The sequence below is a fragment of the Allobosea sp. GW823-FHT02B03 genome, from assembly GCF_058797755.1.
This window is the reverse complement of record NZ_JBXAJY010000003.1, coordinates 227011-283206: the sequence shown is the minus strand read 5'-3', so window position 1 is coordinate 283206 and position 56196 is coordinate 227011. Positions and strand designations below refer to the sequence as shown.

Sequence of the window (56196 nt, the reverse complement as noted above, 5' to 3'; positions counted from 1 at the left end):
GACCAGGCCAAACCCGGTCCCCGCGAACGCTGGTTCGATCTTTGCTTCCGCCTTATCATCCTTGCGCTCGCCGGGCTTTGGTTGTTCATGCCGCCGAACAGCGAGACGCAGAGGCCGCCGGACGTGAAAGCAGCAGTGACGCAGAAATGACCGACAGAGCCCCGCGCCCCACCGCCCCACGCCGCATCGAGCGGCTCGCGACCCTGCCGCTGTTCCACAAGCTGGATGGGCGCAAGGTCGTGCTGGCCGGCTCGAGCGAGGGCGCGCTCTGGAAGGCTGAGCTGCTGGCCTCCACCGGCTGCGATCTGATCATCCTCGCCGGCGACTCGGCCGCGCTCTTCGCCGCGCTCGCGGCGGATCCGCCGGCTGGCAAGGTCGAGGTCCTCTCACGCAGCTGGCAGGCGGCCGATCTCGACGGCGCGGCGCTCGCCATCGCCGATATCGAGCAGGCTGACGAGGCAAGGGCTTTCGCCGCGGCGGCGCGCCAGCTCGGCGTTCCCGTCAATCTCGTCGACAAGCCGGAGTTCTGCGATTTCGCCTTCGGATCGCTGGTCAACCGTTCTCCGCTGGTCGTGGCGATCTCGACCGATGGTGCGGCGCCCGTCTTCGGCCAGACAATACGCGCCAAGATCGAAGCCTTGCTGCCGGCCGGGCTTAAGCACTGGGCCCAGGCCGCGAAGGACTGGCGCCCGGCCGTTCAGGCACGCGAACTGGCCTTTCCCGCGCGGCGCTCCTTCTGGGAGAGCTTCACCAGCCTCGCCTTCGGTGAGCCGCAGCGCCGGCCGGATGCTGGCGATCATGCCAGTCTGCGCAGCACGCTCGACCAGATCGAGGCCTCGGGCTCGGGCGGCGGCCGCGTCACCTTGGTCGGGGCCGGTCCGGGCGATCCGGAATTGCTGACGCTGAAGGCGATCCGGGCTCTGCAGAGCGCCGACATCATTCTCTACGATGACCTCGTTTCCGCCGATGTGCTGGAACTCGCGCGGCGCGAGGCCAAGCGGCTTCTGGTCGGCAAGCAAGGCTATGGCCCCTCGGTCAAGCAGGACGACATCAATGCCATGCTGGTGGCGCTCGCCGGCCAGGGCAAGCATGTCGTCCGGCTGAAGGGCGGCGATCCCGGAATCTTCGGCCGCGCCGGCGAGGAGATCGAAGCCTGCGCCCAGGCCGGCATCCCCGTCGCGATCGTGCCCGGGATCTCGGCCGCTCAGGGCGCCGCCGCCTCGCTCGGCCTGTCGCTGACCCATCGCGACCATGCAAGGCGCCTGCAATTCGTCACCGGCCATGCCCGCGACGGCCAATTGCCCAAGGATATCGACTGGGCCGCCATGGCAGACCCGGTCGCCACGACGGTCGTCTACATGGCGCGCGCTACCCTTGCTGCCTTTCGCGACGGCGCGCTCGCCGCCGGCATCGACCCTGCGACGCCGGCCATCGCGATCTTCGGGGCGACGCGCCCGGACGAGGCGCGGGTTTCCGGCATGGTCGCGGACCTGCCGGAACGGCTCGGGGAGCTGCCGAGCAAAGGGCCAGTCCTCGTGATCATCGGCCACGCGATGGGCGCGGCCGTCTCTGCTGCCGACCGCCGCCAGGCCCGCGCCTGAGATTGAACCGATCGGCCGGAGAGGCGTTTTCTCTCTGGCGATTAATGTTTGGAAGGGCTCTACTGCCGCACGCCGTTGAGTGTACGCCGCCAATTCAGTACGTTTCGTTTGTTATTCCGAACGATCCGACCCATACGGACCGTTCAACACGGAGCACTGACATGACGCGACAGAGACTTCGCCGCCTTCTGCAAGCCGGATTGACGCTCGGCGCCTTCTCGCTCTGCTTCGGGGTCGTCACCGGAGCCCGGGCCCAGACCGAGCTTCTCAACGTTTCGTACGATCCGACGCGCGAGCTCTATCGTGAGGTCAATGCGGCCTTCATCGCCGATTGGAACGCCAAGAATCCGCAGAAGACGATCCGCACGATCCGGCAATCGCACGGCGGCTCCGGCGCCCAGGCCCGCACCGTCATCGACGGCCTCAATGCCGACGTGCTGACGCTGGCCCTGGCCGGTGACATCGACGCCGTCGCCGAGCGTTCGAAGAAGCTGCCGCTGGACTGGCAGAAGCGTCTGCCGCAGAACTCTTCGCCCTACACCTCGACGATCGTCTTCCTCGTCCGCAAGGGCAATCCGAAGGCGATCAAGGATTGGGGCGATCTGGTAAAGCCCAGCGTCCAGATCATCACGCCGAACCCGAAGACCTCGGGCGGCGCCCGCTGGAACTACCTCGCCGCCTGGGCCTATGCCGAAAAGGCCTTCAACAAGGACGAGGCCAAGGTCCGCGACTACATCGCCAAGCTCCTCGCGAACGTCCCGGTGCTCGACACCGGCGCACGCGGCGCGACCACGACCTTCACCCAGCGCGGCATCGGCGACGTCTTCCTGTCCTGGGAGAACGAGGCCTTCCTGGCGCTGAAGGAGTTCGGCGAGGATAAGTTCGACATCGTCGTGCCCTCGCTCTCGATCCTGGCCGAGCCGCCGGTGACGATCGTCGACGGCAATGTCGACGCCAAGGGGACCCGGGCCGAGGCGCAGGCCTATCTCGACTTCCTCTACACGCCGAAAGGCCAGGCAATCATCGCCAAGCATTATTACCGGCCGCGCAATCCGGAAGCCGCCGACGCCAAGGATATCGCGCGCTTCCCGAAGGTCGAGCTCATCACCATCGACGCCGCCTTCGGCGGCTGGGCCAAGGCGCAGCCGGCGCATTTCGGCGACGGTGGCACCTTCGACCAGCTCTACAAGCCGACGCGCTGAGCCATGAGCGCGACAGTCTCCCGCTGGCGTGAGCCCAGTATCCTGCCCGGCTTCGGCCTGGCACTCGGCATCACGCTGACGGCGCTGTCGCTGATCGTGCTGATCCCGCTCGCCGCGCTGTTCCTGAAGGCGGCGAGCGCCGGCCCGGCCGATATCTGGGCCGTCGCCACCTCGCCCCGGACGCTGGCGGCGCTGCGGCTCTCCTTTCTCGGAGCGCTGTTTGCCGCCGCGGTCAACGCCGTGTTCGGTCTAATCCTCGCCTGGGTGCTGGTGCGCTATGAGTTCCCGGGTCGGCGCCTGATCGATGCCGCGGTCGACCTGCCCTTCGCCTTGCCGACAGCGGTCGCCGGCATCGCGCTGGCGGCGATCTACGCGCCCAATGGCTGGGTCGGCGGCCTGCTCGCCCCCTACGACATCAAGGTCGCCTATACGCCGTTGGGCGTGATGGTGGCGCTGATCTTCATCGGCCTGCCCTTCGTCGTGCGCACCGTCCAGCCCGTGCTGGAGGAGCTGCCGGCCGATATCGAGGAGGCCGCCGCGCTGCTCGGCGCCAGCCGCTGGCGCACCGTTTTCCAGGTGTTGTTGCCGCCGGTCCTGCCGGCGCTGATGACCGGCTTCGTGCTCGCCTTCGCCCGCGCCGTCGGCGAATACGGCTCGGTCATCTTCATCGCCGGCAATGTGCCGATGGTCTCGGAGATCGCGCCGCTCCTGATCGTGATCCGGCTCGAGCAGTTTGACTATGCCGGGGCGGCAGTCGTCGCGACGCTGATGCTGCTGCTCTCCTTCGCCCTGATTTTGCTGGTCAATCTCGTCCAGGCCCGCGCCCGCAGGAGGTTCGGCAATGTCTGATGCGAGCCTTCCCCTTCAGGCGGAAGACCTCGAGCCCGCCCGTGCGGCCCGACATGTCTCCGGAGAGTCCCGGCTGGTGCAATGGAGCCTGGTCGCGATCTCGCTGGCCTTCCTCTGTCTGTTCCTTTTCCTGCCGCTGATCACGGTCTTCGTCGAAGCCGGCGCGCGCGGCTGGCAGGCCTATCGCGAAGCCATCCTCGAGCCGGATGCGCTCGCCGCCATCCGCCTGACGCTGCTCGTCGCAGCGATCGCGGTGCCGTTCAACATCGTCATCGGCATCGCCGCCGCCTGGGCGATCGCCAAGTTCGAGTTCCGCGGCAAGAGCCTGCTGACCAGCTTCATCGACCTGCCATTCTCGGTCTCGCCGGTGATCTCGGGGCTGGTCTTCGTGCTGCTCTTCGGCGCCCAAGGCTATTTCGGCCCCTGGCTGAAAGCGAACGACATCCAGATCGTCTTCGCCCTCCCCGGCATCGTGCTGGCGACGATCTTCGTGACCTTCCCCTTCGTCGCCCGCGAGCTGATCCCGCACATGCAGTCGCTGGGCTCGGCCGAGGAGGAGACGGCTCTGACGCTCGGCGCCTCGCCCTGGCGCACCTTCCTGACCGTGACGCTGCCCAATGTGAAATGGAGCCTGTTCTACGGCGTCCTGCTCTGCAACGCCCGTGCGATGGGCGAATTCGGTGCCGTCGCCGTGGTTTCCGGCAAGATCCGTGGCCTGACCAACACGATGCCGCTGCATGTCGAGATTCTCTACAACGAATACATGGGCGCCGCCGCTTTTGCCGTCGCTTCGCTGCTGGCGGGCCTCGCCCTCGTCACGCTCGCCCTGAAAACCCTGCTGGAATGGCACTTCGCTGACGCGATCGCTGCCAGCCGACGTCATTGAGAGCTCGTTCCATGTCCGTCGCCGTCACCATTGAATCCGTCGAGAAGCGCTTCCAGAACTTCCCTGCGCTGCGCGGCGTCTCGCTCGACATCCAGCCTGGCGAGCTCGTCGCCCTGCTCGGCCCCTCCGGCTCGGGCAAGACCACATTGCTGCGCGTCATCGCCGGGCTGGAGCAGGCCGAGCGCGGCCGCGTGCTCTTCGGCGACATCGACACGCGCGATCTCTCCTTGCGCGACCGGCGGATCGGCTTCGTCTTCCAGCATTATGCGCTGTTCAAGACCATGACGGTCGGCGAGAACGTCGCCTTCGGACTGAAGTCGCGCCCGCGCGGCGAGCGGCCCGAGCCGGCGGAGATTCGGCGCCGCGTGGCCGAGCTGCTCGAGCTGATCCAGCTGCCCGGGCTGGAGAAGCGCTATCCGAGCCAGCTCTCCGGTGGCCAGCGCCAGCGTGTTGCACTGGCCCGTGCGCTCGCCATCGAGCCGCGCGTGCTGCTGCTCGACGAGCCCTTCGGCGCGCTCGACGCCAAGGTCCGCAAGGAATTGCGCGCCTGGCTGCGCCAATTGCACCAGCGCACCGGCCATACCACCGTCTTCGTCACCCATGACCAGGAAGAGGCGCTCGAGCTCGCCGACCGCGTCGCGATCCTGAGCGATGGCCGGCTCGAACAGGTCGGCTCGCCCGACGATGTCTACGATCATCCGGCGACGCCTTTCGTCTGCGAGTTCCTCGGCGACGCCAATCACCTCCCCGTCAAGGTCGTCGGCAGCCAGGCCTTCTTCCTCGACCGGCCAGTGCTCGGCGGTCTCACGCAGAACCAGGGCGGCCCGGCCTCGCTCTATGTCCGTCCGCAGCATCTGCGCATCGTCGACGATGCGCCGCTCGCCTTGCCCGGTGTCGTCGAGCATCTGCGCCGCAACGGGCCGCTGCGCCGCGCCGAAGTCGCCGTGGAAGGCCTGCCGAAGCGCCTCGACGTCGACCTCGCCAGCCAGGTCGCGCCGGCGATCGGCGAGCGCGTGCGGCTGCGCATCACCCATGGCAGCCTGTTCGCCGCAGCCTGACCCTCTCGCTTCGCAAGCGTCGCCGGGCTATTCCGGTAGCGGACCATGTCGAAGGAGACGGTGATGAAAGCACGGGCGAGCTGGGTCGAGGGCATGGCCTTCATGGGCGAGGCCGGCAGCGGTCATGCCGTGGTCATGGACGGCGCTCCGGAATATGGTGGCCGCAATATCGGCATCCGGCCGATGGAGATGCTGCTGATCGGCCTCGCCGGCTGCACGGGCTTCGACGTGGTGCAGATCCTCAAGAAGGGCCGCGAGAACGTCACCGGCTGCGAGGTCGAGGTCGAGGCCGAGCGCGCGACGGAGGATCCCAAGGTCTTCACCAAGATCCACATCGCCTATCGCATCACCGGGCGCGGCCTCTCTCAGGCCAAGGCCGAGCGCGCCGTCACATTGTCGAAGGAAAAATACTGCTCAGCTTCGATCATGCTGGGTGCGACCGCGGAGATGAGCACCTCGCTCGAGGTGATCGACGAACTGAAGCAGGTGGCAGCGGAATGAGCGATTTTCCCGTATCCGGACTGGTTTCGCCCGAAATCCTGCAGGCCGCTCTCGGCCGGCCGGATCTCGTCATCATCGATATCCGCGCCACCGCCGAAGGCGGACAGGCGGCGTTCGAGGCTGGCCATATCCCCGGAGCGGTACATAGCGACTATGCCGCCGCGGGCTGGCGCGCCAAGATCGGCAATGCGCCCGGTATGCTGCCGCCGCTCGATCATCTCGCCGCCCTCGCCGGCAGCCTCGGCGTTCGCCCCGAAAGCCGGGTCGTGATCGTCCCCGCCGGGCACGCCGCCACGGATTTTGCGGCGGCAGCGCGCGTCTATTGGACCCTGAAGCTCATCGGCCACGGGCAGCAGACGATTCTCGATGGCGGATTCAGGGGCTGGCAGGCCGATCCGGCGCGGCCGGTCGCAACCGGTCCCTCGCGACCGGCGGTTGCTACCCCTTACCCCGTCGTCGTGAAGCAGGAACTGCGCAGCACGGCTGACGCGACCTTCGTGGCCGCGCGCGGCAAGCTTGCCACGCTGGTCGATGCGCGCGCCGCCAGTTATTTCGATGGCCGCGAGAAAGCGGCGGAGGCGACGCGCGCCGGCCATATCCCGGGCGCCGTCTCGCGCGACTATGCGGCGGCCTTCGACCCGGCGGCCGGCAAGCTTCGACCGCAAGTCGATCTCGGCGCGCTCTATGGCGCCGTACCGAGCGGCCCGGCGATCTCCTATTGCAACACCGGCCATACCGCGGCGCTGAACTGGTTCGTGCTCTCCGAGGTGCTCGGACGCGACGAGGTCTCGCTCTATGACGGCTCGATGACCGACTGGACCCAGGATCCCGAGCGCCCGGTCGCGACTGCTGCCGGCTAGGGCGTTTTCGGCCGGAGCGGATTCCGGTTCGCATTGGCTTTCGGCATGACGACGATCATGCCGAAAGCCGTTTCGAAGTTGGCCCGCGCTCATCCGGCATTTGCAAATTCGTCCAAAAAGGATCAAAGGAAGCGCCAATGCGCCGGCCCTGCCGCGCCCTTCCCTTTTTCCTGACGTCGAGTCCTGCCGCCGATGAATGCCGTCGCGCCGAAAATCTCCTTCGTCTCGCTGGGCTGCCCCAAGGCCCTGGTCGACTCCGAGCGCATCATCACCTCGCTGCGTTCCGAGGGCTATGAGCTCAGCAAGAGCCATGCTGGCGCCGATCTCGTCATCGTCAACACCTGCGGCTTCCTCGACAGCGCCAAGCAGGAATCGCTGGAGGCGATCGGCTCGGCCATGGCCGAGAACGGCAAGGTCATCGTCACCGGCTGCATGGGCGCCGAGCCCGAGCAGATCCGGAGTGCCTTCCCCAACGTGCTCGCGATCACCGGCCCGCAGGCCTATGAGAGCGTCGTCTCGGCCGTGCATCAGGCCGCTCCGCCGAAGCATGACCCCTTCGTCGACCTGGTTCCGGACCAGGGCATCAAGCTGACGCCGCGACACTACGCTTATCTCAAGATTTCAGAGGGTTGCAACAATCGCTGCAGCTTCTGCATCATCCCGAACCTGCGTGGCGACCTGGTCTCGCGGCCGATCGGTGAGGTGCTGCGAGAGGCCGAGAAGCTGGTCAAGGCCGGCGTCAAGGAATTGCTGGTGATCTCGCAGGACACCAGCGCCTATGGGCTCGACATCAAGTACGCGCCCTCGATGTGGAAGGATCGCGAGGTCCGCACCCGCTTCTTCGAGCTGGCGCGGGAGCTCGGCCAGATGGGGATCTGGGTCCGCCTGCACTATGTCTACCCTTACCCGCATGTCGACGAGGTCATCCCGTTGATGGCCGAAGGGCATGTGCTGCCCTATCTCGACATCCCCTTCCAGCATGCCTCGCCCAGCGTGCTGAAGGCGATGCGCCGGCCGGCCCATCACGAGAAGACGCTGGAGCGCATCGGCAAATGGCGCGAGATCTGCCCGGATCTCGCCATCCGCTCGACCTTCATCGTCGGCTTTCCCGGCGAGACCGAGGACGATGTCGATTTCCTGCTCGATTGGCTCAAGGAAGCGAAGCTCGAGCGCGTCGGCTGCTTCAAATACGAGCCGGTGAAGGGCGCCAAGGCCAATGATCTCGGCCTGCCCGCCATCGCCGAGGAGGAGAAGGAAGCGCGCTGGCACCGCTTCATGAAGACACAGGCGCTGGTCAGCGCCCGCCTCGCCAAGGCCAGGGTCGGCAAGCGCATTCCGGTGATCATCGATGAGGCCGGCCCGACGGTCGCCAAGGGCCGCTCGAAATGGGATGCGCCCGAGATCGACGGCAATGTCTATGTCGCGAGCCGGCGGCCGTTGCGTCCGGGCGACATCGTCACGGTCAAGGTCGAGCGCGCCGACGCCTATGACCTTCACGGGGTTGCGGTCTGAGCCGGACCTCTCGTCCCTTCCTCTAAATCAGGCAAAGGTCGCGCCGAGGGCGCGCGGCATGCGGCGGATTTCAGCGACGCGCCCGATGCGCATCCGCGAGGGCTTCTCGAGCCGGGCCTGGCCCTCTTCGAGCTGAAGCGCGACGTGGATGGTCGGCCGGCTGGTCAGCTGGCCGTAGAGCACGGTCGCGACGATCAGGAAGGAGAGGCTGAAGCCTGCAAGGCGCAGGAAGCGGTACATGACGTAAGGTCCGGGAGGTGATTGTTTCCCGGTCATTGCCGTCGGCAGAGCCGCTTTCGACTTTCGCTTTCGCCTGCTTTCGCTTTTTTCTTTTCAGGTGGATTCGGCCATGGCCTCGGCCTGCGAGAGCTGACCTCCGCGCCGGCTCACGCTGCGGCAGGAAGGGGCGGATTCCAGCGAAGGTCAGATGCCCGCTTTCGCGCCGCCCGCTCCTGACGGCGTCGACGGCCGAGGCGCCCCAGCCACCAGCCGAAACGCTGTGCGGCCATGGCGAGCACCAGCACATAGCCGAGCAAAGCGAGCATCCAGCTTGCGGCGCTAAGGCTGAGCGCTCCGAGCGCCAGCGCCGAGCGGCCGAGCACCTTCAGCGTCGCACGCAAGGTCGTGGGTTTTGCCGCACCGAGGCGGGCTGCCTTGCCGATATCGCCCGCATCTTCGGCGACGGCGAGCACCTGGCGCAAGCCACGCTGGCCAGTGCGCGCATAGAGAACGCCGGCATCCTGGCCGAGCGCCGTGAAGCGTGCCAGGGCCGCCGGGCGGACGATGCCGCCGGCAGCGACCTTCGCCGCGGCAAGGTCGAGCCGCGCGGCTGCGCCAAGGCTGGCGGCGAGCGCCGGCCGGTCGAGCGCGCCGGCAGCGGCACGGCTGAGACTGGCGGTGAGGGCCGGCGAGAGCAGCTTCGCCTTGCCGGCGGCCTTGACGGCGCTCAGGCCACCACGGGCCGGCAGGCCGCCGCCCATGCTGACCCAGGTGGCGGCGCTGACGGCGAGCCCCACGGCGGACAGTGCGAGGATGGTTTCGTCTGCGCCCTGCCCGCTGAGCAGTTTTCGCCCTTCCAGCGCGAGGTCGCGCAGATCGCCGAAACCGGTGACATCGCTCGCCAGCGCTCCGGCGAAGGCGGCATCGCTGTCGCGCGCACCGGCAACGAAACCATGGCCGAAATCGGAAGCGGCGCGCAGCCAGGCACCGTCGCGCAGGGCCTGCAACCGCCGGAGCTGCTCGGGTGCCACAGCGATGTCGCGGTCTGCGGCGAGCGAGATGAAGCTGTCGGCGAGTTCGATGTCGCCGGCAGAGATCGCCTCCTCGATTCCCGTGGCGACGCGCGCCGCATCGAGCGCCTGGTCGAGGCGTAGTCGCGACAGCGCGACGGGATCGTCGGCGGCTGCGTGAAGCTCCCATAACCGCAAGGCGGGCGGTGCGACGAGCACCCCCGCGCCACCGAGCCCGAGCGCCAGCAGCAGCGCCAGCCCGACCCTTTTCATCCCGAGATCCGTCCGCAGCCCGCTCCAGCCGGAAAGCGCTCCCGGCAGGACGGCTTCTAGACGGCAATTCGGGCGGAATAGCGCTCCCGGTGCGGCAGCGCCTACGGAATGATCACCGTCGAGCCGGTGGTGCCGCGGCTCTCGAGCGCGCGATGGGCAGCCGCCGCCTCCGCCAACGGGAACCGGGCATTGATCGCCACCGTGACCTTGCCGGAGCTCACCGCGCCGAAGAGGTTTTTCGCCATCTCGACCATGGTCTCGCGCTTGGACGTATGCGTGTTGAGCGTCGGCCGGGTCACATACAGCGAGCCCTTCGAGGCGAGGATGCCGAGATTGACGCCGTCGACCGCGCCCGAGGCATTGCCGAAGCTCGCCAGCAGGCCGAACGGCTTCAGCGAGTCGAGCGAGGCGATGAAGGTGTCCTTGCCGACGCCGTCATAGGCCACGTCGCAGCCCTGGCCGCCGGTGATCTCCTTGACGCGCGCGGCGACGTTCTCCTCGCCGTAGAGGATGACATGGTCGGCGCCATGAGCCTTGGCGAGGTCGGCCTTCTCCTTCGAGCCGGCGGTGCCGATCACCGTGGCGCCCAGCGCCTTGCCCCACTGGCAGAGGATCGTGCCAGTGCCGCCGGCAGCGGCATGGACGAGGATCGTGTCGCCCGGCTTCACCTTGTAGGTCCGGTGCAGCAGGTACTCGGCCGTCAAGCCCTTCAGCATCATGCTGGCAGCCGCCTCGTAGGACACCGCATCGGGCAAGGCCACGGCCGCGGCCGCGGGAACGATCCGCTCCTCGGCATAGGCGCCGAGGCCCGCGACGCAGGCGATACGGTCGCCCGGCTTGAACTCGGAAACGCCCTCGCCGACGGCGAGAACATCGCCGGCCGACTCGTTGCCGGGCGTGAACGGCATTTGCGGCGCCGGGTAGAGGCCCGTGCGGAAATAGGTGTCGATGAAGTTGAGGCCGATGGCGCGGTTGCGGATCAGCAGCTGGCCGGGCCCCGGCGCCGGCAGCGTGACGTCTTCGAGCTGGAGCACCTCCGGTCCGCCGGTCTTGTGCACGCGAATGGCCTTCACCATGGCAATCTCTCCTCGAGGCAGGTGCGTGACCATAGGGACTTGCATCCGGCCGGCGCAACGGCTGGACTGCGCATGGGGATCAGCGTCTGGCGCGAGTCGCGTGCCGGAGAACGATCAGGCTGGCGGAATCGCGGAGCAGGAACAAGACATGAACGAGCCAGGGGCACACCTTGGCAGCGACACGGCTTCGCATGGAACCTTCGCTCCCAAGCTCTTCACCGTGCTGCGGGAGGGCTACGGCCCGGCCCGGTTGCGGGCCGACGCGCTGGCCGGGCTGACGGTCGCCATCGTCGCCCTGCCCCTCTCGATGGCGATCGCCATCGCCAGCGGCGCGACCCCGGCTGCCGGCCTCTTCACCGCCATCATCGGCGGCTTCTTGGTCTCGGCCCTCGGCGGCAGCCGCCACCAGATCGGCGGCCCCGCCGGTGCCTTCATCGTCCTGATCGCCGCGACCATCGACCAGCACGGCTTCGACGGGCTCGTGCTGGCGACGCTGGTCGCCGGCGCCATTCTCATCGCCATCGGGCTGCTCAGGCTCGGCACCTACATCAAGTACATTCCGCACCCGGTCCTCGTCGGCTTCACTGCCGGCATCGCCATCATCATCTTCGCCAGCCAGATCCGCGACCTCTTCGGCCTGACCCTGCCGGGCAAGGAGCCGGCGGCGCTGCTGCCGAAGCTGCAGGCGCTTTGGCAGGCGCTGCCCACGGTCAATCCGGCGGCCATGGCCCTCTCGGCGCTGACCATCGGCGTCATCCTCGGCCTGCGCCGGTGGCGGCCGGGCTGGCCGGGCCTGCTGATCGCGGTCGCCCTCGCCGCCGCGCTGGTGTTCCTGCTGAACCTGCCGGTCGAAACCATAGGCAGCCGCTTCGGCGGCATCCCGAATTCGCTGCCGGCTCCGCATCTGCCGGCCTTCAGCCTCGAGAAGCTGGTCGCGGTCCTGCCGGCTGCGGTGTCGATCGCGATCCTCGGCGGCATCGAGTCGCTGCTCTCGGCGGTGGTCGCCGACGGCATGACCGGGCGGCGGCACCGCTCCAACACCGAGCTGGTGGCGCAGGGCGCCGCCAATATCGGCGCCTCGCTGTTCGGCGGCATCTGCGTGACAGGGACGATCGCGCGCACCGCGACCAATGTCCGGGCCGGTGGCCAGACTCCGGTGGCGGGCATGCTGCACGCCTTGTTCGTGCTGCTCTTCATGCTGGTCGCGGCGCCGCTCGCCTCCTACATCCCGCTGGCCGCGCTGGCAGGGGTACTCGCCGTCGTCGCCTGGAACATGGCGGAGAAGGCGGCCTTCATCGCCATCCTCAGGCATTCCCGTGCCGATTCGGTGGTGCTGCTGGCGACCTTCCTGCTGGTGATCTTCGAGGATCTGATGGTCGGCATCGGCGTCGGCGTCGTGCTGGGATCGCTGATCTTCATGCACCGCATGGCCAATGTCGTCACCGTCGAGGCCGGAATGGACCCTGCTTTGGTCGACGACGATGACATGTCCGAGCCGGCAGAAACGGAAAAGGTCCGCAACGGCAATGGCGATACCTTCCGCTACCGCATCTCCGGCCCGCTCTTCTTCGGGGCCAGCATGAGCGTCGCGACCGTGCTCGATCGGACCGGGCCGTTCCCGGCCCGCATCGTGCTCGATCTCTCCGACGTTCCCTTCGCGGATTCGAGCGCCGCTGTCGCGCTGCGGGCGATGGTCGACAAGGCGATCCGCCATGACGCGCGGGTCGAGATCCTCGGCGCGACGGCACCTGTGCGCCGCGTGCTCGGCCATGAGGGGATCGACGAGACGCTGGTCAGGTTCCGCGATGCCTGAGCTGCGGCAAGGGCGCGCTCGCCAGCGCTGCCGACATGGGCTAGCCAAGACCACATGACGGAACAACCCATGCAGGATTGCGAGATCGCCATCGTCGGCGCCGGCGCGGTCGGGATCGCCGCGGCGCTCGCCCTCGCCGCCAGCGGCCGGCAGAGCGTGCTGTTCGGCGCTGCGACCGCCCCGCGCGACGGCCGCACCGTCGCCCTGCTCGACGGCTCCTGGCGCCTGCTCGGCGAACTCGGCCTCGGCAAGGCGCTGGAGCGCCTCGCCGCCCCGCTCGAGGTCATGCGCCTGGTCGACGATACCGGCAGCCTGTTCCGCCAGCCGCCGGTCGAGTTCAAGGCCGCGGAGCTCGGTCTTTCGGCCTTCGGCTGGAATGTCGAGAACGCGGCGCTCGTCGAGACCCTTGCCGCGCGTGCCGCGCAAGAGCCGGCGATCCGCATGGTGCCGCTGCCGGTCGAGGAGATCGAGATCGGGCCGGAAGCGGTGCGGCTTTCCGGCGCTGGCTTCGAGCCCCTGCATGCGGCCCTCGTGGTCGGTGCGGATGGCCGCAATTCGCGGGTTCGGGCCGCAGCCGGGATCGAGACGCGCGACTGGACCTACCCGCAGGTGGCGCTGACCGCCATCCTCAGCCATCGCCGCGAGCATGGCGACGCCTCGACCGAGTTCCATACCCGGGCCGGCCCGTGCACGCTGGTGCCGCTGCCGGGCCGCCGTTCCTCGCTCGTCTGGCTGCTGGCCCCGCGCGAGGCCGACGAGATCGCCGCGCTCGACGATGCCGGCTTCGCCCGCGCGGTCGAGCGGCAGACTCATTCGATCGTCGGCGCGATGACCGTCGAAGGCCGACGCGGGCGCGTGCCAATGGGCGGCTTGTCTGTCGAGCGCTTCGCCGCGGAGCGCGCCGCGCTGATCGGCGAGGCCGCGCATGTCTTCCCACCGATCGGCGCGCAGGGCCTCAATCTCGGCCTGCGCGACGTCGCGGCACTGCGCGACGCCCTGATCGAGGCCGAGGATCCCGGTGCCGAAGGGGTGCTGGCGCGCTACGACCTTTCGCGCCAGGCGGATGTGCGGCTGCGAACGGGCGCCGTCGACGCGCTGAATCGGACCTTGCTGACCGACCTGCTGCCGGCCGATCTGTTGCGTGGTGCCGGCCTGCTCGCCCTGTCGCGCTTCGGCCCGCTGCGCCGCCTCGTCATGCGCCAGGGTCTCGCCGGCGGCACCGCCGCTGGCTGAGCGCGACGTTCAGAGCGCTTCGTCGCCGACCGCCGGAACCTTGCGCAGCGCGGGTGCCGCATCGCGGAAGACCGGCGCCAGCGGCAAAGGCGTCGAGACGATCCGGCGCCCGCCCGGCTCCTCCGCCTGCCGGTCGAGCAGGCCGCGGGCGGTGAGATGGGGATCGGCCAGCGCCTCCTCCAGCGTCCGCACCACGGTGCAGCAACAGTCGAGCGGCTCGAGCAGTGCGCGCCAGTGTTCGGCAGGCTGCGCGCCGATCAGCGCCGCGACGGCGGCGCGCGTCGCCTCCTCCTGCCGGCGATCATCGCGCAGGGCCTCATCGAGGCCGATTGCCGCGCAGAACGTCGCCCAGAACTTCTCCTCCAGCGCTCCGACGGCGAGGAACCAGCCATCGGCGGTGGAGTAGAGCCCGTAGCGCGGGCTGCCGCCGGTCAGCAGCCCCTCCCCGCCCTGCGGATAGCGCCCGCTCGCCTGGCCCTGTGCCAGCCCGTACCAGGCGAAGGTCGGCATCGCATCGGTCATGGCGATGTCGAGATGACAGCCCTGTCCCGAGCGGTCGCGCTCACGCAAAGCGAGCAGGATGTTGAGCACGGCCGGCATCGCCCCGCCGGCGATGTCGGCGACCAGCGTCGGCGGCAGCGGCGCGGGCTCGCCGCGCTTCAGGGATTGGCCGAGCAGCCCGCCGATCGCCTGATAGTTGATGTCGTGCCCGGCTTCGAGCGCGCGCGGGCCTTCCTGTCCGTACCCGCTGATCGAGCAGTAGATCAGCCGCGGGTTGATGGCACGCATGGCTTCCGGGCCGAAGCCGAGCCGCGCCATCACGCCGGGTCGGAACTGCTCGATCAGGATGTCGGCCTTCTCGATCAGCGGGTGCAGGCGTTCCACCGCGTCGGGAGCCTTCAGGTCGATGGCGAGGCTGGTCTTGCCGCGATTGAGCGCCGCGAACGGCGCCGAGGTCTCCCCCAGTCGCGGCGGGAAACGACGCATGTCCTCACCCTCCGGCCGCTCGATCCTGACGATCCGCGCTCCCGCCTCGGCCAGGAACAGGCTGGCGAGTGGGCCCGGCAACAAGGTCGAGAAGTCGAGAACGAGGAGGTCGGAAAGCGGCTGCATCGTCGGGCTTGCCCTTGGCGAGGCCCGGCCGGGCGCTCAGTGGAAAAGATCGGCGGGCATCCTGCCCGTCTTCACCAGCCACAGGAAGCCCGTCAGCGTCACGGTCGAGACGATGGTGCCGACGAGGATGCAAGCCGAGGCACGCTCGACGCCGACACGGTACTGCGTCGAGATCACGAAGATGTTCAGCGCCGGCGGCAGCGCGGCCATGATCACCGCCGCATAGATCCAGGCGTCGGAGAAATTGCCCAACGCCGAGAGCAGGATCCAGACCAGCAAAGGGTGCAGCACCAGCTTGATGAAGACGAGCGCGGGCAATTCGCCGGGCATGCGCTTCATCGGCCGCAGCGCGACGGTGACGCCGAGCAGGAACAATGCGCAGGGCGCCGCGGCCTGAGACAGCCAGAGCGTCATCTTGTCGATTGCAGTCGGCAGTTCGAGCTTGGTGAAGGCGGCGAGCACGCCGGCGACGGTCGCGAGATTGAACGGGTGCGTCGCGACCTTCCAGGCGACGTCGCCGGCCGTCGCTGCGAGGCTGCGCTTCTCGACGCCGGCCACCGCCATCAGGAACGGGATCAGCGAAAACAGCAGCAGATTGTCGAAGACGAAGATCAGGACGACGGGGGCGCTCGCGACCGGCCCGAGCGCCGCCAGGATCAGCGGCGGTCCCATATAGCCGATATTGGAATAGGAGCCGGCGACGCCCTGCATCACCGCCTGGGGCATGTTGCCCCTGGTATATCTGTAGCCGAGGGCGAAGGAGAGCACGAAGGCGATGAAAGTCGCTGTCGTCGTCACTCCGACGAAGGCCCAATTGGTCAGATCGCTCAGCGGCTTGTCGGCGATCAGCCGGTAGAACAGGCATGGCAGCGCCACATAGATCAGGAAGAACTGCATCCATGCGAGCCCTTCCTCCGGCAGCTGCTTGTAGCGGCCAACGGCGAAGCCGAGCACGATCAGCCCGAAGAAGGGCGCGACAAGATTGAAGAGATTGGCGAGGTCGGCCATGCGGGCGCTGCACTCGGTGGGTTCGTCCACCTGGTGCCCTCCCGAAAAGGCGAACCACGCGGTACGGCCTTATAGGACGCTGGCCAGCAGATGAGAACCTGCGCACCCATGCGCCTCGGTCATGGCGCGCCCGAGAACCGGCAACGTCCCCGCCGTCTTTGCCGGGTCTCGCGCAGCCTATCTGATGAAGCGCTCGACGGGTTTCGCATTGATCTCGAAGGCCTTGCGGACCCGGCCATAGCATTCGCAGGCATGGCCCTGGAGCCGCTCGGCGTCGAGGACGGTCAGGTCGCCCCGCGAATAGGCGATCGCCCCGTTCTCCATCAGCTTCGAGCAGACCTGGTTGACGGTCGCCCGGCGCAGCCCGAGCGCCTGCGAGATCGCCGCCTGAGTGAGCTGGAAACTGTCGCCCACGACCCGGTCATGGGCGTGCGCCAGCCAGCGCGCGATGCGCTCCTCCGCGCTGTGAAGGCTGTTGCAGGCCACCGTTTCGAGCAACTGGATGATCAGGCTCTTGGCGTAGCGCAGCATGGCTTCGCGGACGCAGGGAAAGCTGGCGATCGCGTCGTCCAGATCCTGGATGGACAACCAGGATGCATAGCCGGGAACCGCGACCGTCGACTGGCTGATCGCCTCGCTTCCGCCCATGATCAACGGGATGCCGATGAACCCTTCATAGCCGATCGAAGCCTTCTCGACACTGCGCCCGTCGCGCATCTCGGCCTTGAGAGAGATCACGCCTTCATGCGGGAAGATCGCATGCGTGAAGGGTTCGTTCTCCTGATTCAGCGTCTGGCCGAGAGCCAGTCGCCGCGTGATCAGACGCGGCTCGATGAAGGCCCGTGCCTCGGGCCGGACCGAGAGCAATACCTGATTCCGGATGTCGAAATCGCCCTTCAACTCTTGCTTCAAGCATTCCCCCGGGCGTTGCGCTGGGCCATGGCGGACAATCTTCTGTTAACCTTGCGTAACGTACGCTACGGTACTCAATAAGAACGGAATCGTTCACATCCTCTCGGTCCCCGTTCCGCGAGGCGATCACGGCGCAGGGAGCTGTTATTCCATGAGTCTGCCTGGACCTGAAAGGGTGACGGATGCGCTCGCCGAAGGCTCGGAACGCGCCAGTTCGTCCCTGATTGGTCGCCCACTCTCCGGCAACGGTCCGGGCCATGGGCCGTGCTGCGACGACATCTCGGAAAGGCTCCGTTTCGCCGGGATCGATGACGAGGCCCGCGCCCTGCTCCGCGAGATCCGTCCGATCGTGGCTGTCGAGCTCCCGGGCGTGCTCGACGTGTTCTACCGTCACATCCGGCATTTCCCCGATGTGTCCCGGCTTTTCCCGAACGAGACCGTGCTTGCACGGGCTCGCCAGATGCAGATCGCGCATTGGGACCTGATCACGGAGGCGGCGTACGACAGCCAGTACGCCAACTCGGTCAGGCGTATCGGCGAGGTGCATTGCCGGCTCGGGCTGGAGCCGCGCTGGTATATCGGCGGCTACAATTTCATCCTGGCGCGATTGATCGCCCGCATCGGCCGGCCAAAGGCGGCATGGCGCCTCGGCAGGGAGCACCGGATGCAGCGTGCGGCGATCGCGCTCAACCGCGCTGCCCTGCTCGACATGGATCTGGCGATCGGTGTCTATCTCGAAGCGGAGCGCCGCAAGCGGCAGGAAACGCTGGAAGGGCTGGCCGGCAATTTCGAGCAGGTGGTCGCCACCGTCGTCCGCTCCGTCACTGCTGCAGCGAACGATCTGCAGGCTTCGGCGGGGCAACTCGCAGTGTCGTCGAGCGAGACCTTGGAGCAGGCCGACGCCGCGACGGAATCCTCGCTCGAGGCGACGACGAACATCGAAGCGGTGGCCGGTGCGACCGACGCCCTGGCGCTTTCCCTCAGTGAAGTCGGTCGGCAGATCGCGGCCTCCGGCCTGGTTTCCACGCGCGCGGTGACCGAAGCCCAGCAGATCAGCGGCCAGGTCGGTGAATTGACTGGCTCCGTCGACCGGATCGACGGGATCGTCGACGTGATCCGGGAGATCGCCGGCAAAACCAGACTGCTGGCGATGAACGCCAGCATCGAAGCGGCACGCGCAGGCGAGACCGGCCGCGGTTTCTCGGTCGTCGCCGCGGAGGTGAAGCTGCTGGCCACCCAGACGGCTCATGCGACCTCCGAGATCGACGCCCAGATCGGAACCATCCGCGACTTCACCCAGTACGTCGCGGCCGCGGTTGGCACGATCAGGCGCACCATCGACGAAATGAACGGGATCGGAGCTGACATCGCACGCGCCATCGCGGACCAGGAACAGGCGACCCAGCAAACCGCCGGCAATCTCCAGCAGGCCTGGCAAAGTTCGGCCGAGGTCGCGAACAGCATCGTCAGCGTGACAAGGCGTGCCTCGGAGTCGAGCGCAGCATCCGCGCATGCCTTGTCGGCCACGACCGACCTCGCACGGCAGGCCGGAAGCCTGATGTCCGAATCCGAGATCTTCCTGTCGACGGTGAGAGCCGCCTGACCGAGCGCCCGCGCAGGACTCATCGCAACGAATGGACTTGCCTCACCTGCCCTAGACCCAAGCCGTCAACTCATTCCATCGGGATAGTCATATGTCGTCGTCGAGCGCCCTATCCGAACGCCTTCAGTTCATGAAGCTGGACAAATCCGCTCTGGAGAGCATCCAGAGTGTAAAGCCGATCGTGATGGACGCGCTGCCGCAAGCGCTCGATGACTTCTACGACCAGGTTCGCGCGTTTCCCGAGACACGGGCGTTCTTTTCGGGAGAGCCTCAGATCTCTGGCGCCAAGAGCAAGCAGATCGCCCACTGGGACATGATCTCGGGAGGGCGCTTCGATGAGGACTACGTCCGGGCGGTTTCAATCGTTGGCCAGGTCCACGCCCGGATCGGCCTCGCACCGCGATGGTATATCGGCGGCTATGGCCTCGTTCTGGAAGCCCTGATCGGCAAGATCATCGCGGCGCGCTGGCCACAGGCCAACGAGGAAGGGACAGCTGGCGTCTTCGGAAAAGCGTTCCGGGCTCGCCAGAGCAAAAGCGACAGCGCGGTGAGTGCCGGATCGGTGAGTGCGGAGGTGAGCGCCGTCGCCAAGGCGACGCTGCTCGACATGGACTTTGCGATTTCGGTCTACCTGGAGGCGGCCGAGGCCGCTCGCCTCAGGAGCGAGCGGGAGGTGCTGGAGAAAGAGCGCGCAGCGGTCGTCAGCTCCGTGGGGCAGGCCATGGCGGCCATGGCCCGTGGCGACCTCACTTATCGCATGCCCGATGACCTGCCGGCCGAGTACGGCCAGCTCCGCGATGATTTCAACGCTGCGGTCGCCACGATGCAAGACACGATGCGGACCGTCCTGTCGACGACGCGGGAGATTCGCTCGAGCGTCGGCGAAGTTTCGCAGGCCTCGCAGAATCTGGCTCAGCGGGCCGAGGAACAGGCCGCTTCACTGGAAGAGAGCGCCGCGACGACCGAGGAGCTGGCGGCTTCGGTCAAGAGCAACGCGCAATCCTCGCGGCATGCCGAGCAGGCCGCCCGCGAGGGGATGCTGGTCGCCGAAGAAGGCGGCGCGATCGTCCGGCAGGCGGTCGAAGCGATGACGGGGATCGACGAGGCCTCAAAGAAGATCGCGGAGATCACCTCGCTGATCGACGGCATCGCCTTCCAGACCAATCTGCTGGCGCTCAATGCCGCCGTGGAAGCCGCCCGCGCGGGCGATGCCGGTCGCGGCTTCGCGGTGGTAGCCTCGGAGGTCCGAACCCTCGCCCAGCGCTCCGGCGAAGCCTCCAAGGGCATCAATACGCTGATCAGCGCTTCCAACACCGAAGTCGCGCGCGGCGTCACCCTGGTGCGCTCGGCGGGCTCCGTACTGGAGCGGATCGTCGCCGCATCCCAGCAGGTCGCGTCGGCGGTCTCGGGAATCTCCTCCGGTTCGTCGGAACAGGCGAACGGGATCGACGAAATGAGCCAGACGCTCGCGATGATGGATGCCTCGACGCAGCAGAACGCTGCCCTCGCCGAGGAAAGCGCTGCGTCCGCGGCCGCGTTGTCGAGCCAGGTTCAGAGGCTGGACGGGCTGATCGCCGCCTTCAAGGTCGACGGCTCCTCGGCGCAGGACGCGCGGTCGGTCGCGCACTCCGCCACCAGCGAGCCTGACCGGCTGAGGCGACTTGCTCTGGAGGCGCTTGCCGAAAACGCTGCCGGTCCGCGCGCATTCGCCGGCAAGGGAGCGGCGTGAAGCACACCCGTCTCTCCCCTTCGCAAGCCGTGCGAGATTCCCGCCGGGATCGAGCCTTCAGGCGGCGAGCAGGCCGAACAGGTTACGCGGATCCTCAGGCTCGGTCAGCAGGTCGATCTCGTCGTAATAGTCGGTGCCCTCGATCAGGTCGTCGAGATAGCGCAGCGCCGAGAAATCCTCGGTGGCGAAGCCGACGGAATCGAAGACCGTGATCTGGTCGCGGGCGCGGCGGCCTTCCGCCTCGCCGGTGATCACGCGCCAGAGCTCGGTCACCGGGAAGTCGGGCGGCATCTGCTGAATCTCGCCCTCGATCCTGGTCTGCTCCGGCAGCTCAACGAAAACATCGGCGCGAAGCAGGATCTCGCGCTGCAGCTCGGTCTTGCCCGGGCAGTCGCCGCCGACCGCATTGATGTGCACCCCGGCGCCGACCATGTTGTCGGAGAGGATCGTCGCCTTCAGCTTGTCGGCGGTAACGGTGGTGATGATGTCGGCGCCGAGCACCGCCTCCTGGGCGCTCGCCGCCACCTCGATCTCGAAGCCCCGGCCGGCGAGATTGGCGAGGAATTTCTCGGTCGCGGTCGAATCAATGTCGAAGACGCGCAGGCGCCTGATCCCGTTCAGCGCCTTGAAGGCGAGCGCCTGGAACTCTGACTGCGAGCCGAGCCCGATGATCGCCATCACCTCGGCATCCTTGCGCGCAAGATAGCCGGCGGCGACAGCCGAGGTCGCCGCGGTGCGCAGCGCGGTAGTGATCGTCATCTCGGAAAGCAGGCGCGGATAGCCGGTGTCGACATCCGCCAGAACCCCGAAGGCGGTCACCGTCTGCAGGCCGGCGCGCGTGTTCTTCGGGTGGCCGTTGACGTATTTGAAGCCGTAGAGCGCGCCATCGCTGGTCGGCATCAGCTCGATCACGCCGTCGCGGGAATGGCTGGCGACGCGCGGCGTCTTCTCGAACTCGGCCCAGCGTCGGAAGTCCTCTTCGATATAGCCCGCGAGCCCGGTCAGATAGGCCTCGACCCCGACGGCCCTGACCAGCCGGACCATGTTGTCGACGCCCACATACCGCATCATCGCGCGCCCTCCTCCGCTGTTTCGTTCCCTTCCCATTCTACGACAAGGCAATTTGCACTAAGAACTGCGAACAAGTTCATCCAGAGGCAGGAAACCAAGCAATCTGCCAATCAAAATTGAGCATTTTGCCATGCATGTCTTCGACGAGCTCGATCATCGCTTGATCTCCGCCCTGCGCGAGGACGGCCGCGCGCCGATCTCGAAGCTCGCGACGATTCTCGGCATCTCGCGGGCGACCGTGCAGAGCCGGCTCGACAGGCTGATCGAATCCGGGGCCGTGCTCGGCTTCACCGTCCGCTTCCGCCAGGACACCGACGACAAGGCGATCCGGGCGATCATGATGATCGAGGTCACCGGGCGCTCGACCACGGCGGTGATCCGCCAATTGCGCGGCCTGCCGGAGCTTCATTCCCTGCACACCACCAATGGCGGATGGGACCTCGTCGCCGAGGTCCGGGCCGACAGCCTGAGCGATTTCGACCGTGTCCTGCGCGAGGTCCGCACCATCGACGGCGTCCTCAACAGCGAAACCAGTATCCTGCTGAGCTCGGTCTGAGCGCGCTCGCACGGGCGCTCGGACAGAAGAGGCGTCGCGGCGGGAGTGAACGGCACAGCCAAGCCGGTTGATGGGCGCGTAGAACTGGATGGATCAGCGAGATGCCACAGCAGTGGCGCGACCTACGGGAGTCGAACCCGTCTCCCCAGCGTGAAAGGCTGGTGTCCTAACCGATAGACGAAGGTCGCGAGCTTCTGCCGCGAGGCGGCGTTGCTGCGAAGCGGGGCGAGCTATAGTCACCCTGCCGCGGTTGGGCAAGCCCGGTTTTCGGATTTCTGTCGACCGTTCACAGCGGCTTCGCCAGATCGAGCACGCGCAGCTCCGCCTTCTCCGAGCCGCCCCAGCGATTCAGGGTCAGCGTCGCGGCGAGATGGACCTGCTCGCCGCGCGCCGCCAGCAGCGCCTGGCCGAGCGGCTCCTGCGCCGCCCGGAAGGCGACGCCGCCGATGCTGGCGCCGTCCCCGGCGCGCAACCTGACGCGCAGATGGCCGCCGCTGCCGATCTCGACGACATCGGCCAGCCGATGCGCCGGCAGCACGAAGACCGGCTCCGGGCAGCCCGAGCCGAACGGGCCGGCGCGGTCGATCTCGGCGAGCAGCCGCGGATTGGCGCCGCCCGCGCTGATTGCGGCATCGACCAGCAGCGCCTCGGCCTCGCGCGAGGCCGCGACATTGGCCGCGAGCTCTGCGCTCATGAAGGCGATGAAGGGCGCCTCCTGCCCCGGCGCCAGCGTGATTCCCGCCGCCATGGCATGGCCGCCGCCCTTGATCGCGAGCCCGGCCTCGACGGCGCGGCGCACGGCGGCGCCGAGATCGACGCCGGGAACGGAACGGCCCGAGCCGGTCGCGCCGCCATCGGGATGGCGTGCCAGGGCGAAGGCCGGCCGGCGAAAGCGCTCCTTGAGCCGGGCGGCGATGAGCCCGACCACGCCCGGATGCCAATCGGCGGAGCCGACCAACAGGACAGGATGCTCGGCCGCGTCACCGAGACGGTGCTCGACCTCGGCCACGGCCTCCTCGACGGCGGCGCGCTCGATCTCCTGGCGCTCCTGGTTCAGCCGGTTGAGCTCGGCGGCGATGCTGCGTGACTCGACCTCGTCATCGGTCATCAGCAGGCGGGCGCCGAGGCCGGCATCGCCGATTCGCCCGCCGGCATTGATCCGCGGGCCGAGCAGGAAACCGAGATGCCAGGGCTGAGCCGGGCCATCGAGCCCGGCGGCATCGAGCAGCGCCGCGAGACCGGGCCGCTGGCGCAGCCTGAGAATCGCGATGCCCTGGCGGACGAAGGCGCGGTTGAGGCCGATCAGCGGCACGACGTCGGCGACGGTCGCGAGCCCGACAAGATCGAGCATCGCCAGCAGATCGGGCTCCCCGCCCCGACTCGCCCAATGCCCGCGCCGGCGCAGCTCGCGCGCGGTGGCGACCAGCGTCAGGAAGACGACGCCGGCGGCACAGAGATGGCCGAGGCCGGAGAGATCGTCCTGCCGGTTAGGATTGACGATGGCGGCCGCCGCCGGCAGCTGTTCCGGCGCCTGGTGATGGTCGAGCACGACGACGTCGAGCCCGAGTCTGGCGGCCTCGCGCAGCGGCTCGTGGCTGGTTGTGCCGCAATCGACCGTAACCAGGAGCGTCGCGCCCTCCCCGGCCAGCATGGCGATCGCCTCGCTGTTGGGGCCGTAGCCTTCGATCAGCCGGTCGGGAATATGCACGCGCGGGCGGGCGCCGGCCTGCTTGAGGAAGATCGCGAGCAGCGCCGCCGAGCAGGCACCGTCGACATCGTAGTCACCGAAGATCGCGACCTTCTCACCGCGTGTCGCCGACTCGGCCAGACGCTGGGCGGCAGCCGCCATGTCGAGCAGCACGGAAGGATCGGGCAACAGGTCCCGCAGCTTCGGTTCGAGATAGCTCAGGGCCTCGCTGGCGGCGACACCGCGCCCGGCGAGGATGCGCGCCACCGCGTCGGGGACGCCTTCGACCTGCGCCAGGGCCTCGGCCCGGGCCAGCCCCGCAATGTCGAGCCGGTCGCGCCAGGGGCGCCCGAGCGCCGAACGTTCGACGCCGAGAAAGGCGCGCTGGGAAACGGAATTCATCCGCCACCGGTCGCCCGGCGGGGCGCGTTCGTCAACCGCTCGGGGGGCATGCCGGCCATCATTCGAGCGGCTTCTGGTCCTCGATCGCCTGTGCCGTCGCCTTGCGGGCGCTGATCGGCGCGTGGCCGGAGACCTCGGCGCCGGCATCGGGCTTCAGGCGTACCATCCACAGCGCCGACGAGGCCGCGATCAGGCCGACGAGCGCAAAGGCCGGCCAGAAATCGGCCGCGCCGAGTGCCGCACCGCCATTGAAGGCGTTCGCCGTCTCCAGCGCGAAGGCGCCGATGGTGACGCCGAGGCTCAGCGACAATTGCTGCGCGACGCTCGACAGGCTGGTGGCGCTCGACATGTCGCGGTTCGAGACATCGGCATAGCTCAACGCGTTGATTCCGGTGAACTGCAGGGAGCGGAAGCAGCCGCCGATCAGCAGAACCGAGAGCATCAGCCAATGCGGCGTCGACGGCGTGAACAGACCGGAGGCGGCGAGGAAGGCGGCCCCCACCAGGGCGTTGAAGGTCAGCACGCGGCGGAAGCCGAAACGCTGCAGGATCGTCTTCGCCAGGGTCTTCATGATCAGCGCGCCGGCGGCCGAGGCGAAGGTGATCAGCCCCGATTGCAGCGCATTGAGCCCGAAGCCGAGCTGCAGCATCAGCGGCAGCAGGAAGGGGATCGCGCCGATGCCGATGCGGAAGATCGAACCGCCGATGACGCCGATATTGTAGGTCGGGATCCGCAGCAGGGTGAGATTCAGCACCGGATGAGGGATGCGCCGGGCGTGGAACCAGTAAGCCACCAATGCCAAGGCGCCGAACGCGACGCAGGCATAAGAGACGCTCTCTGGCACGAGATGGCGCCCGCCGGTCACCAGGCCGAGCATCAGGGCGGCGAAACCGGTCGAGGAGAGCAGAAAGCCCTTGATGTCGAGCGGCGCCACGTCCTCCTCGCGGATATCCTCGAAGAACTTCGTCGCCAGCACGATCCCGAGCAGGCCGATCGGCAGGTTGATGAAGAAGATCCAGCGCCAGTCGAAATAGGTGGTGATGAAGCCGCCCAGCACCGGGCCGACCACGGGGCCGACCAGCGCCGGCACGGTGAGATAGGCGAGCGCGCTGACCAGCTGCGATTTCTCGACGCTGCGCAGGATGACGAGGCGGCCGACCGGCACCATCATCGCGCCGCCCATGCCCTGCACGAAGCGGGCGCCGACGAAGGCGCCGAGCGAATTCGAAAGCGCGCAGAGCACCGAGCCGAGCATGAACACGCCCAGTGCCGTGCGGAAGATCGTACGGGCTCCGAACCGGTCGGCCATCCAGCCCGAGATCGGGATGAAGACGGCGAGGCTGACCAGATAGGAGGTCACGGCCAGCTTCAGCGCGATCGGGTCCTCACCGAGCGATTGCGCGATGACCGGCAACGAGGTGGCGATCACCGTCGAGTCGGTGTTCTCCATGAACAACGCACAGGCGACGATCAGGGGCAGGAGCTTGGCGCGCTGCAAGGGCGGACTTTCTGGCGGGCTGCGCGTCAGCCTTAATCCGCGTTCCGCCTGCTGACGAGAGTACAGGGGCACGAATCGCGGGCTTGCGCGAGTTGCGCCTGCTGCATGACGAATCAATCCACCTCCCTCACGGCGACTGCGAGGCAGGCGCAAGCCTTGGCACGGATACGTGATGGCAAATTGGCCATGCGTTCGACGCGGGTCAAAGACGAAAGAGCGTGCCTATGTGAGGTCCGGGGCGAAGATCTTCACATTCGAGATCGGAAGGGCCGGCGCGCCGGCGAAGGTGTCCCATGTCCACTCAAGAGCAGCATTCTCTCCGCATGGCGCCGGTTGGAGCGCCTGTCCGCGCCGCCGCCTTCGCGCTCCTCGCCGGCTTCGCCTTCCTCGGCCTCGGCTCCACGGCGGCGACCGCCCAGTCGAACAGCTGGGAACGCGGCTGTGCCGAGCGCATGGTCTCGCCGGGCTCCGGTGATGCGCTGCGCGTCTACAATTGCGCCCGCCAGAAGGAATGCCAGGCGATGGCCAATGCCAAGGGCGCGATGATGATGGAACTCGGCTGCTTCTTCGTCAGCCCCTCGGCTGTCCCGGCAGCGCAGGCAGGACGTTCGCGCCCGGGCGAGCAGCAATAGCCAACTTGTGGCTGGGCGTGCTTCACGGTGCGCCCGACACAACTTTCCACCGTGGCCCCCTAGCGGCCTCGTCGCCCGCATGATAACGGGCCTCGTCAACTCGGCCATGGGCGCCCTGCCCGGCCACGAACTAGCGCCGGCCCGGCCGGCCCCGGAGTTGACGATGGCAACGATCACCGACGGCCTTATCCGCGACGGCCTGACCTTCGACGACGTCCTGCTCGAGCCGGGCCCTTCGGAAGTCATGCCGGCCGATGTCGACGTCTCGACCAAGCTGACCAAGACGATCTCGCTCAACCTGCCGATCATCGCCTCCGCCATGGACACGGTGACCGAGGCCGGGATGGCGATCGCCATGGCGCAGGCCGGCGGCCTTGGCGTGGTGCACCGCAATCTCGAGGCCGATCAGCAGGCTGCGCAGGTCAAGCTGGTGAAGAAGTTCGAGTCGGGCATGATCGCCAACCCGATCACGATCTTCCCGGACGAGACGCTGGGCGATGCCCTCGCGATCATGAAGCACAACTCGATCTCGGGCATCCCGGTGGTCGAGCGTGGGCCGCAAGGCCATAAGGGCCGCCTCGTCGGCATCCTCACCAATCGCGACGTCCGCTTCGCTGCCAATCCCGAGCAGCCCGTCTCCGAGCTGATGACCAAGGACCGGTTGATCACGGTGCGCGAGGGGGTCGGCCAGGACGAGGCCCGCCGGCTGCTCCACCAGTTTCGGATCGAGAAGCTGCTCGTCGTCGACGACCATTTCCGCTGCATCGGCCTGATCACCGTCAAGGACATGGAGAAGCAGGTCGCGCATCCGAATTCGGCAAAGGATGCGCATGGCCGCCTGCTGGTTGCTGCTGCGACCACCACCGGCGATCTTGGCTTCGAGCGTTCGGAGATGCTGATCGATGCCGGCGTCGACATCATCGTCGTCGACACCGCCCATGGGCATTCGGCCAAGGTGCTGGAAGCCGTGACGCGGGTGAAGAAGCTCTCCAACGCCGTCCAGATCATCGCCGGCAACGTCGCCACCGCCGGCGGCGCCCAGGCCCTGATCGATGCCGGCGCCGATGCGATCAAGGTCGGCATCGGCCCGGGCTCGATCTGCACCACCCGCATCGTCGCCGGCGTCGGCGTGCCGCAGCTCACCGCGATCATGGATGCGGCCTCGGCCGCCCAGAAGGCCGGTATCCCGGTGATCGCCGATGGCGGCATCAAGTATTCGGGCGATCTCGCCAAGGCGCTCGCCGCCGGCGCCGCCTGCGCCATGGTCGGCTCGCTGCTCGCCGGCACGGACGAGACGCCGGGCGAGACCTTCCTCTACCAGGGCCGCTCCTACAAATCCTATCGCGGCATGGGCTCGGTCGGCGCGATGGCGCGCGGCTCGGCCGATCGCTATTTCCAGCAGGACATCAAGGACTCGCTGAAGCTCGTTCCGGAGGGAATCGAAGGCCAGGTCGCCTATAAGGGCCCGGTCTCGAACGTGCTGCACCAGCTCGCCGGCGGCCTGCGGGCGGCGATGGGCTATGTCGGCGGACGCAACCTCGAGGACTACCGCGCCAAGGCCCGCTTCATCCGCATCACCAGCGCGGGCCTGCGCGAGAGCCATGTCCACGACGTGACCATCGTGCGCGAGAGCCCGAATTATCCGACCCGCTCGTGAGAAACCTGCTTTGATGCACAACTGCAGGTCCTTCACGAGGTAGGCCATGACGCTCAAGCTGATCTATCGAGCGCTCGCCCAGGTCTTCTGGACCTTCGTCGTGCTGGTGATCGTGTTCCTGCGTCGCAAGAAGGCCTTCGACAATCGCGAGGTCGGGATGGCGGATGTCGCCGTCTCGACCGAGCGCTATCCGGAACCGGCCCGGCTCGCCGCCGCGAATTTCAGCAACCAGTTCGAGACGCCGGTGCTGTTCTTCGCGCTGGTGCTGATCGCGATCCATGTCGGCGCCACCGGCTATGTGATGGCGGCCCTGGCCTGGGCCTTCGTGGCAACCCGCATCGTGCATTCGCTGATCCACACCGGCAGCAACGATCTGCGCCAGCGCGCCCTCGTCTACGCAATCGGCGTCGCCTGCCTGTTCTTGATGTGGATAGGAATCGTCATCGCGATACTGTGATCGGGCGCGCTTCGCGCCTGCTGGCGCTGAAAGCGAATGCCGGTGAAAGGTATTCGCCGGCCGTGTCACATTGCCGCTACATGCCGCAACAATGCGTGATGCCGGCTTGCGCCGGCAAACCACCCTCTGCATGCTCGATTTCGGCGGCGGCGATGGTTGGAGGGGCGGCGGTTCCGTAAGGTTCGGCCGGGCCGCCCGCATGGCGCAAGGCTTTTCATGGCAAGGCTGAGTTTCGGGCGTCTAGCTCTGTTTTCGGCTGCGGGCATCCTCGCAGTCGGCGCCGCACTCCATTACACCGGCCGGCCGATCCCCTGGCCGCTCGATCAGGTCCCCTTCGGCAAGCTGGTCCCGACACAGGCAAAGCCGCCCGCACCGGTCGCCGCGACACCAGGCGGGCGCGGCGGTGCCGGCAACCGCCCGCCTGTCACGGTCGTCACCGCCAAGGCCGAGCGCCGGGCGATGCCGGTTCGTCTCGATGCGATCGGCACCGTCCAGGCGATCTCGTCGGTCAATGTCCGCTCGCGCGTCGACACGCAGATCACCGAAGTCGCTTTCAAGGACGGCGGCTACGTCAAGAAGGGAGATGTGCTCTTCCGGCTCGATTCACGGCTGGCCGAGGCGCTGATCAAGCAATCCGAGGCCAGCGTCGCTAAGGACCGCGCCTCGCTCGCCTCGGCCGAGACGGATCTCAGGCGCGCCGAGGAACTGGCGAAGCGCGATTTCGCCACGGATCAGAGGCTCGATACGGCGCGCACCCAGGTCGCGACTCTGAAAGCTGCCATTCGCGGCGGCGAGGCGGCCGTCGAAGCGCTCAAGGTCCAGCTCAGCTACTACACGATCCTCGCGCCGGTTTCCGGCCGGATCGGCGTGGCCGGGCTGAAGGAAGGAAACATCGCCAAGACCGGCGACAACTCGACAGTGCTGGTGACGATCAACCAGACCGACCCGATCTATGTCGCCTTCGCCGTCGCCCAGCGTCATCTCCCCGACATCCGCGCCGCGATGGCGGCCGGGACTGCCGTCGTGCAGGCGACGCAGCAAGGCGGGTCGAAGAGCGCCGAGGGCACGATCGCGGTCGTCGACAACCTGGTCGACGCGACCACCGGCACCATCCAGATCCGTGCTTCCTTCGAGAATGCCGACGAGACGCTCTGGCCCGGGGCACTCTGCCAGGTCCGCGTCACGCTGCGCGTCGATCCGGCGGCTGTCACAGTGCCGCGCGAGGCGATCCAGACCGGCCAGAACGGCTCCTTCGTCTTCATCATCGAGGACGGGCTGGCGCGGGCCCGCACGGTCGTCGTCGACCGCACCGTCGATGACCGCGTGGTGATCGCTTCCGGCCTCAGCGGCGGCGAGACGGTCGTGGTCGACGGCCAGCTCCTGCTGACGGAGGGGGCGCGGGCCATCGAGCGCAACCGCGATCGCGGCGGCCAGAGTCCGCCGCCGAACCAGACCTCGCAGCGAGGGAGCGCCGGCTGATGAACCTGCCCGAGCTCTGCATCCGCCGCCCGGTCATGACCACGCTGGTGATGGCGACGTTCCTGATCTTCGGGCTCTTCGCCTTCAAGCAACTGCCGGTCGCGGCCCTGCCCCGCGTCGACTTCCCGACGATCAACGTCAGCGCCCGTCTGCCCGGCGCCAGCCCGGAGACTATGGCCTCCTCGATCGCCGCTCCGCTGGAGCGCGAATTCGCCTCGATCTCGGGCATCACCTCGATGTCCTCGGTCTCGCAGCTCGGGTCGACCTCGATCACCCTGCAATTCGACCTCAACCGCAACATCGACGGCGCCGCTCTGGACGTGCAGGCGGCGCTCAGCGCCACGACGCGGCGCCTGCCGCCCGAGCTTCCTGCCCCGCCGAGCTTCAGGAAGGTCAACCCGGCCGACCAGCCGGTGCTGTTCATGGTGCTGACCTCGGCAACCAAGCCGCTCTACGAGGTGCATGAGTTCGGCGAGAACGTACTGCAGCAGCAGATCGCGCAATTGCCGGGCGTCGCCCAGGTCAACATCTTCGGCGCGCAGAAATACGCGGTGCGCATCCTGGTCAATCCGGATGCGGTCTCGGCGCGCGGGCTCTCGCTCGCCGATGTCCGAAACGCCGTCTCGGCCGCCAACTCGAACTCCCCGGTCGGCACGCTGAACGGCATCAACCAGCGCCTGACGCTCGGCGCGACCGGCCAGCTCGAGCGCGCGGCCGAATACGGCAACCTGATCATCTCGCAGAAGAACGGCATTCCGATCCGGCTCAGCGACGTCGCCCAGACCTTCGACTCCGTCGAGAACAACCAGACGGCGAGCTGGTACAATGGCGAGCGCTCGATCATCCTCGCCGTCTACCGCCAGTCCGACGCCAACACCGTCGAGGTCGTCGACAGCATCAAGGACCGGCTCGCCGCCTACCGCGCCCAGCTGCCAGCGGCGATGAATCTGGCGGTACTGAACGACCGCTCGATCCCGATCCGCGAAGCGGTCGAGGATGTCGAGGTCTCGCTGATGATCGCCATCGTGCTGGTGATCATGGTGATCTTCCTGTTCCTGAAGAACCTGACTGCCACCTTGATCCCGACGCTCGCCTTGCCGATCTCGCTGATCGGCACCTTCGCGATCATGTATGCGCTCGGCTATTCGCTCGACAACATCTCGCTGCTGGCGCTGACGCTCGCCGTCGGCTTCGTCGTCGACGACGCCATCGTCATGCTGGAGAACATCATCCGGCATATCGAGATGGGCAAGAAGCCGTTCCAGGCGGCGCTCGACGGCTCGCGCGAGATCGGCTTCACCATCCTCTCGATCACCATCTCGCTGGTCGCCGTCTTCATCCCGGTCTTCTTCATGGGCGGGGTGGTCGGCAAGGTCTTCGCCGAATTCGCCGGCACGATCGCCGCAGCGATCATCGTCTCCGGCTTCGTCTCATTGACCCTGACCCCGATGCTCTGCGCCCGCTTCCTCAAGGCACATGACCATCACAAGAAACCGAGCCTGCTCGACCGGACCTTCGAGGCCGGTTTCCAGGGCATGCTCGGCGCCTATCGCTGGTCGCTGGACCATGTGCTGAGGGCGCGGTTCCTGATGCTGCTGTTCACGCTCGGAACCGTCTACGTCTCGGTTCAGCTCTATATCGACATCCCGAAGGGCTTCTTCCCGCTGGAGGATACCGGCCTGCTGCGCGGCGCGACCGAAGGTCCGCCCGACACGTCCTTCGAGGCGATGGCGGAGCGCCAGACCCGCGTCGCCGAGATCGTCCGGGCCGATCCGGCGGTCGACTACCTGACCTCGAACATCGGTGGCTTCAACGCCACCAATAACGGCTTCATGTTCATCGCATTGAAGCCCAAATCGGAGCGTGACAAGGCCGATGTTGTGATCGCGCGGCTGCGCCGGGCCACCTCGGAAGTGCCGGGCATGACGGCCGTGTTCCAGCAGGTCCAGAACATCAATCTCAACGCCGGCCGCTCCTCGCGCGCCCAGTATCTCTATTCGCTGCAGGGCCCGGATCTCGCGGCGCTGTTCAACTACGCGCCGCTGATGCAGCAGCGGCTTGCCCAGATTCCCCAGTTGCGCGACGCCAATATCGATCTTCAGCTACGCAATCCGCAGCTCTCGATCGATATCGACCGCGAACGCGCCGCCAGCCTCGGCATCTCAAGCGACCAGATCCGCCAGGCGCTGGGCAACGCCTTCGGCTCACGCCAGATCGCCACGATCTTCACGCCCGCCACCGATTACCAGGTGATCATGGAGGCGAACCGCGCCTATCAGCAGGATCCGGGCGTGCTGTCGCGGCTGCTGCTCAAGGCCGCCAACGGCCAGAATGTCCCGCTCGAGACGGTGGCCACGATCAAGCCGAGCGTCGGCCCGCTGGCGGTCAACCGCATCTCGCAGCAGCCTGCGGTGACGATCTCGTTCAACACTGCGCCCGGCGTCTCGCTCGGCGACGCCGTCAACGCGATCCGCGCGGCCGAGCGCGACGTGAACCTTCCGGCCTCGATCGTCACCAGCTTCGCCGGCTCGGCCCAGCTCTTCCAGGATGCGCTGAAGGGCCAGGGACTGCTGATCTTCGCGGCGATCCTGGTGATCTACATCATCCTCGGCATCCTCTATGAGAGCTTCATCCACCCGATCACCATCCTCTCCGGCCTGCCTTCGGCCGGCCTCGGCGCCCTGCTCGCGCTGCAGTATTTTCACATGGATCTGTCGGTGATCGCGATCATCGGCATTCTGATGCTGGTCGGCATCGTCAAGAAGAACGCGATCATGATGGTCGACTTCGCGATCGAGCGCCGCCGCCACGGCGACGATGCCCTCTCCGCGATCCGCGAGGCCGCGCTCGTCCGCTTCCGTCCGATCATGATGACGAGCTTTGCAGCGATCTTCGGCGTCCTCCCGATCGCGCTCGGCGCCGGCGCCGGGGCCGAATTGCGCCAGCCGCTCGGCATCGCCGTGGTCGGTGGCCTCCTGGTCTCGCAGTTGCTGACGCTCTACATCACGCCGGTGATCTATTTCTATCTCGACAAGGTCGACAGCTGGCTCTCCGGTCGCGGCCGCGGCGAGCCGGCGGAAGTGCCTGGCGCCGCCGTGCCTGTCCCCGTCCCGCAGGCGCTGCACCGGGCCGAGAGCTGATCGCGATCCGTTAAGTATCCCCGGCTCTTGCGGGCAGATCGTTCAAATTTGCGAGGTTTTTTTCGAGCGTTCTGAACAGCCTTCTACGTATCGCTTTCCCCGAGACGAGCTTGGTGGGGGAGCGGAGCAACATGTCAGGCGTTCGGGCAGGAATGGCAGAGCGGCCGCGCCGCATCCGCCCGCTCGGCCGCCTTGCTGCCGCTCTTTGCGCCGGCGCCATGCTCGCAGCGTCCTCGCTTGTGCTCGCCGAGGACGATGCCGGCATCCGTGCCTTCCATCGTGACGAGGCCACCAGATGGGCTGGCCGCCCGACGGCAGGTCTTGCCTACGCTCCGGTGCCCGTCCGGTTCGCCCGCCCGGCCCTCGCGACGCGAGCTGATATTCGTCTCGGCCAGCCGGTCCGTGCGAGGGTGCGGCTGGCTACGCCTCGCAATCAGGAGAGCATTGCCTGGACCGGCGGAGCGGGACGCACCATCTGCGTGCGGCTTTGCGACGGCTTCCATGCTCCGCTCGGCCATGCCCGCTCACGAGCGGATTTCAGCGCGCAGGAGGCCCTGTGCGAGGCCCAGAACCCCGGCGTTCCCGCCAGGCTGTTCCGGCTGTCGGCGGGCGCCACGTCGGTCGACCGCGCCGTCGCCGGCAACGGTACGAGCTACACCGCGCTGCCGAACGCCTACGCCTATGAGAAGAAGGCCGATCCGCTCTGCCGACCGGCCATTGTCACCGCCGGCGAACGGCGCGTCTCCCTGATGCGCGACATCACCTTGCGTCCCGGCGATTCCATCGTCCTCGACGGCAAGGTCGAGACCTTCACGGGCTCCTCGGCCTTCCCCTACGATGCCGGCGATTTCGCGGACTTTCGCCGGGCCGGCAAGCTAGGCCTTGCGACACGGCGGATGATCGACGAGACCGTGGGCATCACTCTGGCCGAGACGCGCCAGAAGCTGCTGCGCCAGAGCCTGCAGGTGCGCGAGGAGCCGCGCGAACTGGCCGAGATCGCCGAGCTTCGCGGCACGCTCGATGCCGACGCCCTCGTCGCTGCGCCACTGCGCGAGACGATTCTGCGCTGAGCCGCAAGCAAGGCATCCAACGAAATCTGCCGCAGCGCGACGTTAAGCATCGCGCCTGTTTGCCGTTGCGGCGGCCGGCGATTGAATATTAACAAAAAGTAAATTATGGCTCGTTTGCGGCGGACAGCTGAACCAGCGAGCGATGGAGTGATCGCGGTGTTTCGTGTCCGTAATATCGAATCGATTGCTTCCAAGGCGGCGCCTGCCGCTATTTCCGTTTCAGATTCCGCTTCTCTGCGACGCCGCGGGCGCAAACCCTTGCGTCTGGCAGCGATGGCGGGGCTTGGTTTGGCGCTCGGCGCGAGCGGCGCAGTGCTCACGGTCTCCCTCGTCCAGGCCGAGGACGATGCAGGCATCCGCGCCTTCCATCGGCAGGAGGCCGCCGCCCGCCAGGCGCAACGCGAAGCGGCCCCGCGCGCGGTCTATGCTTCCGCGAGGGCCTATGCCCCCGAGCGCAATCTCTGGACCATGCCCCTCTGGCAGGCCCGCCCCGACGGCGTGATCCGGCACCCGCCCATTGCGCTGAATCCGTTCAAGCGGCGCGAAGCCGCGCCCAAGCGCGTCGCCAAACGACAGCCGGCGATCCGCTACGACACCGTCTCGGGCGCCGCCGATGTGACGCGCACCATCTGCGTGCGCATGTGCGACGGCTTCCATGCGCCGATCGGCCATCTCAGGAGCCAGGGCGACCTGAAGGCCCATGAGGCCATTTGCCAGGCCAGCAATCCTGGCATCCCGGTCAAGGTCTTCAAGGTCGCTGCAGGCGCCACGACGATCGACGCCGCCGTCTCGGCGGACGGCAAGATCTATGGCGCGTTGCCGGTCGCCTATGGCTACGAGCAATCCTCGGATCCCGCATGCCGTCCGGCCATCGCCAAGCCCGGCGAGCATCGCATTTCCGTGCTGCGTGACATCACCTTGCGGCCGGGCGACAGCGTCGTCCTTGACGGGCGGGTGCGCACCTTCGCCGGATCGACCAAATGGCCCTATACCGCCTCGGATTTTCGGGATTTCCGGGCCTCGGCCGACCTGAACGCGAGCCAGCGGCGCGAGATCGATGCCAGGGTCGGCATCTCGCACCGGGAGGCCGAGATGCGCAGCTTCCAGCGCAAGCTGCGGGTGCGCGAGGCCAGCCTGCACGACCCCGATTTCGCCAGCGATGCGCTCAATCTGCGCGGCGGGATCGAGCCGCGCGACAGCATCGGCACGCCGGCGCGCATCGTGCTCGAAAATCCCTTCAGCCGGAATTGAGATCGCCTGGAACGGCGGCAGGCGCCGCGACGCCCGCGATCGGAATGTTTTCCTGATATTTTGCTGCGGCTTATTTTCCTAGGAAAGCTACCCTTCCTTCTTGCGCCCAAAGGCGAGTGGACGCCGGCGCCGCTCTCGGCCACATTCGCTGCACCGCAGCATGGAGCCGAGCATGACCACGAAGACGCCGCGCCAGTTCTTCCGTCCGCTGGCGATCGGCGCACCGGAGCCCTATCGCGAATTGCCGCTGCGGCTCGAGCGGATGATCCATTTCGTCCCGCCCCATCTGGAAAAGGTGCGAGCCAAGGTCCCCGAGCTCGCTGGCCAGGTCGACATCGTGCTCGGCAATCTCGAGGACGCGATTCCGGTCGAGGCCAAGCAGGCCGCTCGCGACGGCTTCATCGAACTGGCCAAGGCCACCGATTTCGGCGCGACCGGACTGTGGACGCGGGTCAATGCGCTGAACTCGCCCTGGCTTCTGGACGACATTGCCGCGATCATGGGCGAGATCGGCGGCAAGCTCGATGTCGTCATGGTGCCGAAGGTCGAGGGTCCCTGGGACATCCACTATGTCGACCAGTTGCTCGCGCAGTACGAGGCGCGGCACGCTTTGCCCAAGCCGGTGCTGATCCACGCCATTCTGGAGACGGCGGAGGGCGTCAAGAATGTCGACGCGATCGCCACCGCTTCCCCCCGCATGCACGGCATGAGTCTCGGCCCGGCGGACCTTGCCGCCTCGCGCGCGATGAAAACGACACGCGTCGGCGGCGGCCACCCCGAATACAAGGTCATCGCCGACCCCACGGCCGATGGCGCTCCCCGCGCCGTTGCCCAGCAGGACCTCTGGCACTACACGCTGGCGAAGATGGTCGATGCCTGCGCCTCGGCGGGGCTGAAGCCGTTCTACGGGCCTTTCGGCGATTTTTCGGACGGCGCCGCCTGCGAGGCGCAGTTCCGCAACGCCTTCCTGCTCGGTTGCGCCGGCGCCTGGACGCTGCACCCCTCGCAGATCGAGATCGCCAAGCGCGTCTTCAGCCCGGACCCGGACGAGGTCGCCTTCGCCAGGCGCATTTTGGATGCGATGCCCGACGGCTCCGGCGCAGTGATGATCGACGGCAAGATGCAGGACGACGCGACCTGGAAGCAGGCCAAGGTGATCGTCGACCTGGCGAAGCAGGTTTCCGGCCGCGACCCGGCCCTGGCGGCACGCTACGGCTTCTGACGCGAAGTCGTGACCGCCGCGGAGATTGACCTATTGCCGGCGCAATCCTAGGTCAGGCCTTGGATGGCGACGCATGCTGGCAGGGTAAATTCCTGCCAGGTCAGAAACAGATCGAAGGAACATGGAAGCAAGAACCGCGAAATTCCGCATCGGGCAAGTGGTACGCCATCGCGTCTACCCGTTCCGCGGCGTGATCTTCGATGTCGATCCGGTCTTTTCCAATTCCGAGGAATGGTGGCTCGCGATCCCCGAACATCTGCGCCCGTCCAAGGATCAGCCCTTCTATCATCTGTTCGCCGAGAACGAGGAGACTGAATACGTCGCCTATGTCTCGGAACAGAATCTGGTCAGTGACGAGACCGGTCAGCCGATCCGCCACCCGCAGGCGCGCGAGTTCTTCCGGCGCGACCGCAAGGGACGTTACCGGCTCGACAAGGTCGAGCTGAATTAGGACCAGGCTAGAAGGACGCCCCGAAAAGCGGAGGCCGCTTTTCGGGCGAAGCCGGCCTCCGATCGAAACCTCATCCCGGAAATGCAGCAGAGCGACGCAGCGCCGGAATGTGCCGGAGCCTTGTGATGGCTTCCGGGTTCCGCTTCTGCTGGGTCGGAACGACGGGGTGAGTCGATCGGGGTGCCCGCTAGCGCTGGCGCTCGGCCTGCGGGAAACGTGCCGTGAAGGCCCCTTCCCGCTCTGGCGGCAGGCGCACCAGCAGGCTGAGCGCGCCGTCCTCGGCATCGCTGCGCTCCAGGATTTCGCCATTGGCATGCAACCAGGCCAACGACTTGCCGTCGCCGGGCTCCAGCGCCAGCCGGTAGACCGGGCGGCTCCTGGCGATCCGGGCTTCGATGGCGTCGGTCAGCCGGCCCATGCCTTCGCCGGTCAGCGCCGAGACCAGAACCGGGCGCGTCGCTTCCGGCTTGAGCTCGGCAAGAGTGGCCTGGCGCTCGCGCTCCGCGCTTTCGAGCAGGTCGGCCTTGTTCCAGACCTCGATCACGCGCTGGCCGTCATCCGGATCGATGCCGAGGTCACGAAGAATACCGCGCACGTCGGTAGCCTGGGCCTGCGTGTCCTCATGCGAGACGTCTCGCACATGCAGCAGCACATCCGCCTCGATCGCGTCTTCCAGCGTCGCCCGGAAGGCGGCGACGAGCTGCGTCGGCAGGTCCGAGATGAAGCCGACCGTGTCGGAGAGCATGATCTTCGCGCCATGCGGCAGCTTGAGAGCCCGCGCCGTCGGATCAAGCGTCGCGAACAGCATGTCCTGCGCCAGCACCTCGGCCGAGGTCAGCCGGTTGAACAGCGTCGACTTACCGGCATTGGTGTAGCCGACCAATGCCACGATCGGATAGGGCACACGCTTGCGGCTCGCCCGGTGCAGCGACCGCGTGCGCTTCACCGTCTCGAGGTCGCGCTCGATCTTGGTCATCCGCTCCTGGATGACCCGCCTGTCGGCCTCGATCTGGGTTTCGCCCGGTCCGCCGAGGAAGCCGAAGCCGCCGCGCTGGCGCTCGAGGTGGGTCCAGGACCGCACGAGCCGGCTCTTCTGGTAATTCAGATGCGCGAGCTCGACCTGCAGCGTGCCCTCTCGGGTGCGTGCGCGGCGCCCGAAAATCTCGAGGATCAACCCGGTCCGGTCGATGACCTTGCAGCCGAAGGCTTTTTCGAGATTGCGCTGCTGCACCGGCGAGAGCGCGCAGTCCATCACGACGAGCCCGATCTCCTCGAGCTTCACCCGCTCCGACAGCTCTTCGACCTTGCCCTTGCCGATATAGGTCGCCGGGCGAAGCGTGCTCAGCAGGACGGGAATAGCCTCGACCACCTGCAGGTCAATCGCGCCAGCAAGGCCGATCGCCTCGTCCAGGCGCGCTGCATGGCTGCGCGGATTGTCGTCGGCCTCGGCCACCCTGCCCGACGCCTTACGCGCCGGATAGGGGCCGATCACGAATGCGCGAGTATCGGCTGCGACCGCATGTTCGGCCGCATCGATGCGCTTCTCCGCCGGGATGTCGTCGTCAGTTCCGGCTCTGCCGGCCACGACTCAGGCCTTTTCCTGTTCCTCAGACTCGAACAACTGCACGGGATGACCCGGCATGATGGTCGAGATCGCGTGCTTGTAGACGAGCTGCGAATGGCCATCGCGGCGCAACAGCACGCAGAAATTGTCGAACCAGGTGACGACGCCCTGCAGTTTGACGCCGTTCACAAGGAAAATGGTGAGGGGAATCTTCTGCTTGCGGACGTGGTTGAGAAACGTGTCCTGGAGATTCTGAGCCCGCTCTGCGGCCATGTTTTGCCTCTGTTGTTGGGACCGCAATCGGCTTGCGCATGCGATCCAGATCGTTCCGTTGGGCTACGACGACAGCCGTCGCGCTTCGGAACACCGACGCTTCATTAGATCGTGAGGGCGCATTGTCGCGCAAGGGTTGCGGTGCACCATTTTTAAGCGACCGCCTTGCGCAGAACGCATTGCGGACGCCCCGAACTACCCCACCCCCAGCGATTTCAACTTGCGATGAAGCGCCGAGCGCTCCATGCCGATGAACTCCGCAGTGCGCGAGATGTTGCCCGAGAAGCGCGCGATCTGCGCCATCAGGTATTCGCGCTCGAAGATCTCGCGGGCATCGCGCAGCGGCAGGCTCATCAGCTTCTCGCCGCCGGAGCCGGACGGCGTCGTCGGGACCATCGCACCGACCTCGGCCGGCAACATCTCGACCGTGATCTCCGCACCGGGATCGCCCTTGGTCAGGATCATCAGCCTTTCGACGTTGTTGCGCAGTTCGCGCACGTTTCCCGGCCATTCATGCGATTGCAGGATCGCCATCGCATCGCTGCCGATGCGGCGCTTGGGCAAGCCGCTGGCGACCGAGATCTGCTCCATGAAGAACTCGATCAGCTCCGGCACGTCCTCGCGCCGTTCCGACAGTGCCGGCACGCGGATCGGCACCACGCCGAGGCGGTGATAGAGATCCTCGCGCAACTGGCCCTCGGCGATCAGTTTGACGAGGTCGCGGCTGCTCGAGGAGATGATCCGGACGTCGACATGGACGCGGGTCGCGCCGCCGACGCGCTGGAAGTTCTGGTCGACCAGCACGCGCAGGATGCGGTTCTGGGTCTCGCGCGGCATGTCGCCGATCTCGTCGATGTAGAGCGAGCCGCCATGCGCCTCCTCGAGCGCACCGACGCGGCGCGAGCGTCCCTCGCCGCCTTCGATGCCGAAGAGCTCCTCCTCCATCGTCTCGGGGGTAATCGTCGCGGCGTTGATGACGACGAAGGGCCCGCCGGAGCGGCTGGAAGCCTCGTGCAACGTCCGGGCGGTCAGTTCCTTGCCGCAGCCGGGCTCGCCGGTGATCAGCACGCGCGCATTGGTCGGTGCGACGCGTTCCAATGTCTGCCTGAGCTGGTTGACCGCTGTCGAACGGCCGACAATCCGGCTCGCCTGGACCGAGCGCGCCTTGAGATCGCGCACTTCGCGGCGCAATCGCGACGCCTCCAGCGCGCGCTCGGCGACGAGCACGAGCCTGTCCGCCTTGAACGGCTTCTCGATGAAGTCGTAGGCGCCGTGCTTGATCGCAGAGACGGCCGTCTCGATGTTGCCGTGGCCGGAGATCATGACCACGGCAAGCTCGGGATGGCTCTCCTTGATCAGCTCCAGAACCTGCAGTCCGTCGAGCCGGCTGCCTTGCAGCCAGATGTCGAGGAAGACGAGGTTCGGTCGCCGCGCGGCGATCGCCGCCAGCGCCTCGTCGGCCGACCCCGCCTTGCGGGTCCGGTAGCCCTCGTCCTCGAGCAGTCCGGCGACGAGTTCTCGAATGTCGGCTTCGTCGTCGACGACGAGAATGTCAGCGCTCATGCCTGGGTCCCGTTCATCTGTCCTCCGGCTCTTTCCGCCGATGCATTGCGTGCTTCTGATGTCTCTTCGCCGCTGTCCGGCGGCCCGGTCTCGACGAACCAGAGCCTGACCTGCGCGCCCCGCGCATTGTCGGGCCGGTCGAGCAGCTCGATGCCGCCGCCATGGTCCTCGAGAATCTTGCCGACGATCGCGAGGCCGAGGCCGGTGCCGCCGTCGCGGGTCGTCATATAGGGCTCCAGCAGCTTGTGACGCTGGTCGGCAGGCAGGCCTTTGCCGTTGTCGAGGATGTCGATGACGATGCGCCCGTCGTCATGGCGCTCCATCGAAATGTCGATGCGGCCCTTGCCGCGCTCCTCGGCCGGAACGGCCTCTATCGCCTCGGTCGCATTCTTGATGACGTTGGTCAGCGCCTGCGAGATCAAGCGGCGGTCGAATTGCGCCAGCAATGGCTCGGCCGGCAGGCTGTCCGCGATGGTGAGCTCGGGATTGCCGACCCGCATCAGGAAGACGATCTGGCGGACCGTCTCGACGATGTCCTCGCGCGCCAGCGAAGGCTTGGGCATTCGCGCGAAGGACGAAAACTCGTCGACCATGCGACGGATGTCGTCGACCTGCCGTACGATCGTCGCCGTGCACTGGTCGAAGATCTCCTTATCCTCGACGATGACCCGGCCGAACTTCCTGCGGATGCGCTCGGCCGACAGCTGAATCGGCGTCAGCGGATTCTTGATCTCATGCGCGATGCGGCGCGCCACATCGGCCCAGGCCGCCGTACGCTGGGCGGTGACGAGATCGGTGATGTCGTCGAGCGTCACGACCAGCCCGGCACCGGCCCCCTCGCCTTCACGGACGGCGCGGATGTTGACCATCCGGTCGCGCCCGGCCCGCGTGATCGCGACCTGGCCGGAGCTCAAGCGCTGGCGATTGGCCATGGCTTCCGCCACGAACCCGGCAATCTCCGGAGCGATCTCGGCGATGGGTTGGCCCAGCAGCCGTCCGCCGGTGCCGAGCAGCGCCTCGGCCGAGCGGTTGGCGATGGTCACGTGCCCGCCCTCGTCGAGGCTGAGCACGCCCGACGAGACGCCGGAAAGCACGGTCTCGGTAAAGCGGCGCCGGCGATCGATCACCTCGCTCGCCGTCACCAGCCCGTCGCGCTGTCGTCGCAGCTCCGCGGTCATCTTGTTGAAGGTCTCGCCGAGATGGGCGAGATCGCCCTCCGCGCGCCGAATCGGTACCTGCACGTAGAAATTGCCGCTGGAAACCTGATCGGTGGCGTGAATCATCCGGCGAATCGGCGCCACCAGGCCGTTGGCGAAATTCAGCCCGAGCCAGCTCGCCGAGAGCAGGAGGATCACCGCGATCAGCCCGTACATCGAGGCGAAGGCGATCTGGACGCCCTTCCGGCGTGCATCAATGCCGAGATATTCGACTGCTGCCGCACGAGCCACCGCTGGAAATTCGACCGCCAGCGGATCGACCTCGCGCGCGACATAGAGGAAGGCGCCGTCATAGGAGGGGAGCTTCAGCAGCGCCCCGAAGACACGCCCGGTCGACGGAATGACGCAGATCGGCTCGGGCGACGTCTCGGCGTCTTCGAAGGCGGCAGCATCCGGTTTGCTCGCGCCACGCAAGACATCGATATTGGCCCGCACAACCACGGTGTCCGGCGGCTTCATGATCCAGACGACGGGCAGGCCGAGCGCCGTGGCGCGCGCCGTCAGGAAGTTCTCGAACCAGGGGCGGTCAACGTCGAAAGCCGGCTTGGCCCGACCGAGATCATCGGCAAGCAGACGGATTTCGCGCCCGAGCGAACGGCATTGGCTGGCGGTATAGGCGTCGGCGACCTCGACCGACTTGAAGATCACGTCGCGCATCCGGTCCGAGAACCAGGGCTCGAGGCCGCGCTCCAGCGTCACGGTCGCGACCACCGCGACCAGCGCCGCCGGCAGGGCCGCGACGATGCTGAAAAGGCTGACGATCCGCACGTGCAGCCCGGCCGCTGCGACGCCCGCGCGCCTGGCCTTGATAAGCACCGCCGCCTCGACGGCGACGATGACCAAGAGCAGCAGGATCAGGAAGCCGTTCAGAACGAACAGGCCGAGCACGACCTGATGGACCGGCGCGACCGGCGTCGCTCCGGCAAGAACCAGGAAGGTCGCGAGCCCGGAAACCAGCGCGAAGCAGACGACCGTCGCCCCGAGCCAGGCAGAAACCCGCCTTGGCGTCTCTTCATTGCGCGGCGTCATGCGAAGGTCGCCGATCGAGGCAGTCAAAGCGGTGTCTAAGCTCCGTTGGACGCATCTCCGCCGAAGGGCGGTCCGAGCGATCCGGCGCTGTGATGCGCTGCCGCAACGGTGTTGTCAAAATATGACACGGGCAAGGCAAGAGCGCCCGCCATCACGTGTCCCTTGGAAGTCAATCTGTTGAAGCCGGCTTCGGGGCTCTATGCCCCCTCAAAGACAGCCTCTAGCCTGTGCATAAGCCGGATCGCAGAGGCCCTCATGCTCATCGCTTTCCATCAACTGCCGCTCGCCGCGATGTTTCTCGTCGTCTGGGCGATCAGCACCGCGATCTGCTGGCTGCTGATCGGACTCGTGCGGTTCGCCGTGCCGCGCATGGGCTACCGCTTGAGCGAGCCGCTGCCGATTCGCGATTCTCTCATCAATGCCTGCGGCGCGCTCTTTGCGCTGATCGTCGCCTTCTCGGCCGCCGGCATCTGGAATGACGCGGTTTCCGCGCGTACCGCCGTCCAGCGCGAGGCCGATGCCGTGGAGAACGCCCTGGTCGTTTCTGCGGGCCTGCCGGATGAGGTGCAGAGCCAGCTGAACGGCGGGCTCGAGGCCTATCTGAAGGACGTCATCGCGGTCGACTGGCCGGCGATGGCCAAGAGCACATCGCTCGAGGATACGGTCTTCGATCAGTCGGAAAAGCACCTGCTGGGAGCGATCGACCTGATCGCCCGGCAGAATCGTTTGCTCGCCAACGGTACGAGCTATTCACCGCTGCTCGGTCAGCTCCTGGAGATCCGGCACGCGCGGCTCGCGCGCCTCGCGGCTTCCAGGGCCGGCACGACCTGGGCGCAATGGAGCGCGATGTGGCTGATCTCGACGGCGACCCTGCTGCTGATTCTGATCTGCCACAGTCACACCTTCCGCATGCAGATCCTGGCATCGCACATCTATGTGCTGGTCGCCGCCGCGGCCTATTTCGTGGTCCTGGCGCATGACCGGCCATTTGTCGGCAAGATATCGATCCAGCCGACCGCGATGCAGGGGCTGGTGACACAGCTCGCTTCGAAGTGACCGGCCGAGGCGCGCGCCCTGAAGGCGCGACGCCTCGCTCGATCACATTCCCTCGCCGCTTCAGCGCGGCGAGCGCACCACCTGCATGTCGAGCTCGCGGATCTTCTTGCGCAGGGTGTTGCGGTTGAGGCCGAGCAGCTCGGCGGCACGGATCTGGTTGCCGCGGGTCGCTGCCAGCGCCGCCGCGATCAGGGGCGGCTCGATCTCGCGCAGGATGCGGTGATAGAGCCCCGGAGGCGGGACATGGTCGCCGAAGCCGGAGAAGTACTGGTTGAGATGGCGCTCCATCGAGCCTGAAAGCGTCTCGGCCCGTTCCTGGCCGCCGCCCGAGCCGGCATAGCTCGGCGTCGCCGCGGCAGGCTGAAGCTCCGCCTCGACGATCGGGGCGGTGATCGTCTCCTGCGGATAGAGCGCCGCGAGCCGCCGGACGAGGTTTTCCAGCTCCCGGACATTGCCCGGCCAGCGATAGCGACGCATCACGTCCATCGCCTCGGAATCGATCTGCTTGCGCGGCAGGCCTTCCTTCTCGACCAGCCCGAAGAAATGGCGGACGAGGTCCGGCACGTCCTCGACCCGCTCGCGCAGCGGTGGCAGGCGGATCGGCACGACGTTCAGGCGGAAGAACAGGTCCTCACGGAACAGGCCATGCGCGATCGAGATGCGCAGATCCTTGTTGGTCGCGGCGACGATGCGGACATTGGTCTTGATCGGCGTGCGTCCACCGACCGTGGTGTATTCGCCCTGCTGCAGCACCCGCAGCAGGCGCGTCTGGGCCTCCATCGGCATGTCGCCGATCTCGTCGAGGAAAAGCGTGCCGCCCTCGGCCTGCTCGAAGCGGCCGGATGAGCGGGTCAGCGCCCCGGTGAAGGCGCCCTTCTCATGGCCGAACAGTTCCGATTCGATCAGGTCCTTCGGAATCGCCGCCATGTTGATCGCGACGAACGGGCCGTTGCGGCGCTTGCCGTAGTCGTGCAGCGCCCGCGCCACCAGTTCCTTGCCGGTGCCGGACTCGCCGTTGATCATCACGGTGAGATCGATCGGCATCAGCCGTGCCAGGGCGCGATAGACGTCCTGCATGGCCGGCGAGCGGCCGATCAGCGGGATATCGTCCGGCTCCGCCGCATGCCCGCGCCCGACCTCGCCGCGCGGGCGCGACAGGGCCCGGCCGACGATCGCGACCAGTTCCTTCAGGTCGAAAGGCTTGGGCAGGTATTCGTAGGCGCCGCGCTCCGAAGCCTTGATCGCGGTCATGAAGGTGTTCTGCGCGCTCATCACGATGATCGGCAGTTCGGGCCGGACCCGCTTGATGCGCGGCAGCAGGTCGAATGCGTTGCCGTCGGGCATGACGACGTCGGTGATGATCAGGTCGCCGAGTCCCTGGGCCGCCCAGGTCCACAGCGTTGCCGCCTGTCCGGTGGTCCTGACCTCGTATCCAGCGCGGGCGAGCGCCTGGTTGAGGACCGTGCGGATGGCGGCGTCGTCATCGGCGATGAGAATGTTACCCGTCGGCATGCAGTCCTGCTTCCTGGTGCTGTTTACCCTGACTGGCGCTCACGCGCTTCGTGCAGTGGCAACCGGATTCGAAATGTCGTGCGCCGCGGCACGGACTCGCACTCGACGATTCCGCCGTGATCGCCGATCACCTTGGCGACGAGTGCAAGTCCAAGGCCACTGCCCTGAGCCTTGGTGGTGACGAAGGGATCGAACAGGTGGGCGTGCAGATCGGTGGGCACGCCCGGGCCATTGTCGCGCACGCCGATCTCCAGCGGCAGGGCCAGCCGCGCATGCGATCCCGGGGCCTGCATGCGGATTCCCGGACGATAGGCGGTGGTCAGCGTGATCTCGCCGTCTATCGCATCGGAGCCGATCGCTTCCGCGGCATTCTTGACCAGGTTGAGCAGCACCTGGACGAGCTGGTCGCGATTGCCGGAGACTGGCGGCAGCGACGGGTCATAGGCTTCGCTGAAACGGATGTGCCGGGCAAAGCCCGACTGGGCCAGCCTTTTCACATGGTCAAGCACGTCATGGACATTGACGGGGCCGCGCTCGCTCGGCCGCTCGTCGCCGAACAATTCGACGCGCTCGACCAGCTTCACGATCCGGTCGGCCTCGTCGCAGATCAGCTGGGTCAGCAGGCGATCGTCGTCCGGAACGGAGGTTTCCAGCAATTGGGCCGCGCCGCGAATGCCCGAAAGCGGGTTCTTGATCTCATGCGCCAGCATCGCGCCGAGCGCAGTAATTGAGCGGGCTGCTCCACGATGCGTCAGCTGCCTGTCCATTTTTTCGGCAATTGTCCGTTCTTGCAGCAGAAGCACGACCGCATCCGGCTGGCCGGGCAATGGCGAGGCAAAAACGTCGACGATCCGGTCGAGCCCGAGCCGGGGCGAGCCGAGCTCCAGCCGGTACTCGCTGACGCTGGCGCCGCGGCGCTGGACCTCGTCGACGAGTGACAGCACCGGCGAGCCGAAGGCGATCAGATCCTGCAGGCGCTGGCGCTTCAGCACGACGGCGCTGGCTTGGAAGAAATCCTCGGCCGCCGTGTTGGCATAGAGCACCGCCTGCCCGTCCCCGACCACGACGACCGGCATCGGCAGCACATTCAGCGCCTGGATCTCGAGGCTGTCGAACAGCCCTCCGTCCGGCGTCTCTCCGCTTTCGCCGAATATCGCCATGGTCATACGCGGTCTTCCCTGTCGTTCAGGCGGCAGCGCCGAGGCGCTCGGTCGAAAACAGACGTTCCAGCGCCGCAAGCGCGCGGGCCGGCTCGACCGTGGTCAGGAGCTCGCGCCGGGCCTGTTCGTCGGGCGCGAGCCCGCAGGCCAGCGCCTCGTCGGCATAGGCGGCCAGATGCTTGCGGGCGTGACGGACGCCGACCTCCCGCCCCATTAGCGAGAGCAGGCCCTCATAGTGTTCGCGCGCCACCTCGGCCTTGGTCTCAACATCGATCGCCTCGGGCTCGCGCCCGGCGAGGACCGCGCCGATCTGGCCGGGCAGCCAGGGACGTCCCAGCGCGGCGCGGCCGACCATCACATAATCGGCGCCGGACTGTTCCAGGCAGTCGCGCGCCTGCGCGGCGGTCGCGATGTCGCCGTTGGCCACCAGCGGAAAGGCGCCGGCTTCCCGCACCGGCGCTATCGCCGCCCAATCGGCGACACCCTTGTAGAATTGCTGCCGCGTGCGGCCATGCACGGTGATTGCGGCGGCCCCGGCGGCGACGGCGCGCCGCGCAAGTTCCGGCGCATTGCGCGAGGCGTCGTCCCAGCCGAGGCGCATCTTGACGGTGACGGGCACTTTCACGGCCGCGACGACCGCCTCGACGAGGCCGATCGCATGATCAAGATCGCGCATCAGGGCCGAGCCGGCCCAGCCGCCAACGACCTTCTTGGCCGGACAACCCATATTGATATCGACGATCTCGGCGCCGGAGGCTTCGGCGACCTGAGCCGCCTCGGCGAGCCAGCGCGCCTCGCAGCCGGCGAGCTGCACCACGTGAGGCGTCACGCCTGAGCCCTCGGCCCGCAGGCGCGCTTCCTCGCTGCCGCGCACCAACTCGTCGGAGGCGACCATCTCCGAAACCACCAGGCCGGCGCCGAAACGTGCCGCGATCCGGCGCATGACCACATCGGTGACGCCCGACATCGGCGCCAGGAAGGCGCGGGCAGCCGGGCTCAGTCCGCCAATGGCAGGAACTGTGTCGCCTGATTTTGAGGCAGATTCCATTATGGTGATTTATTGGACATCTATTGCACCGCGCAAGGGATTTCTAAGCAATGCTGCATTGCACCATCGTCGCAAGTCGCCGAGGTTGACTGCCTTTCCGATGTGCATCGTGCCGATTCAGCCCATGCGGCTGCCCCGCCGCTTGGCTATCGGCGCCGCGCAGCCTATCACCCGCAGCATCAGATTCCGGAGCCCTCGACGCTTTCATGACCATGGCCGTTGCCGCCCTGATCGTCGCCGCCGGACGCGGCCTGCGTGCCGGCGCCGAGGCGCCCAAGCAATACCGTCGCCTCGGCGGCCAGCCCGTGCTCTGCCGCGCGCTCGCGCCTTTCCTGGCCGAAGCGCGCATCGGCCCCGTTCTGGTGGTGATCGGCGCCAGGGACGACGCACGCTATCGCAATGCCATCGCAGAACTCGGCGAAGGTGAGCGCGGCCGCCTGCTCCCGCCGACCCATGGCGGCGAAACCCGTCAGGCCTCGGTCCGGGCCGGCCTGAAGGCGCTGGCCGAGGCGGGCTTCACCGGCGCGGTACTGGTGCACGACGCCGCCCGCGCCCTGGTTTCGCCGGAACTCGTTCACCGCGCGCTCGTCGCCGCGCGCAAGACACAGGCGGCGATCCCTGCCCTCGCCGTGACCGATACGGTGAAGCGGCTCGATGCCGACGGCAGGATCGTCGAGACGCCGCCGCGCGACCGCCTCGTCTCGGTGCAGACGCCGCAGGCCTTCGCCTTCGCGCCCTTGCTGGCCGCGCATGAGGCGGCCTTCGCGGCGGGAGCCGACGGTTTCACCGACGATTCAGCGATCATGGAATGGGCCGGCCACGAGGTCGCGACCTTTGCGGGAGACCCGATGAACCTGAAGCTGACCCATCCCGAAGACTTCATCGCCGCCGAGCAGCGGCTGGGACGCAGCCTCGTGACGCGGGTGGGGACGGGCTATGACGTCCATGCCTTCGCCGACGGCGATCATGTCTGGATCGGCGGCGTCAGCATTCCCCATACACGCGGCGTCACCGCGCATTCCGACGGCGATGTCGGCCTGCATGCCCTGACCGACGCGCTGCTCGGCGCTCTCGCCGATGGCGATATCGGCAGCCATTTCCCGCCCAGCGATCCGCAATGGCGCGGCGCATCGTCCGATCGCTTCCTCGCCTTCGCGGCGGAGCGGGTCGCGGCCCGCGGCGGCAAGATCGACCATCTCGACCTGACGATCATCTGCGAGGCGCCGAAGGTCGGCCCGCATCGCGACGCCATCCGCGCCCGCATCGCCGCGATCGCCGGCCTGCGGCTCGACCAGGTCGGGGTCAAGGCCACGACCTCGGAGCGCCTGGGCTTCACCGGGCGCGGCGAAGGGCTGGCGGCGCAGGCCTCGGCCAGCATCCGCCTGCCGGAACCGGAGTGACAGCATGTTCGACCTCGAGACTCGTTCGCTGGCCGCCGAGCTCCTGAACATCTCGCGCGAGCGCGGCATCACTGTCGCCACGGTCGAATCCTGCACTGGAGGGCTGGTCTGCGGCGCCCTGACGGCGATTGCAGGCTCGTCGAGCATGGTGCTCGGAGGCCTCGTCACCTACTCCAACGAAGCCAAGACGACGCTCGCCAATGTCCCGCCCGAACTGATACTTCGGCACGGGGCAGTCAGCGAGCCGGTGGCGCGGGCAATGGCCGAAGGCGGACGGGAACGGCTTTCCGCGCGTCTCGCCGTCTCCATCACGGGGGTTGCGGGCCCCGATGGTGGCAGCGAGGCAAAGCCCGTCGGCCTCGTCCATTTCGCCTGCGCAGGAGCGGACCGGACACTCCATCGCGAGAAGCGCTTCGGCGCGCTCGGCCGCGACGAGATCCGCCGCCTCAGCGTGCTGGAAGCACTCGATCTGCTGCGCGAAGCCTCGCTCAGCCTGAAGTGAGGGGCACCCCGGCGCCATAGACTGCGTCGGCCCGGCGCTCGAACGCCTCGGCGAACTTGCGGAAAGCCTTGTCGAACATCGCGCCCATCAGCAGGCCGAGCATGCGGCTGGCGAACTCGTAGGAGATGAAGAACACCACCTCCGAGCCCTTCTCGGCCGGCCGGAAGCTCCAGCGGTTCTCAAGATAGCGGAACGGTCCGTCGACATATTCGACCAGGATCTTGAGATTGGCCGGATCGAGCGTGACGCGGCTGGTGAAGGTCTCGCGGATCGCCTTGTAGCCGACGGTCATGTCGGCGAGCAGCACTTCGCCTCCCCCTTCACGCGGCGTCCGCCTGCGCACCACGAGCCCTTCGCAGAGCGGCAGGAACTGCGGGTACTTCTCGACATCCGCCACGAGAGCGAACATCTCCGCGGACGAGTGCTTCACCCGCCTGGTGCTGTTGAACATCGGCATCGGAGAGCCGCTCTCAGGCGCCCGTCTTCGCGGCGCGCGCCGCCCGCAGCTTGGCGAAGTCCTCGCCGGCATGGTGCGAGGAGCGGGTCAGCGGCGTCGCGGAGACCATCAGGAAGCCCTTCACATAGGCGATGGTCTCGAAGCTCTTGAACTCGTCGGGCGTGACGAAGCGGATCACCGCATGGTGCTTGCGCGACGGCGCCAGGTACTGGCCGATGGTGATGAAATCGACCTCGGCGGAGCGCAGATCGTCCATCAGCTGGAGCACCTCATTCCGCTCCTCGCCGAGGCCGACCATGATGCCGGACTTGGTGAAAATGGTCGGGTCGAGCTCCTTCACCCGCTGCAGCAGCCGAAGCGAATGGAAGTAGCGCGCGCCCGGGCGCACCGTCAGGTACTTGCCGGGGACGGTTTCGAGGTTGTGGTTGAAGACGTCGGGCTTGGCCGCGACCACGACTTCAAGCGCGCCGGGCTTGCGCAGGAAGTCCGGCGTCAGGATCTCGATGGTCGTCGTCGGGGAGGCCTCGCGGATGGCGCGGATGACGCGGGCGAAATGCTCGGCGCCACCATCCTTCAGGTCGTCGCGGTCGACCGAGGTGATCACGACATGCTCGAGCCCGAGCTTGGCGACGGCCTCGGCGACCTTGCGCGGCTCCTCATGGTCGAGCGCTTCCGGCACGCCGGTCTTGACGTTGCAGAAGGCACAGGCCCGCGTGCAGGTGTCGCCCATGATCATGAAGGTGGCGTGCTTCTTTTCCCAGCACTCGCCGATATTGGGGCAGCCCGCCTCCTCGCAGACGGTGACGAGCTTCTCGGCCTTCACGATCTTCTGGGTCTCGGCCCATTTCGGCGAGCCCGGCGCCTTGACGCGGATCCAGTCCGGCTTGCGCAGGATCGGATTCTCGGCGCGCTTCTGCTTCTCGGGATGGCGCAGTTCGCCGCCCGGCTTCGCCTCGGCCTTCGGATTGCCGATATTGGGACGCGGGTCGCGGTTCAGAAGGTCGAGCACGACGGCCATGGATGGGTCCGTTTCCTGCGGCCGCGAGAGAAAGGCGACCTCGCCGTCTAGCTAATCCCGAAGCGTCGCGCGGGCAACCCGCGGCCGTGCGTGACTCAGTTGCGCAGGGCGCGCCAGAGCACGATCAGCAGGCAGGCGCCGGCGATGGCGGCGGTCAGCGTGCGCCAGAAGCCATAGACCGGAATCTCCAGCAGATCGGCCAGCCGGCTGCCGACGAAAGAGCCGGCGACGCCGACGATCATGTTGGTGAAGAGCCCGTGGTCGGAGGAGGTCACCCGCTCGGCGATCCAGCCGGCGAGGATGCCGATCAGCAGCGTCATGAAGAAGCCGTAGCCCGGCGTGCCGAGCGCGGCGACGATCTCGTTGTTCATGGTAGTCCCCCTGCCCTCGCTGACCGCGACGCCCGCGGCCTTGCGATCAACGCCGGCCTTGCCGGCCGGTTCCCGGCCTTCAGGCGATGAAACGCGCCAATAGCACCACCAGGATCGCGCCGATCACCGCCATCGCCATGTCGTCGGCAAACCGCGAGCCGGTCGAGACCCGCCAGCCGGTGACGCGCACGATGCCCTGGCCGACCAGCATGCCGAGCAGGCCGACAACGGCATGACGCAGGAAGCCGCCGCCACCGACGACGAGGCTGGCGATGAAGCCCGCCGCAGTCCCGAACGCCACAGGCGGCAGCAGTCGGCGCCAGTCGACCGCAAAGCCCCGCTGCGGTGGCAGGATCTCGACCTTGTCGTCCTCGATGACCCGGCCGGGACCGCGGGCCTTGCGCGTGCGTGTCGTCATCGCCGCGATATGCGCATCGCATCCCGCTCTTTCCAGAGGCGGACGCTCAGGCGATCAGCCGGGCCAGCAGCACGACGACGATCGCGCCGATGGTCGCGGTGAGGATCTGCGAGACCAGCGGGTTGCCGATGCCGAGATTGATGCCGAGCGCCGAGAGCAGGAAGCTGCCGACGAAGGCGCCGATCAGGCCGGTGATGATGTAGCGGACGAGTCCGCCGCCACCGACCACGATGCTGGCGAGCCATCCGGCGACGAGGCCGATCACGATGGCGACGAGGATTGCACGCATGTCCATCGGAGACCTCCGGAAGCGACCGACCTTGCACCCTTTCGGCGCAGATCCTCTGGAAGCGCGCCTCGGCAGCAGAGAATAGACGGGAGCGGCCAGGAGACAATTGTCCTCGTGGCCGAATGCGCGAGCCGCCCCGCCCTCCCGGGGCTACGGTTGACGGAACGGCGTTTTGGCGTTTCCCTACCGCCTTGGACTGGAGGCTCTGGCTCTACGGCAGCGTGGAGGAGGATGCCGGCCATGCCCTGCTGTGACGGCGTTGTCGCCCCCGAAGGCAGAACCCGGCCACGCCATTCGGGCGTGCTGATGACGGGAGGGCTGCTTGCGGCTGCGTTCGGTGGCGGTCCGGTCGCCGAGGCTTTCGATCGTTCCGGAGAGCGGCGCTGGCACGCGACAGGCTATGTCAGCCGCTGGGTCAACACCGATCTGCTCGACGTGCCCAGCCGGGCGATCACCGGCAATCTGAGCTTCTCGGACACGAATTTCGCCGGCGCCGGGCTGTCGCGGGTGATCGTGCCTTCCTTCTCGATCCCGCTGCCGTTCACCGACTTTGCCTTCCGCGGCAACCGCATCGAGCTCGAAGGCCAGGTTCTCAAGCATTTCGGCGGCCAGAGCCATTGGGAGGGCACGCTGGCGCTGATGTTCAGGACCGGGCAGATCCCGCTTGGCGGCGGGCTCGAGGCCAATCTCGCCGTCGGAGAGGGATTGTCGGTCGCGTCGGAGCGGCCGCGCTTCGAGGGCGCCATCGACGTCCGCCCCTCGCGGACGCTGAACTATCTCGCCTTCGAGGCGGAGTTCTCGCATGCCTCTGCGCCGGGCGTCTCGTTCGTCACCCGGCTGCATCATCGGTCGGGCGTTTTCGGCCTGATCGCGCCGAAGAAGTCCGGTTCGAACTTCATCGGCGTCGGCATCAGGATCGATCTGCGCTAGCGCCCTCCAAACGCAGGCGCGCAGTCGCAGGTCTCAGGCGTTGAGCACCTTGCCATAGGCGTCGAGCACGGCCTCCTTCATCGTCTCCGACAGGGTCGGATGCGGGAAGATGGTGTGCATCAGCTCTTCCTCAGTGGTCTCCAAGTTCATCGCGACGACGAAGCCCTGGATCAGCTCGGTGACCTCGGGCCCGACCATATGGGCGCCGAGCAGCTTGCCGGTCTTGGCGTCGAAGATCGTCTTGACCATGCCCGAGTCCTCGCCGAGCGCCACGGCCTTGCCGTTGGCGACGAAGTTGAAGCGGCCGACCTTGAGCTGGTGGCCGGCTTCCTTGGCCTTGGCCTCGGTCAGGCCGACGCTGGCGATCTGCGGGTGGCAATAGGTGCAGCCCGGGATCATCGCCTTGTCCATCGGGTGCGGGTGCAGGCCCTTGATCGCCTCGACGCAGATCACCGCCTCGTGCTCGGCCTTGTGCGCCAGCATCGGCGGGCCGGCGACGTCGCCGATCGCGTAGACGCCCTTCACATTGGTCCGGCAGAGCCCGTCGATCGCGATCACGCCGCGATCGAGCTTCACACCGAGCGCCTCAAGCCCGAGATTCTCGACATTGGCGACGACGCCGACCGCCGAGATCATCCGCTCGGCGGTGATCGTCTGCTTGTTGCCCTTGTCGTCCTCGATATGGGCAGTGACGGAGTTCGCCCCCTTCTCGACCTTGGTGACCTTGGTCGAGGTCAGGATCTTCATGCCCTGCTTCTCGAAGGCTTTTCGCGCGAAGGCGCCGATCTCGGCATCCTCGACCGGGACGACCTGCGGCATCACCTCGACGACCGTCACCTCGGCGCCAAGCGTGCGGTAGAACGAGGCGAACTCGATGCCGATCGCGCCCGAACCCATCACCACCAGCGATTTCGGCATGGTCGGCGGCACCAGCGCCTCGAAATAGGTCCAGATCAGCTTGCCGTCCGGCTCCAGCCCGGGCAGGACGCGCGGGCGGGCGCCGGTCGCGACGATGATGTGGTCGGCGGTATAGGTGCCCTCGCCCTTGGCGCCTTTCGGCACCGGCCCCTGCGGCTGCATAGCCGGCTTCTTGGTCGGCGCGACAGCGATCGTGTTGGCCTTGGTGAGCTTGGCCTCGCCCCAGATCACGTCGACCTTGTTCTTCTTCATCAGGAACTGGACGCCGTTGTTCATCCGCACCGCGATGCCGCGCGAGCGCTTCACCACGGCTTCGAGATCGGCCTTGAACGTGCCTTCCAGCGTCAGCCCGTAATCCTTGGCGTGCTGGCCGTAATGCAGGATCTCGGCCGAGCGCAGCAGCGCCTTGGTCGGGATGCAGCCCCAGTTCGAGCAGATGCCGGCGAGATGCTCGCGCTCGACGATCGCCGTCTTGAAGCCGAGCTGCGCCGCGCGGATCGCTGCGATGTAGCCGCCAGGGCCGGAACCGATGATGATGATGTCGTAATCAGCCATGAAAGGCACCTCGGCTCTTCCCTCCCATCTTTGGGAGGCGTTGACGTTGCGGGGCACTACCCCGGTAATTTCTCTTACGGACCGGTGATCCGCAGCGCCGGACCGCGGGCAGGCAGCGGCAGGCCGAGCAGCCCGTCGACGACCGGCGCGAGCGCCTGTCCGATGGCGCGGGTGTTCTCGGCGTCGAGATGAATGCCGTCCGCGCCGGTGACGCTCGCGACCGCCGCCGCATCGAAGAAATGGGCACCGATCTCGTCGGCGATCCGGCGATAGTATTTCGCCAGCAAGGCCATCTTCTCCGGGGCGCCTTCCATGAAGAAGTTCGCCTCATGCTCGGGATCGTCGGGCATGCGCACCAGCGGCGGCGAGACGATCAGCACTTCCGGCACCGGCATGCCGGGCTCGACCGGCGGACGCTGCGCCACCTGCGCCAGCATCCGCATCGAACGGGCAACGTCATAGGGCGCCAGCGAGTGCTGGCGCTGGCAGTCATTGGTGCCGAGCATCAGGATGACGAGGTCGAGCGGCGCATGGCACTCGATGAACAGCGGCAGCAGCGCGATACCGGAGCGGTAAGGCCGCAGCGGGTCTTCCAATGCGATCCGCCGCCCGTTCAGCCCTTCCTCGATCACCGTCGCATAGCCGCCGAGCGCCTTTTCCAGCACGCGCGGCCAGCGCACATCGTCGCCATGTCGCTCCGGCCGGTTGGCGATGCGCCCCCAGGTCAGGGAGTCGCCGAAGGCGAGAATGCGGGCCTGGCGAGTCATGGCTACCTCACACCAGCATCGCCATCGGCTTTTCGATATAGCCCTTGAAGGCCTGGAGCAGCTCCGCCCCGAGCGCGCCGTCGACGGCGCGGTGGTCGGTCGAGAGCGTCACCGACATCACGGTCGCGACCGCGAGCTGCCCGCCCTTGACCACGGCGCGCTGCTCGCCGGCCCCGACCGCCAGGATCGTCGCATGCGGCGGGTTGATCACCGCGGCGAAGTCCTTGACCCCGAACATGCCGAGATTGCTGACCGCCGACGTGCCGCCCTGGTATTCCTCGGGCTTCAACTTGCGGTTCTTGGCGCGGGCCGCGAGGTCCTTCATCTCGTTGGAGATCTGGGAGAGCGTCTTGTGGCAGGCATCCCGGACGATCGGCGTGATCAGCCCGCCCGGGATCGAAACCGCGACGCCGACATCGGCGTGCTTGTGCTTCAGCATCGCGCCGTCGGTCCAGGAGACGTTGGCGTCCGGCACAGCCCGCAGCGCAAGGGCGAGCGCCTTGATCACCATGTCGTTGACCGAGAGCTTGTAAGCCGGCTTGCCGTCCTTCTCCGGAGCAGCGGTATTGAGCTCGGCCCGCAGCTTCAAGAGCGCGTCGAGCTCGCAATCGACCGTCACGTAGAAATGCGGGATGGTCTGCTTGGCCTCGGTCAGGCGGCGCGCGATCGTCTTGCGCATGCCGTCATGCGGGATCTCCTCATAGGAGCCCGGCGCGAACAGCTTCTTGACCTGATCGTCCGACGGGCCGGAGGCGAGCGGCGCCGCGGCGGCTTTCGGCGCAGCAGCTGCCGGAGCGGCGGCCGCAGCCGGAGTGGCCTTCGCAGCACCGCCCTGCCTGGCGGCTTCGATGTCCTTCTCGACGATGCGGCCATGCGGACCCGAGCCCTGGACCTTGCCGAGATCGATACCGGCTTCCTTGGCGAGGCGGCGCGCCAGCGGCGAGGCGAAGGGACGCTCGCCGGAGGCCGCTGCCGGGGCCTGGGCGGCGGGCGCCGCGGCCGGAGCTGGTGCGGCCGCAGGCGCGGCCGGAGCGGACACTGCCGGAGCGGGCGCCGCCGCCTTGGCTTCTGCCTTCGGTGCAGGCTCGGCCTTGCCCGGCGCGGCACTCGGGGCCGAG

The 56196-nt window shown here is 67.3% G+C and carries 51 protein-coding genes and 1 tRNA gene (2 of these 52 cut by a window edge); 27 read left to right on the top strand and 25 right to left on the bottom strand.

From position 1 onward, the window contains the following. From AC1REK_RS10970 to rimO, 9 genes are all read left to right on the top strand, one after another. A protein-coding gene (locus AC1REK_RS10970) for a hypothetical protein (protein ID WP_316019293.1) crosses the window boundary here: on the top strand, positions 1 to 150 show its 3' portion. Its footprint begins 90 nt before the window's first position; the window shows 150 of its 240 coding nt (coding positions 91-240); its start codon lies off the left edge, out of view; it ends in the stop codon at positions 148 to 150. After that, positions 147 to 1601, top strand: coding sequence for a siroheme synthase CysG (gene cysG, locus AC1REK_RS10965; protein ID WP_492268016.1), 1455 nt, complete (start codon positions 147 to 149; stop codon positions 1599 to 1601). Before AC1REK_RS10970 ends, cysG begins: the two co-directional genes overlap by 4 nt. A gap of 161 nt (positions 1602 to 1762) precedes the next feature. Next, entirely contained in the window at positions 1763 to 2803 is a 1041-nt protein-coding gene (locus AC1REK_RS10960; RefSeq protein ID WP_492268017.1) for a sulfate ABC transporter substrate-binding protein, read from the top strand. Positions 2804 to 2806: 3 nt separating this feature from the next. After that, positions 2807 to 3652, top strand: coding sequence for a sulfate ABC transporter permease subunit CysT (gene cysT, locus AC1REK_RS10955; RefSeq protein WP_327521391.1), 846 nt, complete (start codon positions 2807 to 2809; stop codon positions 3650 to 3652). Beyond that, positions 3645 to 4538 carry a sulfate ABC transporter permease subunit CysW gene (gene cysW, locus AC1REK_RS10950; RefSeq protein WP_492268018.1) on the top strand — a complete coding sequence of 298 codons (894 nt, stop codon included), beginning with the start codon at positions 3645 to 3647 and terminating at the stop codon, positions 4536 to 4538. Before cysT ends, cysW begins: the two co-directional genes overlap by 8 nt. Before the next feature lie 11 nt (positions 4539 to 4549). Continuing rightward, the gene (locus tag AC1REK_RS10945; protein WP_316019288.1) at positions 4550 to 5596 is read left to right on the top strand and encodes a sulfate/molybdate ABC transporter ATP-binding protein; all 1047 of its coding nucleotides are present in this window, start codon (positions 4550 to 4552) and stop codon (positions 5594 to 5596) included. 63 nt (positions 5597 to 5659) lie between these two features. Continuing rightward, a complete protein-coding gene (locus AC1REK_RS10940) occupies positions 5660 to 6097 on the top strand; it encodes an OsmC family protein (RefSeq protein ID WP_492268019.1) in 438 nt (145 codons plus the stop codon). Then, positions 6094 to 6957 (top strand): sulfurtransferase, encoded by an 864-nt coding sequence (locus AC1REK_RS10935; protein WP_492268020.1) that lies wholly within the window; start codon positions 6094 to 6096, stop codon positions 6955 to 6957. Before AC1REK_RS10940 ends, AC1REK_RS10935 begins: the two co-directional genes overlap by 4 nt. 192 nt (positions 6958 to 7149) lie before the next feature. Further along, positions 7150 to 8469, top strand: coding sequence for a 30S ribosomal protein S12 methylthiotransferase RimO (gene rimO / locus AC1REK_RS10930; RefSeq protein ID WP_492268021.1), 1320 nt, complete (start codon positions 7150 to 7152; stop codon positions 8467 to 8469). 27 nt (positions 8470 to 8496) lie between these two features. On the opposite strand, the gene AC1REK_RS10925 is transcribed toward rimO, so the two are convergent. The 3 genes from AC1REK_RS10925 to AC1REK_RS10915 form a co-directional block, all read right to left on the bottom strand. Further along, the gene (locus tag AC1REK_RS10925; protein ID WP_327521692.1) at positions 8497 to 8709 is read right to left on the bottom strand and encodes a hypothetical protein; all 213 of its coding nucleotides are present in this window, start codon (positions 8707 to 8709) and stop codon (positions 8497 to 8499) included. A gap of 146 nt (positions 8710 to 8855) precedes the next feature. Beyond that, a complete protein-coding gene (locus AC1REK_RS10920; protein ID WP_492268022.1) occupies positions 8856 to 9971 on the bottom strand; it encodes a hypothetical protein in 1116 nt (371 codons plus the stop codon). Positions 9972 to 10072: 101 nt separating this feature from the next. Further along, positions 10073 to 11047: a quinone oxidoreductase family protein gene (locus AC1REK_RS10915; protein WP_492268023.1), complete on the bottom strand. Its 975-nt coding sequence runs from the start codon at positions 11045 to 11047 to the stop codon at positions 10073 to 10075. 148 nt (positions 11048 to 11195) lie between these two features. On the opposite strand from AC1REK_RS10915, the gene AC1REK_RS10910 reads away from it, so the two are divergent. Then, the gene (locus AC1REK_RS10910; protein ID WP_492268024.1) at positions 11196 to 12860 is read left to right on the top strand and encodes a SulP family inorganic anion transporter; all 1665 of its coding nucleotides are present in this window, start codon (positions 11196 to 11198) and stop codon (positions 12858 to 12860) included. 54 nt (positions 12861 to 12914) lie between these two features. Next, positions 12915 to 14093: a UbiH/UbiF family hydroxylase gene (locus AC1REK_RS10905; protein WP_492268025.1), complete on the top strand. Its 1179-nt coding sequence runs from the start codon at positions 12915 to 12917 to the stop codon at positions 14091 to 14093. Between the two features lie 9 nt (positions 14094 to 14102). On the opposite strand, the gene AC1REK_RS10900 is transcribed toward AC1REK_RS10905, so the two are convergent. The 3 genes from AC1REK_RS10900 to AC1REK_RS10890 all read right to left on the bottom strand — a co-directional run bounded on the left by AC1REK_RS10900 (position 14103) and on the right by AC1REK_RS10890 (position 17126). Beyond that, positions 14103 to 15206: a CaiB/BaiF CoA transferase family protein gene (locus AC1REK_RS10900; RefSeq protein WP_492268026.1), complete on the bottom strand. Its 1104-nt coding sequence runs from the start codon at positions 15204 to 15206 to the stop codon at positions 14103 to 14105. Between the two features lie 36 nt (positions 15207 to 15242). Next, complete coding sequence (locus AC1REK_RS10895) at positions 15243 to 16244, bottom strand: AEC family transporter (protein ID WP_492268027.1); 1002 nt, start codon at positions 16242 to 16244, stop codon at positions 15243 to 15245. Positions 16245 to 16391: 147 nt separating this feature from the next. Further along, the gene (locus tag AC1REK_RS10890) at positions 16392 to 17126 is read right to left on the bottom strand and encodes a Crp/Fnr family transcriptional regulator (protein ID WP_492268028.1); all 735 of its coding nucleotides are present in this window, start codon (positions 17124 to 17126) and stop codon (positions 16392 to 16394) included. A 151-nt stretch (positions 17127 to 17277) separates the two neighbouring features. Here AC1REK_RS10890 and AC1REK_RS10885 point away from each other — a divergent pair, with 151 nt between their 5' ends. Together AC1REK_RS10885 and AC1REK_RS10880 are read left to right on the top strand one after the other, a co-directional pair. Continuing rightward, positions 17278 to 18729, top strand: a complete 1452-nt coding sequence (locus tag AC1REK_RS10885; RefSeq protein ID WP_492268029.1) for a protoglobin domain-containing protein — start codon at positions 17278 to 17280, stop codon at positions 18727 to 18729. Between the two features lie 91 nt (positions 18730 to 18820). Then, entirely contained in the window at positions 18821 to 20458 is a 1638-nt protein-coding gene (locus AC1REK_RS10880) for a methyl-accepting chemotaxis protein (protein WP_492268030.1), read from the top strand. 57 nt (positions 20459 to 20515) lie between these two features. Here AC1REK_RS10880 and ocd read toward each other — a convergent pair whose 3' ends face one another. Next, positions 20516 to 21529, bottom strand: a complete 1014-nt coding sequence (gene ocd, locus AC1REK_RS10875; RefSeq protein ID WP_492268031.1) for an ornithine cyclodeaminase — start codon at positions 21527 to 21529, stop codon at positions 20516 to 20518. Between the two features lie 130 nt (positions 21530 to 21659). On the opposite strand from ocd, the gene AC1REK_RS10870 reads away from it, so the two are divergent. Next, positions 21660 to 22085, top strand: a complete 426-nt coding sequence (locus AC1REK_RS10870) for an Lrp/AsnC family transcriptional regulator (RefSeq protein ID WP_492268032.1) — start codon at positions 21660 to 21662, stop codon at positions 22083 to 22085. 113 nt (positions 22086 to 22198) lie between these two features. Here the strand turns inward: AC1REK_RS10870 and AC1REK_RS10865 are convergent. The 3 genes from AC1REK_RS10865 to AC1REK_RS10855 form a co-directional block, all read right to left on the bottom strand. Further along, positions 22199 to 22273: transfer RNA gene (locus AC1REK_RS10865), tRNA-Glu, on the bottom strand. 98 nt (positions 22274 to 22371) lie between these two features. Further along, complete coding sequence (gene recJ / locus AC1REK_RS10860; RefSeq protein ID WP_492268033.1) at positions 22372 to 24174, bottom strand: single-stranded-DNA-specific exonuclease RecJ; 1803 nt, start codon at positions 24172 to 24174, stop codon at positions 22372 to 22374. Between the two features lie 58 nt (positions 24175 to 24232). Beyond that, entirely contained in the window at positions 24233 to 25672 is a 1440-nt protein-coding gene (locus tag AC1REK_RS10855) for a DHA2 family efflux MFS transporter permease subunit (protein WP_492268034.1), read from the bottom strand. Positions 25673 to 25965: 293 nt separating this feature from the next. On the opposite strand from AC1REK_RS10855, the gene AC1REK_RS10850 reads away from it, so the two are divergent. From AC1REK_RS10850 to hspQ, 9 genes are all read left to right on the top strand, one after another. Further along, positions 25966 to 26304: a hypothetical protein gene (locus tag AC1REK_RS10850; protein ID WP_492268035.1), complete on the top strand. Its 339-nt coding sequence runs from the start codon at positions 25966 to 25968 to the stop codon at positions 26302 to 26304. Between the two features lie 163 nt (positions 26305 to 26467). Then, complete coding sequence (gene guaB / locus AC1REK_RS10845) at positions 26468 to 27961, top strand: IMP dehydrogenase (protein WP_316019269.1); 1494 nt, start codon at positions 26468 to 26470, stop codon at positions 27959 to 27961. A 46-nt stretch (positions 27962 to 28007) separates the two neighbouring features. Beyond that, complete coding sequence (locus tag AC1REK_RS10840; protein WP_492268036.1) at positions 28008 to 28418, top strand: MAPEG family protein; 411 nt, start codon at positions 28008 to 28010, stop codon at positions 28416 to 28418. 216 nt (positions 28419 to 28634) lie between these two features. After that, the gene (locus tag AC1REK_RS10835) at positions 28635 to 29897 is read left to right on the top strand and encodes an efflux RND transporter periplasmic adaptor subunit (RefSeq protein ID WP_492268037.1); all 1263 of its coding nucleotides are present in this window, start codon (positions 28635 to 28637) and stop codon (positions 29895 to 29897) included. Beyond that, positions 29897 to 33037, top strand: a complete 3141-nt coding sequence (locus AC1REK_RS10830; RefSeq protein WP_492268038.1) for an efflux RND transporter permease subunit — start codon at positions 29897 to 29899, stop codon at positions 33035 to 33037. The genes AC1REK_RS10835 and AC1REK_RS10830 overlap by 1 nt, the downstream gene beginning before the upstream one ends. Before the next feature lie 152 nt (positions 33038 to 33189). Next, the gene (locus AC1REK_RS10825; protein ID WP_492268039.1) at positions 33190 to 34107 is read left to right on the top strand and encodes a DUF2865 domain-containing protein; all 918 of its coding nucleotides are present in this window, start codon (positions 33190 to 33192) and stop codon (positions 34105 to 34107) included. A gap of 258 nt (positions 34108 to 34365) precedes the next feature. Next, positions 34366 to 35358, top strand: coding sequence for a DUF2865 domain-containing protein (locus AC1REK_RS10820; RefSeq protein ID WP_492268040.1), 993 nt, complete (start codon positions 34366 to 34368; stop codon positions 35356 to 35358). 172 nt (positions 35359 to 35530) lie between these two features. Next, a complete protein-coding gene (locus AC1REK_RS10815; RefSeq protein ID WP_492268041.1) occupies positions 35531 to 36580 on the top strand; it encodes an HpcH/HpaI aldolase/citrate lyase family protein in 1050 nt (349 codons plus the stop codon). Positions 36581 to 36701: 121 nt separating this feature from the next. Then, positions 36702 to 37031, top strand: a complete 330-nt coding sequence (hspQ, locus tag AC1REK_RS10810; RefSeq protein ID WP_066469120.1) for a heat shock protein HspQ — start codon at positions 36702 to 36704, stop codon at positions 37029 to 37031. A gap of 187 nt (positions 37032 to 37218) precedes the next feature. Here hspQ and hflX read toward each other — a convergent pair whose 3' ends face one another. From hflX to AC1REK_RS10790, 4 genes are all read right to left on the bottom strand, one after another. Then, positions 37219 to 38616, bottom strand: a complete 1398-nt coding sequence (gene hflX / locus AC1REK_RS10805; protein ID WP_492268042.1) for a GTPase HflX — start codon at positions 38614 to 38616, stop codon at positions 37219 to 37221. Between the two features lie 3 nt (positions 38617 to 38619). Continuing rightward, positions 38620 to 38868 (bottom strand): RNA chaperone Hfq, encoded by a 249-nt coding sequence (hfq, locus tag AC1REK_RS10800; RefSeq protein ID WP_066469118.1) that lies wholly within the window; start codon positions 38866 to 38868, stop codon positions 38620 to 38622. A 195-nt stretch (positions 38869 to 39063) separates the two neighbouring features. Beyond that, positions 39064 to 40431 carry a nitrogen assimilation response regulator NtrX gene (gene ntrX, locus AC1REK_RS10795; protein WP_316019262.1) on the bottom strand — a complete coding sequence of 456 codons (1368 nt, stop codon included), beginning with the start codon at positions 40429 to 40431 and terminating at the stop codon, positions 39064 to 39066. Beyond that, positions 40428 to 42677: a sensor histidine kinase NtrY-like gene (locus AC1REK_RS10790; RefSeq protein WP_492268043.1), complete on the bottom strand. Its 2250-nt coding sequence runs from the start codon at positions 42675 to 42677 to the stop codon at positions 40428 to 40430. Before AC1REK_RS10790 ends, ntrX begins: the two co-directional genes overlap by 4 nt. A gap of 255 nt (positions 42678 to 42932) precedes the next feature. On the opposite strand from AC1REK_RS10790, the gene AC1REK_RS10785 reads away from it, so the two are divergent. Continuing rightward, positions 42933 to 43733: a bestrophin-like domain gene (locus AC1REK_RS10785; RefSeq protein WP_492268044.1), complete on the top strand. Its 801-nt coding sequence runs from the start codon at positions 42933 to 42935 to the stop codon at positions 43731 to 43733. A 60-nt stretch (positions 43734 to 43793) separates the two neighbouring features. On the opposite strand, the gene ntrC is transcribed toward AC1REK_RS10785, so the two are convergent. The 3 genes from ntrC to dusB form a co-directional block, all read right to left on the bottom strand. Beyond that, complete coding sequence (gene ntrC, locus AC1REK_RS10780) at positions 43794 to 45245, bottom strand: nitrogen regulation protein NR(I) (RefSeq protein ID WP_316019259.1); 1452 nt, start codon at positions 45243 to 45245, stop codon at positions 43794 to 43796. Positions 45246 to 45268: 23 nt separating this feature from the next. Continuing rightward, positions 45269 to 46321, bottom strand: coding sequence for a two-component system sensor histidine kinase NtrB (locus AC1REK_RS10775; protein ID WP_316019323.1), 1053 nt, complete (start codon positions 46319 to 46321; stop codon positions 45269 to 45271). A gap of 109 nt (positions 46322 to 46430) precedes the next feature. Then, complete coding sequence (gene dusB / locus AC1REK_RS10770; protein ID WP_492268045.1) at positions 46431 to 47453, bottom strand: tRNA dihydrouridine synthase DusB; 1023 nt, start codon at positions 47451 to 47453, stop codon at positions 46431 to 46433. 212 nt (positions 47454 to 47665) lie between these two features. Between dusB and AC1REK_RS10765 the strand changes: the two genes are divergently transcribed. Together AC1REK_RS10765 and AC1REK_RS10760 are read left to right on the top strand one after the other, a co-directional pair. Next, positions 47666 to 48853, top strand: coding sequence for a bifunctional 2-C-methyl-D-erythritol 4-phosphate cytidylyltransferase/2-C-methyl-D-erythritol 2,4-cyclodiphosphate synthase (locus AC1REK_RS10765; RefSeq protein ID WP_492268212.1), 1188 nt, complete (start codon positions 47666 to 47668; stop codon positions 48851 to 48853). 4 nt (positions 48854 to 48857) lie between these two features. After that, complete coding sequence (locus AC1REK_RS10760) at positions 48858 to 49355, top strand: CinA family protein (protein WP_492268046.1); 498 nt, start codon at positions 48858 to 48860, stop codon at positions 49353 to 49355. Here the strand turns inward: AC1REK_RS10760 and AC1REK_RS10755 are convergent. The 5 genes from AC1REK_RS10755 to AC1REK_RS10735 form a co-directional block, all read right to left on the bottom strand. Then, positions 49342 to 49812 carry a type II toxin-antitoxin system RatA family toxin gene (locus AC1REK_RS10755; protein WP_316019256.1) on the bottom strand — a complete coding sequence of 157 codons (471 nt, stop codon included), beginning with the start codon at positions 49810 to 49812 and terminating at the stop codon, positions 49342 to 49344. The genes AC1REK_RS10760 and AC1REK_RS10755 overlap by 14 nt on opposite strands. A gap of 13 nt (positions 49813 to 49825) precedes the next feature. Continuing rightward, positions 49826 to 50830 (bottom strand): lipoyl synthase, encoded by a 1005-nt coding sequence (lipA, locus tag AC1REK_RS10750; RefSeq protein ID WP_327521718.1) that lies wholly within the window; start codon positions 50828 to 50830, stop codon positions 49826 to 49828. A 95-nt stretch (positions 50831 to 50925) separates the two neighbouring features. After that, a complete protein-coding gene (locus tag AC1REK_RS10745; RefSeq protein WP_492268047.1) occupies positions 50926 to 51201 on the bottom strand; it encodes a GlsB/YeaQ/YmgE family stress response membrane protein in 276 nt (91 codons plus the stop codon). 79 nt (positions 51202 to 51280) lie between these two features. Further along, positions 51281 to 51619: a GlsB/YeaQ/YmgE family stress response membrane protein gene (locus tag AC1REK_RS10740; protein WP_492268048.1), complete on the bottom strand. Its 339-nt coding sequence runs from the start codon at positions 51617 to 51619 to the stop codon at positions 51281 to 51283. 46 nt (positions 51620 to 51665) lie between these two features. Further along, on the bottom strand, positions 51666 to 51914 hold the full coding sequence (locus AC1REK_RS10735) for a GlsB/YeaQ/YmgE family stress response membrane protein (protein ID WP_492268049.1): 249 nt from the start codon (positions 51912 to 51914) through the stop codon (positions 51666 to 51668). Positions 51915 to 52148: 234 nt separating this feature from the next. Here AC1REK_RS10735 and AC1REK_RS10730 point away from each other — a divergent pair, with 234 nt between their 5' ends. Continuing rightward, positions 52149 to 52838: a hypothetical protein gene (locus AC1REK_RS10730; protein WP_492268050.1), complete on the top strand. Its 690-nt coding sequence runs from the start codon at positions 52149 to 52151 to the stop codon at positions 52836 to 52838. 33 nt (positions 52839 to 52871) lie between these two features. On the opposite strand, the gene lpdA is transcribed toward AC1REK_RS10730, so the two are convergent. The 3 genes from lpdA to AC1REK_RS10715 form a co-directional block, all read right to left on the bottom strand. Continuing rightward, entirely contained in the window at positions 52872 to 54311 is a 1440-nt protein-coding gene (gene lpdA, locus AC1REK_RS10725; RefSeq protein ID WP_492268051.1) for a dihydrolipoyl dehydrogenase, read from the bottom strand. A 74-nt stretch (positions 54312 to 54385) separates the two neighbouring features. Continuing rightward, positions 54386 to 55078, bottom strand: coding sequence for an SGNH/GDSL hydrolase family protein (locus AC1REK_RS10720; RefSeq protein ID WP_492268052.1), 693 nt, complete (start codon positions 55076 to 55078; stop codon positions 54386 to 54388). Between the two features lie 7 nt (positions 55079 to 55085). Continuing rightward, positions 55086 to 56196, bottom strand: the 3' portion of a protein-coding gene (locus tag AC1REK_RS10715) for a pyruvate dehydrogenase complex dihydrolipoamide acetyltransferase (RefSeq protein WP_492268053.1). Its footprint extends 260 nt past the window's final position; 1111 of the gene's 1371 nt are visible here — the last part of the coding sequence; its start codon lies beyond the right edge, outside the window; its stop codon occupies positions 55086 to 55088.

Bases quoted from the DNA above. Each gene is read 5' to 3' on its own strand.
- cysG (WP_492268016.1), top strand. From the start codon at position 147: ATGACCGACAGAGCCCCGCGCCCCACCGCCCCACGCCGCATCGAGCGG.
- AC1REK_RS10960 (WP_492268017.1), top strand. From the start codon at position 1,763: ATGACGCGACAGAGACTTCGCCGCCTTCTGCAAGCCGGATTGACGCTC.
- cysT (WP_327521391.1), top strand. From the start codon at position 2,807: ATGAGCGCGACAGTCTCCCGCTGGCGTGAGCCCAGTATCCTGCCCGGC.
- cysW (WP_492268018.1), top strand. From the start codon at position 3,645: ATGTCTGATGCGAGCCTTCCCCTTCAGGCGGAAGACCTCGAGCCCGCC.
- AC1REK_RS10945 (WP_316019288.1), top strand. From the start codon at position 4,550: ATGTCCGTCGCCGTCACCATTGAATCCGTCGAGAAGCGCTTCCAGAAC.
- AC1REK_RS10940 (WP_492268019.1), top strand. From the start codon at position 5,660: ATGAAAGCACGGGCGAGCTGGGTCGAGGGCATGGCCTTCATGGGCGAG.
- AC1REK_RS10935 (WP_492268020.1), top strand. From the start codon at position 6,094: ATGAGCGATTTTCCCGTATCCGGACTGGTTTCGCCCGAAATCCTGCAG.
- rimO (WP_492268021.1), top strand. From the start codon at position 7,150: ATGAATGCCGTCGCGCCGAAAATCTCCTTCGTCTCGCTGGGCTGCCCC.
- AC1REK_RS10925 (WP_327521692.1), bottom strand. From the start codon at position 8,709: ATGTACCGCTTCCTGCGCCTTGCAGGCTTCAGCCTCTCCTTCCTGATC.
- AC1REK_RS10920 (WP_492268022.1), bottom strand. From the start codon at position 9,971: ATGAAAAGGGTCGGGCTGGCGCTGCTGCTGGCGCTCGGGCTCGGTGGC.
- AC1REK_RS10915 (WP_492268023.1), bottom strand. From the start codon at position 11,047: ATGGTGAAGGCCATTCGCGTGCACAAGACCGGCGGACCGGAGGTGCTC.
- AC1REK_RS10910 (WP_492268024.1), top strand. From the start codon at position 11,196: ATGAACGAGCCAGGGGCACACCTTGGCAGCGACACGGCTTCGCATGGA.
- AC1REK_RS10905 (WP_492268025.1), top strand. From the start codon at position 12,915: ATGACGGAACAACCCATGCAGGATTGCGAGATCGCCATCGTCGGCGCC.
- AC1REK_RS10900 (WP_492268026.1), bottom strand. From the start codon at position 15,206: ATGCAGCCGCTTTCCGACCTCCTCGTTCTCGACTTCTCGACCTTGTTG.
- AC1REK_RS10885 (WP_492268029.1), top strand. From the start codon at position 17,278: ATGAGTCTGCCTGGACCTGAAAGGGTGACGGATGCGCTCGCCGAAGGC.
- AC1REK_RS10880 (WP_492268030.1), top strand. From the start codon at position 18,821: ATGTCGTCGTCGAGCGCCCTATCCGAACGCCTTCAGTTCATGAAGCTG.
- ocd (WP_492268031.1), bottom strand. From the start codon at position 21,529: ATGATGCGGTATGTGGGCGTCGACAACATGGTCCGGCTGGTCAGGGCC.
- AC1REK_RS10870 (WP_492268032.1), top strand. From the start codon at position 21,660: ATGCATGTCTTCGACGAGCTCGATCATCGCTTGATCTCCGCCCTGCGC.
- recJ (WP_492268033.1), bottom strand. From the start codon at position 24,174: ATGAATTCCGTTTCCCAGCGCGCCTTTCTCGGCGTCGAACGTTCGGCG.
- AC1REK_RS10850 (WP_492268035.1), top strand. From the start codon at position 25,966: ATGTCCACTCAAGAGCAGCATTCTCTCCGCATGGCGCCGGTTGGAGCG.
- guaB (WP_316019269.1), top strand. From the start codon at position 26,468: ATGGCAACGATCACCGACGGCCTTATCCGCGACGGCCTGACCTTCGAC.
- AC1REK_RS10840 (WP_492268036.1), top strand. From the start codon at position 28,008: ATGACGCTCAAGCTGATCTATCGAGCGCTCGCCCAGGTCTTCTGGACC.
- AC1REK_RS10835 (WP_492268037.1), top strand. From the start codon at position 28,635: ATGGCAAGGCTGAGTTTCGGGCGTCTAGCTCTGTTTTCGGCTGCGGGC.
- AC1REK_RS10830 (WP_492268038.1), top strand. From the start codon at position 29,897: ATGAACCTGCCCGAGCTCTGCATCCGCCGCCCGGTCATGACCACGCTG.
- AC1REK_RS10825 (WP_492268039.1), top strand. From the start codon at position 33,190: ATGGCAGAGCGGCCGCGCCGCATCCGCCCGCTCGGCCGCCTTGCTGCC.
- AC1REK_RS10815 (WP_492268041.1), top strand. From the start codon at position 35,531: ATGACCACGAAGACGCCGCGCCAGTTCTTCCGTCCGCTGGCGATCGGC.
- hspQ (WP_066469120.1), top strand. From the start codon at position 36,702: ATGGAAGCAAGAACCGCGAAATTCCGCATCGGGCAAGTGGTACGCCAT.
- hfq (WP_066469118.1), bottom strand. From the start codon at position 38,868: ATGGCCGCAGAGCGGGCTCAGAATCTCCAGGACACGTTTCTCAACCAC.
- ntrX (WP_316019262.1), bottom strand. From the start codon at position 40,431: ATGAGCGCTGACATTCTCGTCGTCGACGACGAAGCCGACATTCGAGAA.
- AC1REK_RS10790 (WP_492268043.1), bottom strand. From the start codon at position 42,677: ATGACGCCGCGCAATGAAGAGACGCCAAGGCGGGTTTCTGCCTGGCTC.
- AC1REK_RS10785 (WP_492268044.1), top strand. From the start codon at position 42,933: ATGCTCATCGCTTTCCATCAACTGCCGCTCGCCGCGATGTTTCTCGTC.
- ntrC (WP_316019259.1), bottom strand. From the start codon at position 45,245: ATGCCGACGGGTAACATTCTCATCGCCGATGACGACGCCGCCATCCGC.
- AC1REK_RS10775 (WP_316019323.1), bottom strand. From the start codon at position 46,321: ATGCCGGTCGTCGTGGTCGGGGACGGGCAGGCGGTGCTCTATGCCAAC.
- dusB (WP_492268045.1), bottom strand. From the start codon at position 47,453: ATGGAATCTGCCTCAAAATCAGGCGACACAGTTCCTGCCATTGGCGGA.
- AC1REK_RS10765 (WP_492268212.1), top strand. From the start codon at position 47,666: ATGGCCGTTGCCGCCCTGATCGTCGCCGCCGGACGCGGCCTGCGTGCC.
- AC1REK_RS10760 (WP_492268046.1), top strand. From the start codon at position 48,858: ATGTTCGACCTCGAGACTCGTTCGCTGGCCGCCGAGCTCCTGAACATC.
- AC1REK_RS10755 (WP_316019256.1), bottom strand. From the start codon at position 49,812: ATGCCGATGTTCAACAGCACCAGGCGGGTGAAGCACTCGTCCGCGGAG.
- lipA (WP_327521718.1), bottom strand. From the start codon at position 50,830: ATGGCCGTCGTGCTCGACCTTCTGAACCGCGACCCGCGTCCCAATATC.
- AC1REK_RS10745 (WP_492268047.1), bottom strand. From the start codon at position 51,201: ATGAACAACGAGATCGTCGCCGCGCTCGGCACGCCGGGCTACGGCTTC.
- AC1REK_RS10740 (WP_492268048.1), bottom strand. From the start codon at position 51,619: ATGACGACACGCACGCGCAAGGCCCGCGGTCCCGGCCGGGTCATCGAG.
- AC1REK_RS10735 (WP_492268049.1), bottom strand. From the start codon at position 51,914: ATGGACATGCGTGCAATCCTCGTCGCCATCGTGATCGGCCTCGTCGCC.
- AC1REK_RS10730 (WP_492268050.1), top strand. From the start codon at position 52,149: ATGCCCTGCTGTGACGGCGTTGTCGCCCCCGAAGGCAGAACCCGGCCA.
- lpdA (WP_492268051.1), bottom strand. From the start codon at position 54,311: ATGGCTGATTACGACATCATCATCATCGGTTCCGGCCCTGGCGGCTAC.
- AC1REK_RS10720 (WP_492268052.1), bottom strand. From the start codon at position 55,078: ATGACTCGCCAGGCCCGCATTCTCGCCTTCGGCGACTCCCTGACCTGG.